This is a genomic window from Caballeronia sp. Sq4a (assembly GCF_023170545.1).
Taxonomy (GTDB): Bacteria; Pseudomonadota; Gammaproteobacteria; order Burkholderiales; family Burkholderiaceae; genus Caballeronia.
The window spans coordinates 519,045-575,241 of record NZ_CP084253.1 but is presented as its reverse complement, the minus strand read 5'-3'; the positions used below and the strand labels follow the sequence as shown (position 1 = coordinate 575,241).

The 56,197-nt window shown below is 63.5% G+C and carries 57 protein-coding genes (1 of these 57 running past the window's edge); 31 read left to right on the top strand and 26 right to left on the bottom strand.

Features of this window, described 5'->3' with window-relative positions; genetic code table 11:
* Window positions 1-2,227, top strand: partial view of a bifunctional diguanylate cyclase/phosphodiesterase gene (locus LDZ24_RS27060; RefSeq protein WP_248324422.1) — the 3' portion only. It extends 53 nt beyond the left edge of the window; only the last 2,227 of its 2,280 coding nucleotides appear in the window; its start codon lies off the left edge, out of view; its stop codon occupies window positions 2,225-2,227.
* Between the two features lie 22 nt (window positions 2,228-2,249).
* Here LDZ24_RS27060 and LDZ24_RS27055 read toward each other — a convergent pair whose 3' ends face one another.
* Window positions 2,250-3,191: a LysR family transcriptional regulator gene (locus LDZ24_RS27055; RefSeq protein WP_248324421.1), complete on the bottom strand. Its 942-nt coding sequence runs from the start codon at window positions 3,189-3,191 to the stop codon at window positions 2,250-2,252.
* Between the two features lie 121 nt (window positions 3,192-3,312).
* Between LDZ24_RS27055 and LDZ24_RS27050 the strand changes: the two genes are divergently transcribed.
* The 8 genes from LDZ24_RS27050 to LDZ24_RS27015 all read left to right on the top strand — a co-directional run bounded on the left by LDZ24_RS27050 (window position 3,313) and on the right by LDZ24_RS27015 (window position 10,297).
* Window positions 3,313-4,335 carry an alpha/beta fold hydrolase gene (locus LDZ24_RS27050; protein ID WP_248324420.1) on the top strand — a complete coding sequence of 341 codons (1,023 nt, stop codon included), beginning with the start codon at window positions 3,313-3,315 and terminating at the stop codon, window positions 4,333-4,335.
* Between the two features lie 452 nt (window positions 4,336-4,787).
* Complete coding sequence (locus LDZ24_RS27045) at window positions 4,788-5,405, top strand: CsgE family curli-type amyloid fiber assembly protein (protein ID WP_248324419.1); 618 nt, start codon at window positions 4,788-4,790, stop codon at window positions 5,403-5,405.
* 32 nt (window positions 5,406-5,437) lie between these two features.
* Window positions 5,438-5,887: a curli assembly protein CsgF gene (locus LDZ24_RS27040; RefSeq protein WP_248324418.1), complete on the top strand. Its 450-nt coding sequence runs from the start codon at window positions 5,438-5,440 to the stop codon at window positions 5,885-5,887.
* Window positions 5,888-5,905: 18 nt separating this feature from the next.
* Window positions 5,906-6,826: a CsgG/HfaB family protein gene (locus LDZ24_RS27035; RefSeq protein ID WP_248324417.1), complete on the top strand. Its 921-nt coding sequence runs from the start codon at window positions 5,906-5,908 to the stop codon at window positions 6,824-6,826.
* Between the two features lie 4 nt (window positions 6,827-6,830).
* On the top strand, window positions 6,831-7,388 hold the full coding sequence (locus LDZ24_RS27030) for a hypothetical protein (protein ID WP_248324416.1): 558 nt from the start codon (window positions 6,831-6,833) through the stop codon (window positions 7,386-7,388).
* A 162-nt stretch (window positions 7,389-7,550) separates the two neighbouring features.
* The gene (locus tag LDZ24_RS27025) at window positions 7,551-8,540 is read left to right on the top strand and encodes a hypothetical protein (RefSeq protein WP_248324415.1); all 990 of its coding nucleotides are present in this window, start codon (window positions 7,551-7,553) and stop codon (window positions 8,538-8,540) included.
* Between the two features lie 242 nt (window positions 8,541-8,782).
* On the top strand, window positions 8,783-9,907 hold the full coding sequence (locus LDZ24_RS27020; protein ID WP_248324414.1) for a porin: 1,125 nt from the start codon (window positions 8,783-8,785) through the stop codon (window positions 9,905-9,907).
* Window positions 9,908-9,964: 57 nt separating this feature from the next.
* Entirely contained in the window at window positions 9,965-10,297 is a 333-nt protein-coding gene (locus tag LDZ24_RS27015) for a DUF2322 family protein (RefSeq protein ID WP_248324413.1), read from the top strand.
* Window positions 10,298-10,369: 72 nt separating this feature from the next.
* Here the strand turns inward: LDZ24_RS27015 and kdgD are convergent, their stop codons facing one another.
* Complete coding sequence (kdgD, locus tag LDZ24_RS27010; protein ID WP_175945966.1) at window positions 10,370-11,287, bottom strand: 5-dehydro-4-deoxyglucarate dehydratase; 918 nt, start codon at window positions 11,285-11,287, stop codon at window positions 10,370-10,372.
* Window positions 11,288-11,485: 198 nt separating this feature from the next.
* Here kdgD and garD point away from each other — a divergent pair, with 198 nt between their 5' ends.
* The 4 genes from garD to LDZ24_RS26990 all read left to right on the top strand — a co-directional run bounded on the left by garD (window position 11,486) and on the right by LDZ24_RS26990 (window position 15,543).
* Entirely contained in the window at window positions 11,486-13,075 is a 1,590-nt protein-coding gene (gene garD, locus LDZ24_RS27005; RefSeq protein WP_248324412.1) for a galactarate dehydratase, read from the top strand.
* A gap of 198 nt (window positions 13,076-13,273) precedes the next feature.
* Complete coding sequence (locus tag LDZ24_RS27000; RefSeq protein WP_248324411.1) at window positions 13,274-14,131, top strand: NmrA family NAD(P)-binding protein; 858 nt, start codon at window positions 13,274-13,276, stop codon at window positions 14,129-14,131.
* Between the two features lie 74 nt (window positions 14,132-14,205).
* Window positions 14,206-14,910, top strand: coding sequence for a glutathione S-transferase family protein (locus LDZ24_RS26995; protein WP_206470590.1), 705 nt, complete (start codon window positions 14,206-14,208; stop codon window positions 14,908-14,910).
* A 15-nt stretch (window positions 14,911-14,925) separates the two neighbouring features.
* Window positions 14,926-15,543 carry a TetR/AcrR family transcriptional regulator gene (locus LDZ24_RS26990; protein ID WP_248324410.1) on the top strand — a complete coding sequence of 206 codons (618 nt, stop codon included), beginning with the start codon at window positions 14,926-14,928 and terminating at the stop codon, window positions 15,541-15,543.
* 2 nt (window positions 15,544-15,545) lie between these two features.
* Here the strand turns inward: LDZ24_RS26990 and LDZ24_RS26985 are convergent, their stop codons facing one another.
* Both LDZ24_RS26985 and LDZ24_RS26980 read right to left on the bottom strand, forming a co-directional pair.
* On the bottom strand, window positions 15,546-16,187 hold the full coding sequence (locus LDZ24_RS26985) for a DUF1109 domain-containing protein (RefSeq protein WP_248324409.1): 642 nt from the start codon (window positions 16,185-16,187) through the stop codon (window positions 15,546-15,548).
* A complete protein-coding gene (locus LDZ24_RS26980) occupies window positions 16,174-16,743 on the bottom strand; it encodes a sigma-70 family RNA polymerase sigma factor (RefSeq protein ID WP_248324808.1) in 570 nt (189 codons plus the stop codon). Before LDZ24_RS26980 ends, LDZ24_RS26985 begins: the two co-directional genes overlap by 14 nt.
* A 339-nt stretch (window positions 16,744-17,082) precedes the next feature.
* On the opposite strand from LDZ24_RS26980, the gene LDZ24_RS26975 reads away from it, so the two are divergent.
* The 4 genes from LDZ24_RS26975 to LDZ24_RS26960 all read left to right on the top strand — a co-directional run bounded on the left by LDZ24_RS26975 (window position 17,083) and on the right by LDZ24_RS26960 (window position 20,128).
* On the top strand, window positions 17,083-17,712 hold the full coding sequence (locus LDZ24_RS26975; RefSeq protein ID WP_248324408.1) for a cytochrome b/b6 domain-containing protein: 630 nt from the start codon (window positions 17,083-17,085) through the stop codon (window positions 17,710-17,712).
* An 18-nt stretch (window positions 17,713-17,730) separates the two neighbouring features.
* Window positions 17,731-18,507: a molybdopterin-dependent oxidoreductase gene (locus LDZ24_RS26970; RefSeq protein WP_248324407.1), complete on the top strand. Its 777-nt coding sequence runs from the start codon at window positions 17,731-17,733 to the stop codon at window positions 18,505-18,507.
* 76 nt (window positions 18,508-18,583) lie between these two features.
* Window positions 18,584-18,814 (top strand): pentapeptide MXKDX repeat protein, encoded by a 231-nt coding sequence (locus LDZ24_RS26965; RefSeq protein ID WP_248324406.1) that lies wholly within the window; start codon window positions 18,584-18,586, stop codon window positions 18,812-18,814.
* Window positions 18,815-18,949: 135 nt separating this feature from the next.
* Window positions 18,950-20,128: a major royal jelly family protein gene (locus tag LDZ24_RS26960; RefSeq protein ID WP_248324405.1), complete on the top strand. Its 1,179-nt coding sequence runs from the start codon at window positions 18,950-18,952 to the stop codon at window positions 20,126-20,128.
* A gap of 10 nt (window positions 20,129-20,138) precedes the next feature.
* On the opposite strand, the gene LDZ24_RS26955 is transcribed toward LDZ24_RS26960, so the two are convergent.
* From LDZ24_RS26955 to LDZ24_RS26935, 5 genes are read right to left on the bottom strand one after another with little or no spacing between them, the layout of a single operon-like run.
* Complete coding sequence (locus tag LDZ24_RS26955) at window positions 20,139-21,590, bottom strand: efflux transporter outer membrane subunit (RefSeq protein ID WP_248324404.1); 1,452 nt, start codon at window positions 21,588-21,590, stop codon at window positions 20,139-20,141.
* Window positions 21,591-21,604: 14 nt separating this feature from the next.
* Window positions 21,605-22,576 (bottom strand): HlyD family secretion protein, encoded by a 972-nt coding sequence (locus tag LDZ24_RS26950; protein ID WP_248324403.1) that lies wholly within the window; start codon window positions 22,574-22,576, stop codon window positions 21,605-21,607.
* The gene (locus LDZ24_RS26945) at window positions 22,573-22,782 is read right to left on the bottom strand and encodes a DUF1656 domain-containing protein (protein ID WP_248324402.1); all 210 of its coding nucleotides are present in this window, start codon (window positions 22,780-22,782) and stop codon (window positions 22,573-22,575) included. The genes LDZ24_RS26950 and LDZ24_RS26945 overlap by 4 nt, the downstream gene beginning before the upstream one ends.
* 34 nt (window positions 22,783-22,816) lie before the next feature.
* Window positions 22,817-24,928, bottom strand: coding sequence for an FUSC family protein (locus LDZ24_RS26940; protein ID WP_248324401.1), 2,112 nt, complete (start codon window positions 24,926-24,928; stop codon window positions 22,817-22,819).
* Entirely contained in the window at window positions 24,925-25,422 is a 498-nt protein-coding gene (locus tag LDZ24_RS26935) for a MarR family winged helix-turn-helix transcriptional regulator (RefSeq protein ID WP_248324400.1), read from the bottom strand. Before LDZ24_RS26935 ends, LDZ24_RS26940 begins: the two co-directional genes overlap by 4 nt.
* Before the next feature lie 208 nt (window positions 25,423-25,630).
* Here LDZ24_RS26935 and ampC point away from each other — a divergent pair, with 208 nt between their 5' ends.
* Window positions 25,631-26,809, top strand: a complete 1,179-nt coding sequence (gene ampC / locus LDZ24_RS26930) for a class C beta-lactamase (RefSeq protein WP_248324399.1) — start codon at window positions 25,631-25,633, stop codon at window positions 26,807-26,809.
* On the opposite strand, the gene LDZ24_RS26925 is transcribed toward ampC, so the two are convergent.
* Entirely contained in the window at window positions 26,806-27,762 is a 957-nt protein-coding gene (locus LDZ24_RS26925) for a LysR substrate-binding domain-containing protein (RefSeq protein ID WP_175945997.1), read from the bottom strand. The two genes, ampC and LDZ24_RS26925, sit on opposite strands and share 4 nt — an antisense overlap.
* Before the next feature lie 119 nt (window positions 27,763-27,881).
* Between LDZ24_RS26925 and LDZ24_RS26920 the strand changes: the two genes are divergently transcribed.
* The 9 genes from LDZ24_RS26920 to LDZ24_RS26880 all read left to right on the top strand — a co-directional run bounded on the left by LDZ24_RS26920 (window position 27,882) and on the right by LDZ24_RS26880 (window position 38,680).
* On the top strand, window positions 27,882-29,615 hold the full coding sequence (locus tag LDZ24_RS26920) for an IlvD/Edd family dehydratase (protein ID WP_248324398.1): 1,734 nt from the start codon (window positions 27,882-27,884) through the stop codon (window positions 29,613-29,615).
* A 14-nt stretch (window positions 29,616-29,629) separates the two neighbouring features.
* The gene (locus LDZ24_RS26915; protein WP_248324397.1) at window positions 29,630-30,568 is read left to right on the top strand and encodes a Gfo/Idh/MocA family protein; all 939 of its coding nucleotides are present in this window, start codon (window positions 29,630-29,632) and stop codon (window positions 30,566-30,568) included.
* A gap of 45 nt (window positions 30,569-30,613) precedes the next feature.
* Entirely contained in the window at window positions 30,614-31,618 is a 1,005-nt protein-coding gene (locus tag LDZ24_RS26910) for an arabinose ABC transporter substrate-binding protein (RefSeq protein ID WP_206470578.1), read from the top strand.
* Window positions 31,619-31,624: 6 nt separating this feature from the next.
* A complete protein-coding gene (araG, locus tag LDZ24_RS26905) occupies window positions 31,625-33,160 on the top strand; it encodes an L-arabinose ABC transporter ATP-binding protein AraG (RefSeq protein ID WP_244140265.1) in 1,536 nt (511 codons plus the stop codon).
* Window positions 33,161-33,212: 52 nt separating this feature from the next.
* Window positions 33,213-34,211, top strand: a complete 999-nt coding sequence (gene araH / locus LDZ24_RS26900; protein WP_175946006.1) for an L-arabinose ABC transporter permease AraH — start codon at window positions 33,213-33,215, stop codon at window positions 34,209-34,211.
* Between the two features lie 108 nt (window positions 34,212-34,319).
* A complete protein-coding gene (locus LDZ24_RS26895; RefSeq protein ID WP_248324806.1) occupies window positions 34,320-35,024 on the top strand; it encodes a DUF3348 domain-containing protein in 705 nt (234 codons plus the stop codon).
* A gap of 5 nt (window positions 35,025-35,029) precedes the next feature.
* Entirely contained in the window at window positions 35,030-37,462 is a 2,433-nt protein-coding gene (locus LDZ24_RS26890) for a DUF802 domain-containing protein (protein WP_248324396.1), read from the top strand.
* On the top strand, window positions 37,459-38,106 hold the full coding sequence (locus LDZ24_RS26885) for an OmpA family protein (RefSeq protein WP_175946010.1): 648 nt from the start codon (window positions 37,459-37,461) through the stop codon (window positions 38,104-38,106). Before LDZ24_RS26890 ends, LDZ24_RS26885 begins: the two co-directional genes overlap by 4 nt.
* Window positions 38,099-38,680 carry a DUF2894 domain-containing protein gene (locus tag LDZ24_RS26880; RefSeq protein ID WP_371747501.1) on the top strand — a complete coding sequence of 194 codons (582 nt, stop codon included), beginning with the start codon at window positions 38,099-38,101 and terminating at the stop codon, window positions 38,678-38,680. Before LDZ24_RS26885 ends, LDZ24_RS26880 begins: the two co-directional genes overlap by 8 nt.
* Here the strand turns inward: LDZ24_RS26880 and LDZ24_RS26875 are convergent.
* The 8 genes from LDZ24_RS26875 to LDZ24_RS26845 all read right to left on the bottom strand — a co-directional run bounded on the left by LDZ24_RS26875 (window position 38,677) and on the right by LDZ24_RS26845 (window position 44,352).
* Complete coding sequence (locus LDZ24_RS26875) at window positions 38,677-39,675, bottom strand: transketolase family protein (protein WP_248324395.1); 999 nt, start codon at window positions 39,673-39,675, stop codon at window positions 38,677-38,679. The genes LDZ24_RS26880 and LDZ24_RS26875 overlap by 4 nt on opposite strands.
* 14 nt (window positions 39,676-39,689) lie before the next feature.
* Window positions 39,690-40,526, bottom strand: a complete 837-nt coding sequence (locus tag LDZ24_RS26870) for a transketolase (protein WP_248324394.1) — start codon at window positions 40,524-40,526, stop codon at window positions 39,690-39,692.
* A 32-nt stretch (window positions 40,527-40,558) separates the two neighbouring features.
* Window positions 40,559-41,887: an MFS transporter gene (locus LDZ24_RS26865; protein WP_175946014.1), complete on the bottom strand. Its 1,329-nt coding sequence runs from the start codon at window positions 41,885-41,887 to the stop codon at window positions 40,559-40,561.
* Between the two features lie 84 nt (window positions 41,888-41,971).
* On the bottom strand, window positions 41,972-42,721 hold the full coding sequence (locus tag LDZ24_RS26860) for an SDR family NAD(P)-dependent oxidoreductase (RefSeq protein WP_206470572.1): 750 nt from the start codon (window positions 42,719-42,721) through the stop codon (window positions 41,972-41,974).
* Window positions 42,722-42,834: 113 nt separating this feature from the next.
* Window positions 42,835-43,416: a peroxidase-related enzyme gene (locus LDZ24_RS26855; protein WP_248324393.1), complete on the bottom strand. Its 582-nt coding sequence runs from the start codon at window positions 43,414-43,416 to the stop codon at window positions 42,835-42,837.
* A 66-nt stretch (window positions 43,417-43,482) separates the two neighbouring features.
* Complete coding sequence (locus LDZ24_RS26850) at window positions 43,483-43,806, bottom strand: hypothetical protein (protein ID WP_248324392.1); 324 nt, start codon at window positions 43,804-43,806, stop codon at window positions 43,483-43,485.
* A gap of 92 nt (window positions 43,807-43,898) precedes the next feature.
* Window positions 43,899-44,027, bottom strand: coding sequence for a hypothetical protein (locus tag LDZ24_RS28040; protein ID WP_255751465.1), 129 nt, complete (start codon window positions 44,025-44,027; stop codon window positions 43,899-43,901).
* 58 nt (window positions 44,028-44,085) lie between these two features.
* Window positions 44,086-44,352, bottom strand: a complete 267-nt coding sequence (locus LDZ24_RS26845; RefSeq protein WP_248324391.1) for a DUF6566 family protein — start codon at window positions 44,350-44,352, stop codon at window positions 44,086-44,088.
* A 110-nt stretch (window positions 44,353-44,462) separates the two neighbouring features.
* On the opposite strand from LDZ24_RS26845, the gene LDZ24_RS26840 reads away from it, so the two are divergent.
* A complete protein-coding gene (locus LDZ24_RS26840; protein WP_206470570.1) occupies window positions 44,463-44,774 on the top strand; it encodes a hypothetical protein in 312 nt (103 codons plus the stop codon).
* Between the two features lie 3 nt (window positions 44,775-44,777).
* Here LDZ24_RS26840 and LDZ24_RS26835 read toward each other — a convergent pair whose 3' ends face one another.
* From LDZ24_RS26835 to LDZ24_RS26815, 5 genes are all read right to left on the bottom strand, one after another.
* Entirely contained in the window at window positions 44,778-45,242 is a 465-nt protein-coding gene (locus tag LDZ24_RS26835; RefSeq protein ID WP_248324390.1) for a YaiI/YqxD family protein, read from the bottom strand.
* A gap of 57 nt (window positions 45,243-45,299) precedes the next feature.
* Window positions 45,300-45,557, bottom strand: coding sequence for a hypothetical protein (locus LDZ24_RS26830; RefSeq protein ID WP_206470568.1), 258 nt, complete (start codon window positions 45,555-45,557; stop codon window positions 45,300-45,302).
* Window positions 45,558-45,619: 62 nt separating this feature from the next.
* Window positions 45,620-45,832, bottom strand: a complete 213-nt coding sequence (locus tag LDZ24_RS26825; RefSeq protein WP_248324389.1) for a YjzC family protein — start codon at window positions 45,830-45,832, stop codon at window positions 45,620-45,622.
* Window positions 45,833-45,872: 40 nt separating this feature from the next.
* Entirely contained in the window at window positions 45,873-48,509 is a 2,637-nt protein-coding gene (locus LDZ24_RS26820; protein ID WP_248324388.1) for a PAS domain-containing protein, read from the bottom strand.
* 148 nt (window positions 48,510-48,657) lie between these two features.
* Entirely contained in the window at window positions 48,658-48,831 is a 174-nt protein-coding gene (locus LDZ24_RS26815; protein WP_248324387.1) for a hypothetical protein, read from the bottom strand.
* A 139-nt stretch (window positions 48,832-48,970) separates the two neighbouring features.
* Here LDZ24_RS26815 and LDZ24_RS26810 point away from each other — a divergent pair, with 139 nt between their 5' ends.
* A complete protein-coding gene (locus LDZ24_RS26810) occupies window positions 48,971-50,113 on the top strand; it encodes an aldose epimerase family protein (RefSeq protein WP_248324386.1) in 1,143 nt (380 codons plus the stop codon).
* A 138-nt stretch (window positions 50,114-50,251) separates the two neighbouring features.
* Window positions 50,252-51,892 carry an alpha,alpha-trehalase TreA gene (gene treA, locus LDZ24_RS26805; protein WP_248324385.1) on the top strand — a complete coding sequence of 547 codons (1,641 nt, stop codon included), beginning with the start codon at window positions 50,252-50,254 and terminating at the stop codon, window positions 51,890-51,892.
* 53 nt (window positions 51,893-51,945) lie between these two features.
* On the opposite strand, the gene LDZ24_RS26800 is transcribed toward treA, so the two are convergent.
* The gene (locus LDZ24_RS26800; RefSeq protein WP_248324384.1) at window positions 51,946-52,239 is read right to left on the bottom strand and encodes a DUF1330 domain-containing protein; all 294 of its coding nucleotides are present in this window, start codon (window positions 52,237-52,239) and stop codon (window positions 51,946-51,948) included.
* 166 nt (window positions 52,240-52,405) lie between these two features.
* A complete protein-coding gene (locus tag LDZ24_RS26795; protein WP_248324383.1) occupies window positions 52,406-53,287 on the bottom strand; it encodes an oxaloacetate decarboxylase in 882 nt (293 codons plus the stop codon).
* A gap of 141 nt (window positions 53,288-53,428) precedes the next feature.
* On the opposite strand from LDZ24_RS26795, the gene LDZ24_RS26790 reads away from it, so the two are divergent.
* Window positions 53,429-54,577 carry an alpha/beta fold hydrolase gene (locus LDZ24_RS26790; RefSeq protein WP_248324382.1) on the top strand — a complete coding sequence of 383 codons (1,149 nt, stop codon included), beginning with the start codon at window positions 53,429-53,431 and terminating at the stop codon, window positions 54,575-54,577.
* Window positions 54,578-54,599: 22 nt separating this feature from the next.
* Here LDZ24_RS26790 and LDZ24_RS26785 read toward each other — a convergent pair whose 3' ends face one another.
* Window positions 54,600-55,973, bottom strand: coding sequence for a sigma-54 dependent transcriptional regulator (locus tag LDZ24_RS26785; RefSeq protein WP_248324381.1), 1,374 nt, complete (start codon window positions 55,971-55,973; stop codon window positions 54,600-54,602).
* Window positions 55,974-56,197 lie beyond the last annotated feature (224 nt).

Here is a 56,197-nt window from a genome sequence, read left to right as displayed (position 1 = left end):
GCGACTGCCGTACGTGGAACGCGCGCGCCGGTTCGACGCCTACGCGCTGGCGGTGCTGGGCGCGGCGCTCGTCGCGTGCGTGACGCCGTTCGTGCCGCATGCGTGCGCGCTTGTCCTGAGCGCGGCGTGCGCCGCAGCCGTGGCGGTCGTGCATTGCATGCTGCGATCGAAGCGGCAGCTCTTTGCCGCGCAGCAGTTCTCGAACGGGCTGCTTTCGATAGCCGAAGACTGCATCAAGCTGCTCGATCTCGACGGTCGCGTGATCTGCATTTCCGATGTCGGCGCGCGGCTCCTCGAAGCGGCGGATGCGAAGGAGATCGTCGGCATCGACTGGCTTGCGCTGTGGGACGGCGAAGACGCGCGGGCGGCATTCGAACACGCGAAGGCGGGCCGGTCCGTTTCGTTCTCGGGCGCCTGTCCGACGATGGCCGGCTCCCCGAAGTGGTGGACGTCCACGTTCGCGCCGGTCTATGGCGAAGAAGGCTGCGTCGTCGCGGTGCTCTGCAAGTCGCGCGATATCACGGCGGAAGTCGATCTCATCGAGGAACTGCGCGGCAATGCGCGCGTGCAGAAGGACATGGAAGACCATGTCGATGCCGTGTTCTGGACCGCGAGCCACGACTTCAAGGACCTGTTGCATGTGAGCTCGGCGTTCGAGCGCATGTGGGAAATGCCCGTGGCCGCGCTCGAAAGCGATAAGACCGCGTGGATGCAGCGCGTGCATGCCGAGGACATGCCGGGCCTGCGCGCCAAGATGCGCGATGCCGTGAATAGCGGCGCGCCGTCGCAGAGCTATTTCCGTTTGTGTCTTGCCGGCGACCGCACGCGCTGGGTGCGCGCGGACATCTATCCTGTCAGCGAAGACGGCGCGGTCTCGCGTGTGGTCAGCGTGTGCGTCGACGCGACCGAAGAACGCATGAACTTGCAGGCGCTCAATCGCCTTGCGAACACCGACAGCCTCACCGGACTGCACAACCGCAACGCGATGATGCATGCGCTCGTCGAGCGATGCGCGTCGGGCGAGCCGTTCGCGTATCTGTTCATCGACATCGACCGCTTCAAGTCCATCAACGATACGGCGGGCCACAGCGCGGGCGATGCCGTGCTCAAGGCGATTGCCGAACGCATCGGCGAGGCCATGCCGCCAGGCGCAGTGGCAGCGCGTGCGGGCGGCGACGAGTTCACTATCGTTCTTCCCGGCGCATTCGATCAGGAACGCATCGAGCGCGCGTGCAGACGGCTTGCGCTTGCCTGTAGCCGGCCGATCAAGGCAGGCTGCAAGACCGTCAACATGACATGCTCGATCGGCGTCGCGCTGTACCCCGAGCATGGCCGTACGCCCGAGACGCTGTTCATCAGCGCGGACATGGCCATGTATGCCGCGAAACGCGCGGGCCGCAACGCTTTTCGCGTGTTCGGCGAGCGCGAGAAGGACGACCTCGCGCGCGCCCATCTCGAGACTGAGTTGCACGGCGCCATTCGCGACAACCAGTTCGTTCTGCACTATCAGCCGCAATACTCCATCCACACGGAAGGGCTCGTCGGTGTCGAGGCGCTATTGCGCTGGCAGCATCCGCTGCTCGGTCTCATTTCGCCGGCTGCGTTCGTGCCCGTGCTGGAAGAAAGCGGGCTCATCGTGGAGGCCGGGCACTGGATCATTCGCGAAGCCGTGCAGGCGGCACGGCGCCTTGCCGCATCCGTGCCCGAGGTGCGGTCGGTCGCGGTGAACGTGTCGCCGAAGCAGTTGCGCGATCCACGGCTCGTTCCCGTGCTTCAGCATGTCATCAAGCGATCGGGCATCGACGCGAATTGCATCACGCTCGAAATAACCGAGTCCGCGCTGATCGAGAATGTCGACGACGCGCAGGGTGTCCTGTCGAAACTGCGCGCGCTGGGCGTGCGCATCGCCATCGACGATTTCGGCACCGGCTATTCCAGCCTGAGTTATCTGGCGCGCTTCAGGCCGGATGTGCTGAAGCTCGACAAGTCCTTCGTCGATAACATCGCCACCGATGCGATGACGCGCACGGTGGTCGAAGGCGTGATCGATCTCGCGCACAAGCTCGGCGTGATCGTGGTGGCCGAAGGTGTCGAGACGCACGAGCAACTGGAGCGCCTCAAAGAAGCCGGTTGCGACAAGATGCAGGGCTTTCTGCGCTCGCGGCCGGTTGCGCTCGAAGCATTGCTGGAGCAGGCCGCTTGCGTGGAAGCAGACGGCGTGCGTTGAGGCTGCGCGCAACGCCGTCGCATCACTTTGCTGAGCGCTTGCGGCGCTTGTCACGTTGCGCGAACATCGGCATGGCGTCCAGCAGCCATGTGAGCAGCGCCTGCGGTCCGGCCGCGAGCGGCCTGCCCGCCTTCAACAGCACGCGCGCCTGAATGTTTTCGAAGACGGGATGCGCAATGGGCACGGTCTTCATCTCGCCGCTCGCAATCTCGCGATATGCAGCGAATGCACCGATCAACGTGATGAAGTCTCCCGCGCTCACGATGCGTTTCAATGCAGTGAGCGAGTTGGTCGTGAGCGTCGCGCGGATGGAGACGCCCTCCGCCAGTTCGACCATCTTCACGACATGGCCGATGCCGAACGTGGGCGGCATGAGCGCGAGCGGATAATCGCGCAGGTCGTCGACGCGCGCGACGCCGCCGCGTTCGACGAGCGGATGATCGCGCCGTGCAAGCAGTACCACTGGCTGCGCCGAGCTTGCGCGGACCTCGATGCGCGGGTGCGGCGGCGGGTTGTACCCAAGCCCGATATGCGCGCGGCTCTGCGCGACCTCCTCGATGATCTCATCGACGGCCAGCATCTCCACCGTTACGTCGAGGCCCGGATAACGCGCGCAGAACGGCGCGAGGACGTCGTCGACCAGCATGTCGACGTAACCCTCGCTCACCGCAAGCCTGATCTTGCCTTGCTGCAGCCCCTTCAACGCATGTAGCTGATCCTCCAGCTTCTCCTGCTGCGAACGATACCCGCGCCAGAATTCGAGCAGATGAAACGCAGCCTCCGTCGGCCGAACGCCGCGCGCCTGACGTTCGAACAGCAGCGTGTCGAGTTCGTCTTCGAGCAACTTGATTTGCCGCGCAATCACCGAAGGCGACGTGTTCAGACGATCCGCCGCGCCGCGAATGGTGCCGTGCGCGAGCACCTCGTTGAAGTAGCGCAGACGCTGCTGATTGATCTCTCGCATGACCCTGTGTCCGTCCGTGAGCGTTGTTCATCAAGCAACGATACGTGAACTTTGTTGCTCTTGCTCGGACGGCGCGACGCATCCATCATGCGCTCATCGACGACACTTTCGGGAGAGTGACATGACGGAGAACATCAACGGCTCGCGCCGCCGCCTGCTCGGTGCGACGATGGCAGGCATCGGCGCGATGCAGTTGGGCCTCAGCGGTCTCGTTCGCGCACAGTCGGCGGCGACAACGAGCGCGACTTCCTTTGCCGATATCCGTCAGATCAATGCCGGCACGCTCAATATCAGCTATGCGCAAGTCGGCCCCGAAAACGGTCCGCCGGTCATCCTCCTGCATGGCTGGCCGTACGACATTCATAGCTTCGTCGAAGTAGCGCCGATGCTTGCCGCCGCGGGGTATCGCGTGATCGTGCCTTATCTGCGCGGCTATGGCTCGACGCGCTTCCTCTCGGCCGATACGCCGCGCAACGGACAGCAGGCGGTCGTCGCCGTCGATATCATCGCGCTCATGGATGCGCTGCGCATTCAGAAGGCGCTCGTCGCGGGCTTCGACTGGGGCGCGCGCACGGCGGATATCGTCGCGGCGTTGTGGCCCGAGCGTTGCAAGGCGCTCGTGTCCGTGAGCGGGTATCTCATCGGCAGTCAGGAAGCGAATCGCGCGCCGTTACCGCCGAAAGCGGAGTACGCGTGGTGGTATCAGTTCTACTTCGCGACCGAACGCGGCCGCGCGGGCTATGAAGCGAATCGCCGCGCGTTCTCGAAGCTGATATGGCAAACGGCATCGCCGGAGTGGCATTTCGACGACGCGACGTTCGAGCGCTCGGCGCAGGCGTTCGATAACCCGGATCACGTCGCAGTCGTCATTCACAACTATCGGTGGAGGCTCGGGCTTGCCGAAGGCGAGCCGCAATACGACGCGCTCGAGAAGCGCCTCGCGGCCGCGCCGCCGATTACGGTTCCGACCATCACGATGGAAGGCGACGCGAACGCCGCGCCGCATCCGAACCCGTCCGCGTATGCAAAGAAGTTCACGGGCAAGTACCGGCATATCGACGTGGGCGGCGGCGTGGGACACAATCTGCCGCAGGAAGCGCCGAAGGCGTTCGCCGATGCGGTGATTGCGGTGGATCGCATGTGAGGTCAAACGCCACGCCGGCCCGCGTGGCTTTGCAATTCACTTAGACATGCAAAGCATTTGCGTGTCCCGATGCGCACGTCCTTCATCGCTTTCCGGTCCACCCACTACAGCCCGCCCGCGAAACCACGCGTGCGACCAACGAACGTCGCATTGCAACCACACTCTCGCGCAGTCACGACGGCTCGATCCCACACTATCGTTTGCGCAAACGTTTCGTCGGCGATCGAGCTCGCTCAACTTCATTCAATCCCCGAGCGCATTACAAAAATCGAAACTTTCCTCAGACTAATGTGGCGCATGCCACATATCGACTCGGCCGTTTTACGCAAAATCCGTTCCGTCTAACGAATAACAACAAGCAACGTCTGAAGGCGGCACCATAGCGGCCAAGGACATACGGGGAAGTCATGCAGCGAGAGAGAAAGCAGCCTGGCCAAAGGCGTGCAATCGCAGTGTGCATCATTGCTTTATCGGCCGTAGCAAGCCACGCATATGCTCAGGACGCCGAATCGGTCCCGGCCGCGCATGCAGAGCCGTCCGTTGCCGCGCAGCCGCTCATTTCGCTTCCGACGACGCCGACGCCGAGTCCGGTCGGCAAGACGACGCCGCTGCCCGCCGCGAACGGTGCGCCGCTTTCGCCGCGCGGCACGGTGAACGCATCCGAGTCGCTGGAGAAGAGCGCGACGCTCGCGGGAACGCCACGCGCCCGTACAGCCGATGTCACGGGCCAGAAGCCGCTCGACGATGCGCTCGGCGGTGTCGTCACCACCGACACGGTGACGCTCGCGGGACAGGACTTCTATAACTGGTTCGCGCAGGCATGGAGCGCGATTCCGTTGAGCGAGCGTTACGTCGTGTCGGTCCACGAGCGTCCTTCCGCGCGCTACGGCAGCCTCGTATGGGTCGAGTTCGGTCAGCGTCGCGTCTTTCAGGCGTTCTTGCCGATCGCGCGGGCCAACGTGCGGCCGGTGGCTGAAGGCGCGGCACAGGTGGCGTTCCAGAACGTCATGCAGGCAGACCTCACACGCCTGCTCTTTCGCGACGCCGACATGGCGAACGACGAACTCTAATAAAAGCAACACGGCCAACTACGGGGAACACGATGAAAACCAAGGCGCTTGTCCGCAGCGCGATGCTCGCCTGCGCGCTCTCGATGCCGCTTATGATGCCGCTTGCCGCTCACGCGACGACGCTCGTCTATGAGCCGGTGAATCCCAACTTCGGCGGCAATCCGCTCAACGGCGTGAATCTGTTGAACGAAGCGAACGCGCAGAACAAATACAAAGATCCGTCGCTCGCGGATTACGGCACGAGCGGACAGTCCACGCTCGATCAGTTCAACACGCAGCTGCAGCAGGCGATTCTGTCGCGCGTGGCGTCGTCGATTTCGAGTTCGATCGTGGGCACCGACGGCACGCTGCATCCGGGCACCATCAACACGGGCAACTTCTCGATTGCGATCACGCAAGTCACCGGCGGCAATCTGCAAGTGACGACGACCGACAAGACGACCGGCGCATCCACCACTTTCATTGTCGGCAACGGCCAGTAAGACGAGCGCACATCAGCTATGAACAACAAGACATTTCGGACCGCCGCGCTCGGCGCCACGCTTGCTGCCGCGATGCTGCTCACCGGCTGCGTGACCGCGCCGATGCCTTCGGCAGGCAACGCCACGCTGACGCCGCCGACACGCGTCACGCGCGATCTCACGCATCTGCCGCCGCCGAAGGGCAAGATCTATGCAGCCGTGTACGGCTTTCGCGACCTGACCGGTCAATACAAACCGTCGCCGGACAGCTCGTTCTCGTCGCAAGTCACGCAAGGCGGCGCGTCGTTTCTGGTGAAGGCCATGCGCGATTCCGGCTGGTTTCAGCCTGTCGAACGCGAGAATCTTCAGGACCTGCTGACCGAACGCAAGATCATGCGTGCGCTCGAAACGCCCGACGACAAGAAGAACGCGATACCGCAGATCGGCGCGCTGGCGCCAGCGAATATCGTGCTGGAAGGCGGCATCGTCGGCTATGACTCGAACATCCGCACGGGCGGCGCGGGCGTCGCGTATCTCGGCATCTCGGCGTCGCAGCAGTATCGCGTCGATCAGGTGACCGTGAACCTGCGCGCGGTGGATATCCGCAACGGCACCATTCTCAATAGCGTATCGACGACCAAGACCATCTACTCGATTCAGGTCGATACGGGCGTGTATCGCTTCATCGGCTTCAAGGATCTGTTGCAGGCCGAGATCGGCATGACGCGCAACGAGCCGCAGCAGTTGTGCGTGAACGAGGCGATCGAATCGGCACTGGTGCATCTGATCGTGCAGGGCGTGGCGAACCAGACGTGGGCGCTCAAGGACATGAAGGACTGGTACGACCCGACGATGCAGCGTTATCTCCAGGAAAACCAGGGTTACGCGCAGACCATGGAAGACGTGAACCCGCCGTATAGCGCGGTGAAGATCGATCCGCCGAAGACATTGGGAAGCTGATGCGATGAACAAGCCTAACGAAGTGATACCGCCGCGCGCGCCGTGGCGGGCGTCGAAAGTCGCGCTGTGCGCCGGCGTGTTCGCGGTCGTGAGCCTTTCGCTTGCCGTGTTCGCAGCGGACCTTTCGCCGGTGTCGGACTTCGGTCCCGCGGAGCCGGGCCTCGGCGGCGCGACGCAGGTTGCACGCGTCGCGCAGCACGGCGCCAACAATCGCGTCACCGGCATTCAGGCGGGGCAGAACGGCCTCGTCGTGAATCAGGCGGGCATCGCGAACGCGGCCGTGACGGCGCAGGCCGGCAACGACAACTGGTCGGTCGTGCAGCAAGGCGGCAACGCCAATCAGTACAACGGCTATCAGGCCGGGCAGTACAACCGGTCGATGTCAGTGCAAAGCGGTAGCGGCAATGCAGCAACGGTGACGCAGATCGGATCTTCGATGTCTTCGCAAGTGACGCAACTCGGCAACAACAACGAAGTGTCCATCCTGCAAAGCCGCAACGGAGCGGGGCTCCAGGTGATGCAGAACGGCAACGGCGCGCGGGCGTCGGTGCTGATGAAGTAACCCGTTTTTCGGCCTTGGCGACATGTCACGGCGCGAGGAGACCGTAGTAAGTAGTACGTAGGGAATAAGAGGGCGCAGTTCGGTCGCAACGGAGGGCAGCAGGGGCTGCCAGCCGTCGGTAATAAAGAAGTCACTCAAAACTCAAACCACGAGGCTATAAAAATGAAAGTCAAGGCAATCATCATCGCTATGGGTCTGGCAACGCTGGCTTCGACGTCGGCTTTCGCAGTGGACGGTTCCACCGGCGAAAAGGCGTTCGTTTCGCAATTCGGCACGGGCAACACGGCTAAGGTCGACCAGCAGAAGTCGAGCTACGACAACGTGACGGTTCTGCAAAGCGCCAACAGCGCGAACGCGGATGTCGAGTCGAAAAACGGCGGTTACAACACCACGACGATCCAGCAAAGCAGCGCGCAAGCCTCGTCGAACGAGACGGCGACCGTGAAGCAGGACACGACTGTCGGTAACACGACGTCGATCACGCAGACCGTCGGCTCGGACAAGGCACTGGTCGAAACGACGGGTGGCGGTTACAACACCATCGCGATCAATCAGGCAGGCACGGGTTCCGGCACGGACTCGCACGTCGTGCAGACGAACGAGTGGCATGACAACATGATGATCAAGCAAACCGGCGCGGCCATCGCCAATACGGATTCGAGCAACGGCGGCTACAACACGACGACGATCAGCCAGATCGGCTCGGCGAACGTGAATCTGGCCAACGTGCTTCAGATCGGCGCGGCCAACGAAACCACGACCATTCTGCAAACCGGCGACGGCAACGGCCACGCTTATGTGAACCAGCATTATTCGGCGAATGACCAGGCCGGCATCGTGCAGAACGGTAATGACCAGACTGCCTCGATCGACCAGAACTTTGGTTCGGGCAACAAGGCCGGCGTGCTGCAATTCGGCAAGAAGAACGAAGCACACCTCCTTCAGGACGCCTCGTTCGAATCGACCTTGCTGGCTGCTCAGATCGGCGACGAGAACTACATCTCGGCTTCGCAAACCGGCTACGGCAACTTCGGTTTGATCGGTCAGGCGGGCAGCACCAACTCGGCGACGGTCACGCAAGCCGGCACGGGTAACGTCGCGATCGTGTCGCAAAGCGGCTCGGGCAACAAGACGACCATCGCACAGCACTAAGCACGATAAGAGCATCATCGGTTGAATTTCGGGCGGTAACGGCTTCGAGCCGTTATCGCCCGTTTTTGCTTTCAGGCGGAACCGACGCGAGTCTGATCGACGCGCACTTGGTACGCCGCCGCGCGCTTCAAGCAGTCACCTCGGCCAAGGGCAGTCCTGCAAGCTTCGCCGGATGATGCTACGTTCCCGGCTAGGTCCGCCGGCGCCGCTCCGGCACGCCCAATACGAGGAGCATCGCAATAATGAAAGCCATCCACATTCGTTTCTCCGTCGCGGCGGGGTTTAGTCTGCTCGCATCCGCCACCGCCTGCGCCCAATCCAGCGTCACGTTATACGGCCGGCTCGACGGCGGCATCGAATATCTGAATCACGTTGCCAACGGCGCAGGCGGCAATGCCACGCGATGGAGCGCGGAAGGCGGCGACTGGGGCACGAGCATGCTCGGTCTCAAAGGCGTCGAAGACCTGGGCGGCGGCATGAGCGCCGTCTTCAACCTGGAAACCGCGCTGCAGATCATGAACGGCAGAACGGGCGGCGACCGCATGTTCTCGCGGCGCGCCTATGTGGGCATCAATTCGAAAACCTGGGGCCAGATTCAGGCAGGCCGCAATCTTTTCATCGACAGTGACGGCGTCTGGGAGTTCGATCCGATGGTGCAGGAAGCGGTGTCCTCGGCATCGCTCGTGCGCGGACGCAACTGGCAGCAGACGAGCAATAACGTCGAATACCATAGCCCCGTATTTCATGGCTTCGATGTTCAGGGCCAGTATGCGTTCGGCAATCAACCCGGTGCATTCAACAGCGGCGCGCCGGGCGAGTTCGGGCGCTCCGAAGGCATCATGCTCACGTATCATTCGCCGCTTCTCGATGTACGCGGCATCTACGACGAGTTGCGCGACCAGAATGGGCGCATGAGCAATATCTTCGCGTCGTCGCGGGAATACTTCGTCGGCGCTAACCTGAAGGTCGACAAGTTCAAGATCCAGGCCGCCTATACGCACTACGCGGCGCCCGATACGCCAGCAGGCATCGCCGATAGCGCGGACCATTACTGGCTCGGCGCGACGTATCAGGCGACGCCGCAATGGGCCGTCACCGCAGCGGGCTTTTATGTTCATGTAGGCGAGGGCGCGGGCGACGCCTCGCACGATCCCGCGAGTCACGCCATGCTGTATTCGCTCGGCACCACGTATAACTTCACGAAGCGCACGTTCGTCTACGGCACCGTGGCCTATGTGCGCAACAGCGCGAACGGCACGTTCTCCGTATTCGCGACGCCGCGTAACTCGGACGCCAGCACGAGCACGAGCCCGCTCGCCGGCGAATCGCAGACCGGCGCATATGTCGGCCTCATGCACATCTTCTGATGCGTGAATCGATTAAGATACTCCGCCTCATTCACCGACCATGACGGAGCCTCTTTCGTGATTCAGCCGAGCAGCGTATTCAAGGACAACCTCGCGCAACTGCCTTCGATCGAAGGCATCGAGCGTATCGATTTGATCGATGCGAAAGGCGATGTCGTCGCGAGCATCGAGAACAAGCCGGGCAAACAAGGCTCGCTCGCGGTCTATCACTACCTGAAAGAGACGTTCGGCACGCTGAACGCGCCGGCCGCCGAGCACGGGTTGCTCGTATTCGCAGAACATACGGCGGACGCGCGCAATCGTCCGGGCGCGCATCCCAATGTGGATCGTCTGCTCGAGATCGCCTCCGGTGGCGATGCAGTCGAGTTGCGCATTGTCGCGGCTTCCTGAGCGCCAGTTGAAACGCCCCGAGCGCCGCAGCAAGATCCGGCGCTCGGGGCGTGTTGTCGAAGCGAACGCGAGTTACTGCGCGCCGAGCTTCTTGATCAATGCATCGAGCTGGCTCATTTCTTCATCGGTCAGATCGGTGAGCGGCGCGCGCACCGGACCGGCATCGTGTCCGACGAGCTTCGCGCCGGCCTTCACGATACTCACGGCATAGCCCGGCCGACGATTGCGAATGGCCAGATACGGCAGGAAGAATTCGTCGATCAGCTTGCCGGTGGTCTCGTGGTCGTTGGCCGCGATCGCGCGGTAGAACTGCATCGCCGTCTTCGGGATGAAGTTGAACACCGCCGACGAGTACACCGGCACGCCCAGCGCCTTGTACGCCGCCGCGTAGACTTCTGCGGTCGGCAGGCCGCCGAGGTACGAGAAGCGGTCGCCGAGGCGGCGGCGAATCGTCACCATCGCTTCGATCTCGCCGACACCGTCCTTGAAGCCGATGAGGTTGGGGCAGCGATCCGCGAGACGCTCCAGCATGTCGGCGTTGAGCTTCGAATTCGCGCGGTTATAGATGATGACGCCCAGGTTCGGCACGGCCTTGCACACTTGTTCGGCGTGCGCCGCGATGCCTTCCTGGGAGGCTTCCGTCAGATAGTGCGGCATCAGCAGAATGCCTTGCGCGCCGTTCTTCTCGGCTTCCTGCGCGAAAGCGATGGCCGTGCGCGTCGGGCCGCCCGCGCCCGCGAGAATCGGCACCTTGCCTTTGCAGACTTCGGTGGCCGTGCGCACGATCTGCGAATATTCAGGCTGCGTCAGCGAGAAGAACTCGCCCGTGCCGCCCGCGACGAACAGCGCCGACGCACCGTACGGCGCGAGCCATTCGAGACGTTCCGCGTATGTATCGGCGCGAAAGTTGCCTTGGGCGTCGAAGTCAGTCACGGGGAAAGAGAGCAGGCCCTCGGATACGATTTGCTTGAGTTCTTGCGGTGTCGTCATGATCTATGTCTCGTTTGGCAGCGTCAGGCGAATGCAGCGCTTATAGGTCATCGTACAACATGCCCGCGCTGTCGGCAACTGATGTACCGTGACGCCGACTATTTCGCGGGTATACACCGAGCCAAACCGAGACAATGTGTTGTAGGATGACATAACTCCAAGACGGCGCGGGCCGTCATGCATCAGGGATCATCAAAAATGAATCAGCCGCCGCTCTATATACGCGTGCACCCCGAAGACAACGTGGCGATCGTCGTGAACGACGGAGGGCTCGGCGAAGGCGCGACGTTCGCCGATGGGCTCGTGCTGCGCGAACGGGTGCCGCAAGGTCACAAGGTGGCCCTCACCGATCTCGCGGAAGGCGATGCCGTGATCCGCTACAACGTGGTCATCGGCTATGCGCTGAAGGATCTGCCCAAAGGTAGCTGGATCAACGAGCACCTGTTGCGCATGCCGACGCCGCCCGAACTCGACGATCTGCCCGTCGCGACCATCAAGGCGCCCGACACGTCGCCGCTCGAAGGCTTCACGTTCGAGGGGTATCGCAATGCGGACGGCAGCGTGGGCACGCGCAACATCCTCGCGATCACGACCACCGTGCAGTGCGTCGCGGACGTCGTGCAGCACGCGGTCGATCGCATCAAGGCGGAACTGCTGCCGCGCTACCCGAATGTCGATGATGTGGTGAGCCTCGGCCACACCTACGGCTGCGGCGTCGCCATCGAAGCGCCGGACGCGATGGTGCCGATCCGCACCGTGCGCAACATCGCGCTGAACCCGAACTTCGGCGGCGAAGTGATGATGGTGAGCCTCGGCTGCGAAAAGCTCCAGCCCGAACGCCTGATGCCGCCCGGCACCATACCGATCGCGGCCGCCGCGCTCGACGACGCCATTGCCGATATCGGCGACATGGAAAGCGAGGCGAACGGCGGCGCGGTGGTGCTGCAGGACGAGGGACACGTCGGCTTTCAGTCGATGATCGATTCCATCATGCTCATGGCCGAAACGCATCTGAAGCGGCTCAACAATCGTCGCCGCGAGACATGTCCGGCATCGGATCTGGTCGTCGGCGTGCAATGCGGCGGCAGCGATGCGTTCTCGGGTCTCACCGCGAATCCGGCGGTCGGCTTCGCGACGGACTTGCTCGTGCGCGCGGGCGCGACCGTGATGTTCTCGGAAGTGACCGAAGTGCGCGACGGCGTCGCGCAACTCACGGCGCGCGCGGCGAATGGCGAAGTGGCCGCGGCCATCATCCGCGAGATGAAGTGGTACGACGATTATCTGAAGCGCGGCGGCGCGGACCGCAGCGCGAACACGACGCCCGGCAACAAGAAGGGCGGGCTGTCGAACATCGTCGAGAAGGCGATGGGGTCCATCGTCAAGTCGGGCAGTTCCACCATTTCGGGCGTGCTGTCGCCGGGCGAGAAGGTCAAGCAAAAGGGCTTGATCTACGCGGCGACGCCCGCGAGCGACTTCATCTGCGGCACGCTGCAACTGGCCGCGGGCATCAATCTGCATGTCTTCACCACGGGGCGCGGCACGCCGTACAGTCTCGCGGAAGTGCCGGTCATCAAGGTCGCGACGCGCTCGGATCTCGCGCGCCGCTGGCATGACCTGATGGACGTGAATGCCGGGACCATCGCGACGGGTGAGGCGAGCATCGCGGACGTGGGCTGGGAATTGTTCCGTCTGATGCTCGATGTCGCGAGCGGGCGCAAGCAGACGCGCGCCGAGAAGCTCAAGCTGCGCAACGCGCTCGTGCTGTTCAATCCGGCGCCGGTGACCTGAAGCACGCGTCGTTCTCGTAGTGTCGAAGCCCCGTTCGCGGCCTTGTTTTGCGGCCCTTTTTGCGAGCGGGGCTTTTTCATTGGTGCTGCCGCGTTATCAATGTAATGACGCGCACGGCATTTCACCCGCGCGGGCCGCCGCCTACCATGCGAGTCGTCGAAGAGAAGACATCAACCGATTCGCAAGGAGGAAGCAAACATGTACGCCATCACGGGTATCAGCGGACAAGTGGGCGGCGCGCTCGCCGATGCGCTGCTGCAAGCGGGACAAAGCGTTCGCGCGGTCGTGCGCGATGCAAAGAAGGGCGAGCCGTGGGCGGCGCGTGGCTGCGAGGTCGTGAACGCGCGCATGAACGATTCGAACGCGCTGGCGCAAGCGTTCGAAGGCGCGCACGGCGTGTTCATTCTGCTGCCGCCGCAGTTCGATCCGTCGCCTGGCTTTCCGGAAACGCGCGAAGTCATTGAAGCCGTCGTCACGGCGGTGCGGCGTGCAAAGCCGCGCAAGATCGTGTGCCTGTCGACCATCGGCGCGCAGGCGACAGAAACGAACCTGCTCACGCAGCATACGTTGCTGCAAGACGCGCTCATCGCGCAGCCGATACCCGTGACCTTTCTGCGCCCCGGCTGGTTCATGGAGAACAGCGAATGGGACGTGCAATCGGCCCGCGAAGAAGGTGTCGTTCATTCGTTCCTGCAACCGCTGGACCGCGCGATTCCGATGGTTGCTACCGAGGACGTCGGCAGAACGGCCGCGCGGTTGCTTATGGACGACTCGCACGGCACGCGGGTGATCGAACTCGAAGGCCCGCAACGCGTCAGCCCGCGCGATATCGCTGCGGCGTTCTCGGCCGTGCTCGGCAAGCCGGTCACCGCGCAAGCCGTGCCGCGCGAGAGTTGGCGCGACATGTTCGAGCAGCAGGGCATGAAGAATCCGATGCCCCGCATCCGCATGCTCGACGGCTTCAATGAAGGGTGGATCGACTTCGAAGAACATAGCGAAGACATCGTCAAGGGTGAAGTCGATATCGAGTCGGTCGTGCGCAAGCTCTGCGCGTGAGAGAAGCAGGCGTCGTTGCGCGTTTTGGAGCGAGCGATCTAAAATGATCGCCTGCCAAACCGGAGCGCGCTCGCATGATCCACTTCTACTTCCATCCCACGCCGAATCCCGCAAAAGTCGCGCTGTTTCTCGAAGAAGCGGGCGTGCCTTATGAACTGAAGCCAGTAGACACCAGCAAAGGCGAGCAGCATACGCCCGCATTTCGCGCGATCAACCCGAACGGCAAGGTACCCGCCATCGTCGATACGGAAGGCCCGGGCGGCAAGGAAGCCGTCGTGTTCGACTCGACCGCCATCCTTCTTTATCTCGCGGAGAAGACCGGCCAGTTCCTCGGCGCGCCGGAAGACCGGCCGCAGCTTCTGTCGTGGCTGATGTTCATCGCCACGGGTCTCGGGCCGTTCTCCGGCCAGGCCGTGCATTTCCAGCATGCGGCGCCCGAAGGGCTCGACTATGCGGTGAACCGCTATCGGCGTGAAGCGGACCGGCACTATCAGGTGCTGAACGATCGGCTCGCAGGTCGGGAGTACATCGTCGGCGATAGCTTCACCATTGCCGATATGTCCGCGTGGGGCTGGATCGACCGTGCGTCGCGTGTGTTCAAGACGACCGAAGCGCCGCTTGCCGCGTATCCCGAGTTGCAGCGTTGGTTCGCCGCCATCGACGCGCGCCCTGCCGTCGCGCGCGCTCGCGCATTGAACAAGCAGCACGCGTTCAAGACGGTCAACGACGAAGAGACGCGCCGCGCGTTGTTCCCGTCGAATTATCCGAAGACGGCTTGAAGGAGAAGCTCGATCATGCCGCGTCCGCGTGAATTCGACGAGGAAGCCGCGCTCGATGCGGCCACCGCTCAATTCTGGTCGCGCGGATATGAAGCGACTTCCGTGCGCGATCTCGCGAGCACGATGGGCGTCACGTCGGCCAGTCTCTACAACGCTTTCGGCGACAAGCGCGCGCTCTTCGAACGCGCGCTGAAACGCTACGTGGAGCACGGCTTTCGCGACCGCGTGCGGCGCTTCGAGCATCATCTGCCGCCGCGCGATGCGATTCTCGCGTTCTTCGACGAGATCATCGAACTGTCGGTGCGCGATCCGCATCGCAAGGGCTGTCTCGTCGTCAATTCGGCGCTCGAACTCGCGCCGCACGACCGTCAGATTCATCGCGTGTTGAGCGCGGTGCTGAAGGAGATCGAAGGCTTCTTCATGCGCTGCGTGCGCGCGGGACAGGACGACGGGACCATCGCTGCTACCTTATCGGCCGACGATATCGCCAAGGCTTTGCTCGCTTCGCTGATGGGCTTGCGCGTGCTGGCGCGGGTCAACCCGCGGCGCGACTTGCTCGAAGGCGCGGCGCGCCCGGTGCTCACCATGCTCGGCGCAACCAAGCGTCGCGCAAGAGTCCGCCGCGCGAGCTAGCGCTACCAGCGCAGCACGCGCGGCCCGAGCCATGCGCCGACGCCGGCCGGCAACAGCATGCCGATGGCATACCACACGCTCCAGAACGCGGGGCTCATCTCCGGACAATGCAGGCAATAGGCGATGGTCGCGAGCCCGCTCGACAGCAGGCCGGCCACCGCGCCCGTCGCGCGCAGATCAGTGGGCGCGAGGCTCCTCGCGGCGACAAACGCTGCGGGAAACGTCGGCACGGACAGCAGCACGATATTGAACGGACACGTGCGCCATGACTGCCCGAGCACGAGCGGCAAGCGTTCAGCGGGCGTCGCCTGACCGAGCACGAGCGCGCCCGCCAGCCACACGGCGATAAACGGCAGCATGATGATCGGCCACGCGACACCGCCGCGCGCGCCCGGGCGACCCAACCGCATCACGGCAATCAGCGCGCCGACCGCGACGCAAAGCGGAAACGCGAGCTTGGCCCAGAAGAGCGATGTCTGCGCGACGCTCGCCAGATCGCGGCGCAGTCCGTAGACCACGAGCATCAGCAGCACCGAGCCGATGAATCCGAGCGGCAGCGCCTGCGCGAAACGGCGGGCGACGGCCGCGCGATCGACACGCACATCGCCGGCTGCGAGCAGATCGATCAGATCATCGGTTCGCATCGGATTCCTCGCTTCTGAAGCCGCGAATGCGCGCGGCAAGCGCCTTGAGTCCGCGATGCACGCCCACTTTCACGGCGGATTCCGAGAGCCCCGTGAGTTGCGCGGTCTGCGCGACCGACAACCCTTCCAGCTTGACGTGCACGATCGGCAGCCGCTGCTTGTCCGGCAGTTGCTCCAGGAGCTTGCCGAGGTCGTGACGCGCTTGGGTCGGTTCGTCGTCGGTGACGGCAAAGAGATCGTCGTGATCGCCTAGGGGATCGTTGAGCGACTCGTGACGCGATCGCGCGCGAAAGAAGTCCATCAGCTTGTAGCGCGCGATGGCATGAATCCATGCAGTAAGCGGTTCTTCCATGCGATAGGTGTGACGTGCATTGTGCACTGCCAGCAAGATCTCCTGCACGAGGTCTTCCACGTCGTCGCGATGCTGCGGAATGCGCTTGCGCAAATAGCCGCGCAGATGCCGCGTCAGCGTCTGCAGAAAACCGCGATAGGCGTTCTGGTCGCCTTCGAGGCCGGAGCAAAGGAGCGTCTTCAGGCGATGTTCCGCGTCATGCAAGGCGAGTCCCGTGAAGGCAAGGCGACGGAAGGACGATGCGAGCGAACGCGGCGCGATGCAAACAGCAAGCGCGGCGTAAGCCCGATCGCGTTTTAGATCGAGCGTTTCAGAATAGCCGAAGCCACGGCGAGCGGCAATGCCGGCTGCCTTTGCGCCAATCGTTTTCATCGCATGCGTCGTTGGGGGCGGGTCGTTGCTTGCGTACGTTAGTTCGCTTGCGAAGCGCGCGCGGTTACAGCGCAGCGGCAAACCGCATCGAAAAATTTTCTCGATGCGCCCTGTAACCGCGCCGACGCGGCGAGCGAATTCACGAGTACATCACCCTTATCGGCCACGATCATGGACACGACACTCGACGCCCCGCCCGATAGCCTGCAACGCAAGCATCCGGTTCATCCGCTGTGGCTGCGCATCACGCATTGGCTCAACGCCGTGGCCGCGCTCATCATGATGTTCTCGGGCTGGCGCATCTACGACGCCTCGCCGGTGTTCGCGCGCATCGTCATTCCGCCTTCCATCACGCTCGGCGGCTGGCTCGGCGGCGCGCTCCAGTGGCACTTCGCCGCGATGTGGCTGCTCGTCTTCAACGGACTCGTGTATCTCGCGCTGAATGTCGCGAGCGGACGCATCTTCTCGAAGTTCTTTCCGTTATCGCCCCGCGCGGTCATGCATGACCTCGTTGCGGCGCTGCGCGGCAAGCTCTCGCACGAGAATCCGCGCGAGTACAACGCGGTGCAGAAGCTCGCGTACCTCGTGGTCGTGCTCGATCTCATCGTGCTCGTGCTGTCCGGTCTTGCCATCTGGAAGTCCGTGCAGTTTCCGTTGTTGCGTGAACTGATGGGCGGCTACGACAACGCGCGCGTCGTTCACTTCTGCGCGATGGCGGTCATGGCGGCATTCGTGGCCGTGCACCTCGTGATGGTCGCGCTCGTGCCGCGTTCGCTGCTTACCATGCTGCGCGGTCGTTGATCGAAGGGAGCCCACGCCATGAAGACTCACGGTAACAAGATCGCCACGCTCGACCGCGCATCCGTGCTCGCCGATGCCACGCGCGAGCTCGCCATGCCGTCGCGACGGCTCTTCGGCAAGCGCATGCTCACGCTCGGCGGGCTATCGCTTCTGACCGGTTGCTCGATCACCGACGAAGACTCCGTCACTACGTTTCTCGGCGCCGTCTCGCGCCTGAACGATCGCGTGCAGGCGTTGCTGTTCGACCCGACGCGTCTCGCGCCCACGTACAGCGAGGCGCAGATCACACGGCCTTTTCCGTTCAATGCGTACTACGGCATCGACGACGTGCCTCATGTGAATGGCGCGGACTACCGGCTGAAGGTGAGCGGTCTCGTGACGGGCCAGCGCGTCTGGACGCTGCCGGAGCTCTACGCGTTGCCTCACGCCGAGCAGATCACGCGGCATATCTGCGTGGAAGGCTGGAGCGCGATAGGGCGCTGGGGCGGCACGCCGTTCCGCGAATTTTTGCGGCGCGTCGGCGCGGACACGACTGCGAAGTACGTCGGCTTTCGCTGCGCCGACGACTACTACGAAAGCATCGACATGCCCACCGCGCTTCATCCGCAGACGCTGCTCACGTTCGAGTATGACGGCGAGCGTTTGCCCGCGAAATACGGCTATCCGATGAAGCTGCGCATGCCGACGAAGCTCGGCTACAAGAATCCGAAGCATATCGTCGAAATCTTCGTCACCAACACGTATCCCGGCGGCTATTGGGTCGATCAGGGCTACAACTGGTTCGGCGGTTCATGATCGCCGTGCTTTCGAATCCGGCGCGGCCGGAGCAGGTTCTCAACGCAGGTCCGCAGGTCCAACAAGGAGAAGTGAAATGAAACGAGTGATGACGGCAGTGTTCGCGGCGGCATTGGCAATCGGTGCATCGGCAGCTTGTGCGCAGGCGAGCGGCGCGATGTCCAACGATGCGATGTCGCACGATTCGATGAGCAAGGACGCCATGTCCCACGACAGCATGAAGAAAGACTCGATGAGCAAAGACAAGATGAAGAAGCACGATGCGATGAGCAAGGACCATCCCGCGTCCGGCGCAATGTCGCAGTAAGCCAGGCATCGAAGCTGGCCTGCGACGAGCACGCCAGCTTGACAGGCGTTTGCCGCGTACCTAGCATCAGTGAACCACCGTTTTTTAATCGCTTACAAAACCATAAGCGAGGAGCGGCGAGGCGAGGGACGCGCAATGAGCCACAACGATTCCCGGCAGCGCATGCGGCGGCACGTTCTTGCATCTTTAGGCGCGGGCCTGGCCGGTGTCCTGAGCGCCGGTCTGCCCGCGAGCGAAGCGGCCGAAGGCGAACCGCGCCTCGAAACCGTGGCCACGTTCGGCGATGACTTCAGGCTCGTCGGCATCGGCGTCTCGCGGCAGGGGCGCGTGTTCGCCACGGCGCCGGCATCGGTCAAACGGTCGCGCTACAGCATGGTCGAAGTCGATACGAAGACCGGCGCGCTGACGCCTTTTCCCGACGAAAGCTGGAACGTCTATAAGCCCGACGATGACGGCTCGAATCAATGGATATCGGTGCAGGCGTTGTGGGTCGATGAGCGCGACCATCTGTGGGCGCTGGACTCATCGCTCACGTCTGTCGATCAGACACGTCAGCCGCCGAAGCTGATCGAGTTCGATCTCGCCACGCGCAAGATCGTGCGCCGGTTCGACTACGGCAAGATCGTCACACCGAAAGACTCGCTCAACGATATCCGCATCGATCATAAGCACGGGTACGCGTTTATCAGCAATGCGGGCAATCAAGGCGGCGTCGTCGTGACGAAGCTTGATACCGGCGAATCGCGGCTCGTGCTGGCGGGCGACCGGTCGAGCGTCGCGGACCCGAACCAGCATCTGATGTTCGGCGATCGCATTGCGCGCAAGCTGGATGGCGGCGTGCTCGTGCTGCAAACTGATGGCATCGCGCTGTCGCCGGATCGCGAGTGGCTGTATTACCGGCCGTTGACGGATCACCATTACTGGCGCGTGCCGACAGCCGCGCTCATCGATGCATCGCTCTCCGCGCAAGAGCTCTCAGAGCGCGTGCAATATCTCGGCGATGGCGCCGAGACCGGCGGGCTCATCATGAGCGGCGCAGGCGTGCTGTACGGCGGCGATCTGGAGAACCGCACCGTCGTTGCGTTCGATGTTATGGAGCGTGACGGCAAGCCGGCGCTCGCGCAGAAAACCTTCGTCGGCAAGCATCCGCAACTTTCATGGGCCGATGGCTTTGCCATTGCGAACGGATACTTGTATATCGCGGACTCGCATCTGCACGAGTTGAACTTCTCGAATGGTTATCCTCGCGAAGGCAGGCTTGCTATCTTCCGAGCGCGCTTGCCGAAGCAGCCGGCGGATGGGCTCGCCGGATAAGCTCGGGCGACTACTTGCGCTGCGCGTTCGCCACGTCTTCGTCGCGTTCCCAGCCGCCGCCGAGCGCGAGGAACAGATTCACCTGATCCTGCGCGACCTGGCTCTCGGCCGCCGCCACCTGCGCGGCGACGCTCGTCAATGTGCGCGTGGCATCGAGATCGGCGACGAACGACTCGCGCCCGGCCGTATATAGCCGATGCGTTTCATCCGCCGATTCCACCGCCGACCGGTACGCGGTGCGCAGATTGTCGGCACGCGTCGCATCGGACGCATACGTCGCGAGACTGCTTTGCGTTTCGCGCAGCGCATTGAGCACCACGCCGTCGAAGTGCGCGAGCGCGCCGCCGGATGCGGCTTCGGCCTGCACCACGCGAGCGCGTTGCCCGTTGATCGGAAAGGTCCAGTTGATGAGCGGCCCGAACGCCCAGCGATTCGTCGTCGCGCCGAGCAAGTCTTCGGCCACGCCCACGGAACCGACCGACGCGCCGAAGCTCACCGATGGATACAGCGCCGCAGTCGCCACGCCGATGCGCGCGGTCGATGCCGCCAGTTGCCGCTCGGCTTGCCGCACATCGGGACGGCGCTTCAAGAGCGACGCGCCGTCGCCGACAGGGATCGGCTCGCGCAGCTTCGGCAGCTTGTCGCACGCGAGCGCGGCGGGGGGCAACGCGGACGGCGCGCGCGCGAGCAGCATCGCCAGCCGATACTGCGCCACGCGGCGGCGCGCGACGAAGCGCGGAATATCGGCCGCGAGCGTCTCGGATTGCGTCTGGCCGCGCGTGACTTCGGACTGATTGCTGCGGCCCGCTTCGCGCAGACGCTGCGTGAGTCGCACGCGTTCCCTCTGGAGTGCTAACGACTTCTGCGCGATGCGCAGTTCTTCCGCCGCCGAACACGATTCGACATACGCGCGCACGACATCGGCCACCACCGTGATGCGCGCGAGATCGACAGCGGCTTCCACCGCTTCGTCGTCGGCGCGGGCGGCTTCCACGCCGCGCTTCAGCTTGCCGAAGAGATCGAATTCATACGACACGCTCAGTTCCAGCGCGCCTTCATTCACGACCGGCAGCTTCTCGGTCAACAAGTACTGTTCCGCCGATTCCTGCGCCCGCTGGAACGCGACGGAACTGCGGCTCGAAAAGCTGCCTTGCCGGTTGGCGAATTCGACTTCGGCACGCGAACGCGCAAGGTTCGCGGCAGCGACGCGAATGTCCGCGTTAGAGATCAACGCTTCGCTCACGAGCTCGTCGAGCGCGGGATCGTCGTAGAGACGCCACCATTTCGAAGGCGCCGTGCCTTGCGTGACGGGCGCCTGATCCGCGCCGTCGATGGGCGCGTTCGCGTACGGCGTATTGACCGCTGCGCCTTCGGGCAGCTTGTAGTCCGGGCCGACCGTGATGCAGCCGCCGAGCACGAGCATCGACGCGAGCAGCGTCAGGCCGAGGCGCGGGCTTCTCATGCGTGCCGTGCGCTTCATTGCGATGCACCCGAAGCCGGCACATGCGCGGCGACCGGCGATGCCGGCGCCGTCGCGGACGCGGGCATGTTGCCCGACGCGGCGCGCGATCCGATGCTGGGACCGACGCCACGCACTGAGACGGTGGCCGTGCGCCCGGCGATCATGCGAAAGTCGGCGGGAATTTCATCGAGCGTCACGCGCACCGGAATGCGCTGCGCGAGCCGCACCCAGCTGAAGGCGGGGTTCACGTTCGGCAGCAGGCTCGAGCTCTGTTGACGGTCGCGATCCTCGATGGCCGCGACGATGCTCTGCACGTGTCCGCGCAACAGGTTCGGCTCGCCCATCACCTTGATATCGACCGGTTGCCCGATATCGATGCCGTGCAGCTTCGTCTCTTCGAAGTAGCCATCGACGCGGAAAGAGTGCATATCGACGACGGACAGCACCGCGCGTCCCGCCGAGACGAACTCGCCGATGCGCGGGGCGCGATCGTTGAGATAGCCGTCCACCGGACTCAGGATTTGAGTGCGTTGCAAGTTGAGGCGCGCGGTGTCGATGGCGACTTCGGCATCGGCGAGCGCGGCTGTGGCCTGCTCCACGCGCGAATGCGTTTCCTCGACCACTTCGCGCGCCACGAGGTTGCCGAGCGAGCGATTGCGCGCGTCCTCGCGCCGCGCCTGATCGAGCGTTGCGCGGCGTTGTTGCGCGGCGGCTTCGGCATTGCGCAGCGCGAGCGTGTAGCGCGCGCGATCGATGACGAAGAGCACGTCGCCGCGCTTCACCTGCTGGTTATCCACGACCTTTACATCGGTGATGAGGCCGGACACGTCGGGCGCGACCTGGATGACGTCGGCGCGCACGTGGCCATCGCGTGTCCACGGCGCGAACATGTAGTAATCGACCAGCTTCCACAACACGACGGCTGCAATGGCGACGACGATGAGCGTGAGCAGGATCTGCCCGACGGAGAACCAGGTTTTTTTCACGTGATGAGCCGATGCGAAACGATAACGACAAGCCCCAGCACCAGTACATAGATGCCGAGATCGAAAACGGAGCGATGCCACACGAAGCGATAAAAGCCTACGCGCGTGAGCACGGTGCGGATCACGAGGTTCAGCAGATACGCGACGAACATCAGCACGAGAACGGCCGGCACGAAGACGCCGAGAATGTCGATTTCGCCGATCATGCGAGCGAGTCCGGTGATGTGAATGGAGTGAGCATCAGGCGGGTTCTTCCCGTGGCGCGTCGCCACGCGCGGTTGCCTGCGCATCCGTTGCGGGCGGATGCAGCGACAAGCGCACGCCGATGAGCGCATGCAGCGTGTCGCGCAACAATCGTTCCCCCGGCAATGCCGCCTGCCCGTGCTTTTCCGCCTCCGCGATGGTGTGCGCCGCGACTTGCGCGACGGCGCGGTCGATCGAGCGCACGAGCGTCGACGGCACCGGCTGACGCTCGCGCCGCTCGATGCAGTGCCCGAAGTAATCGCGCACGCCTGCGAGCACCTCGTCGATCGACGCCTGAACGTCCGACGCGAGCTTGCGATGCGCGCGCCGCAGATCGAGCGAATTCAGCGCGACGCGAAAATCGCGGAAGCTCTCGATGGACGGATGCCGGTGCGAGTCCGTCGACGCCTGGCGCGGCAGCACTTGCATCAGGCGGTCGAGCATGCGCGAGTAGAGATTGCGCTGATCGTCGAGCGTCGCCGTCGAAGAGCACGCGACGATATCGCGCCATGCCGAGCGCGTGAGCCGCGCGACCGCGAGTTCCGAGCCGAAGGGCCGCGTCACCCGCGTCCACACGAACGCGAACAAAAGCCCGGCGACGCCCGCGAGATTGCTGTTGAGAAAGACGAAGAAGTCCGCTTCGTACGCGCTCTGAATGCTGATGAACGTGGCCGTATTCACCGCGACGAGCATGGTGATGAGCGTGAAGCGCGGCTGAGGAATCAACGTGCCGACGACGAGGAACGGGCCCGCGAAGATGACGACGAGCATCGGGAAGTCATGCACGTGCGGCAGCACCGCGAACACGTAGAGTCCTGCGAACACCACGCTCATGCACGTGGCAAGAAAGAAGACGAACACTTGCGGCGCGGGTTCGTCGAGCGCCGCGAAGAAGCAGCACGCGACGGCGGCGAGCGTGACCGCGCCCGCGCCGTCGGCCCAGCCCGATTCGATCCACAACGCGCACGCGACGATGATCGCGCTGACCGCGACGCCCGTCGAAAACAGCATCATGCCGCGATCGAAGAAGCGCTCGGTGCCGCCGAGCCGCCAGTGCCGAAAGCGCGGACGCCACTCGTGTTCGTCATGCAGCATCGCGGCGCGCAGCGCGCGAATGTCCTGCCATACGTCGATGACTTGCGAAAGACGCCACAGCGCGCTCGAAAGCAACGCGCCGTCTTCGCTCGCGAGCGCCTGCGCCGATGGCCGCATCGCTGCAATGCGTTCGCGCAACGCGTTCGGCTCGCGATCGGACTCGGCGGCGTCGTGAATCTGCGGCGCGGGGAGCGACATCCACTTGCCCACGTCCGCGAGCAACGCTTTGAGTCCCGGCGGATGCGTGCCACGCTTGTCGACCAGTTCGATGAGCGGATCGGCCAACGATGAAATCAGCGGTAGAAATATCTGCATGCGGCCCTGCAACGCGCGCGCACGCCGGACGATATCGGGCCGCGCGTGATCGTACGTAAGCTGACTCAACAGCACTTCGAGGCCGTTGACGGTCGCAGCGAGCCGCTGCCGCGACGCGGATATCGCGGCACCCGCGAGCCGGCCCGAGAGCGTTTCGCTCGCGTAGAACGCGGCATCGCGAAACCAGGCATCGGTACGTTCGACGAGCGTGGGCGCGAGACGGCTCGGAAACACCACGCTGCCCACGATGCTCGCCACCACGATGCCGAGCAGAATCTCTTCGGTGCGCGAGATGGCGAGATCGAAGACAGCCGGTGGATTCGTCACGGCGGGCAGCGCGATCATCGGCAGCGTATAGCCCGCGAGCAGGAAGACGTAGCTGCGCGCGGTGCGGTCGAACATCGAGAGAAAGAGCAGCGTGCCTGTCCACAGCGCGACAATCACGCTGAATAGAAACGGCGATTCCACGAAGGGCGGCACGATCACGACCGCGCCCGCCGCGCCGATTGCGGTGCCGAGCGCGCGATACAGCGCCTTGGAGCGCGTCGCGCCGACGAACGGGTTGGAGACGATATAGACGGTGGCCATCGCCCAATAAGGACGCGGCAATTCCAGCGCGAGGCCGATGTAGAGCGCGATCATCGCGGCGGCGAAGGTCTTGGCCGAGAAGAGCCACTCGCGTGCGGATGCGAACTTCATGGCGCGTCGGCCCGGCTCTTGTTGCTTGCGAGCGCCGCCGTGACTGCCTGTGCATCGAGCGACGCATGAGAAGCCGCGAATGCGTTGAGCACGCGCAGCGTCGTTTCCAGATCTTCGCGGCTTACGTCCTCGAGCAAGCGGGCGCGCAGCGATACGAGCCGCGCTTCCATGCGCGCGGTCACGGCGCGACCTTCGTCCGTCAACGTGATGGTCTTGGCGCGCTTGTCCTCCGGATCTTCGTCGCGCCGCACGAGGCCCGCCGCGCATAATTGATCCAGCAGTCTGACGAGCGACGGCCCTTCGATGCCGACGTGCTCCGCGAGCGTGACCTGCCGCACCGCTTCGCCGAGCCGGTTCGCGGTGAGCAACGGCACCGCGCACGCCTCCGATACGCCATACGAAGCGAGCACGCCGTGGCTCGTACGCCGCCAGCGGCGTGCTGCCAGCACGAGCGTGCTACTGACCGACCGACGCAGGAGATCAATGGAAGTCATGGGCCGGGATTATAGCGATTGTTTTATTCGTTAGCGTGCTATCAATTTATGTTTCGATGCGTGCTTGCGGTGAGAGGGAGGTATGACGCTGCGGCAAATCGCGCTGGATTGTGGCGGACGCAGAAAGGGCGGATAGTCTCGCCACAGCGCGCCGCTTTTGACCGACAGCTTCAGTAAGCTCCCGTCTAAAAACCGAAGGACTTGAACAATGAAACTCAGAACACTGTTCGCAGCGGCTCTCCTTTCCACGTGCTCGTTATCCGTCTTCAGTCAGCCGGCAAGCATGAGCCGTGATGACGTCAAGCACATCGTCGACGAGACCATCATGCCCTTGATGGCGCGCGACGGCATCGCGGGCATGGCAATAGGCATCGTCGTGCAAGGCAAGCCTTATGTCTTCGATTACGGCGTGGCTTCCAAGGAAAGCGGCACGCCCGTTACGCGCGACACCTTGTTCGAACTCGGCTCGATCAGCAAGACGTTCACCGCGACGCTGGCATCGTATGCAGAGGAGACCGGGCATCTCTCACTGAGCGATCCGGTTGGCAAGTACTTGCCCGAGTTGCGCGGCAGCGCGTTCGGCGACGACGTGACGCTGCTAAATCTCGGCACGCACACGCCGGGCGGCTTGCCCTTGCAAGTGCCCGATGAAGTCCACGACAACGCGCAACTCATGCAGTACTTCAAGGGCTGGAAACCGCGCCATGCGCCGAGTACTTACAGGACATATTCGAATCCGGGCATCGGCACGCTCGGCCTGATCACGGCAAAAAGCATGGGGCAGGATTTCGACACGCTCATCGAGCAACGCATCTTTGCGAAGCTGGGCATGAGCAATACTTATATGCAGGTGCCACGCGCTCGCATGGGCGACTATGCCGAAGGTTATGCCAAGGACGGCAAGCCCGTGCGCATGAATCCGGGCGTGCTTTCGTCCGAAGCGTACGGCGTGCGATCGACGGCGCAGGACATGACGCGCTTCCTGCAAGCCAACATGAATGACGCCGCGCATATCGACGCCACGCTGCAGCGCGCGATCACGGCCACGCATACGGCGTACTTCCAGTCGGGACCGATGACGCAAGACCTCGTCTGGGAACAGTATCCGTATCCCGCGCCGCTGACCGCCTTGCTCGATGGCAACGGCCCCTCGATGATCGTCGATGGCTACGCCGCCGAGCGCATCGATCCGCCGCAAGCGCCGCGCGGCGACGTCTGGATCAACAAGACCGGCTCGACCAACGGCTTCGGCGCGTACGTCGCGTTCGTTCCGGCGAAGCATGTGGGCATCGTCATGCTGGGCAACAAGAACATACCGAATGCGGATCGCGTGCGCGCCGCCTATGCGATCGTGACAGCGCTGGCAGACGGAACGACGAAGCCCTAGCGCGATGCGCTCTCGTACACGTCGGCGGCAGTGGCGCGCAGCGCATCGACCATCACGCTCGTGGCGGGCGCAAAGAGACGGTCGGCGCGCGTGACGATGCCGAAGTCGTCCATCTGGCATTCCATCGGCAAGGGGAGCACCGCGGCCATGCCGTGCTGCGCATAGTAAAGCGCCACGTCTTCCGCGAGCACCGCGATCATGTCGCTTTGTTCCAAGAGGCGCGTGATGAAAAGAATCGCGGCGGTCTCGACCACGTTCGACGGTGGCGGCAGACTCGCGCGCTGAAACATCAATTCGAAGCGATGCCGCAATACGCTGCCCGCCGGCGGCACGAGCCATTCGCACGGCTGGACGTCGGCGAGCGTCAATGCCGGCGCATTCAGCAACGGATGACCGGCACGCACGAGCGCGCGCACCGGTTCGCCCGTCAGCGGTTCGTAACGAAGCCGCAGCTTGTCGTGTTCGACTGAAAGCCTTCCGATGACGATATCCAACTTGTCCTGCGCGAGGCGCTCGAGCAGCACGTTGCTGGTATCGATCTCGACCGAGATGCGGATATCCGCGTGCTGCCGCTTGACTGAAGCGACAGCGGCGGGCAAGAGCCGCACGCCCGGCGACGTGATCGCGCCGATCGCCACATGCCCGAGCCGACCGGTCTTCAACGCGACGAGTTCTTCCTGCGCCTGATCGAGGCTGCCCAGCACCGCGCGCGCGTGACGGACGATGGCTTCGCCGTACAGCGTGGCGCGCATGCCGCGCGGTTCACGCTCGAATAGCGTCACGCCGAGCGTTTCTTCCAGTTCGCGCAAGAGCTTCGACGCGGCTGGTTGCGTCATATGAAGCACGGCCGCCGCGCGATGAATGTTGCCTTCCTCCACGAGGGCGACGACGAGCATCAACTGCCGCGTCTTGAGCCGGCTGCGGATGTACCAAGGGGTCGAATTCAGCAACATTTTTAGGGGTTTCTACGAATGCCGTTTCGGGTATCGGTGGCGTCGAACAATTCATTAGTAGATTATCACGCGCCCTCATAGACTTCGCGGCAATCGCGTTATGAACCAGGACGAAACACATGTCGGCATCGAAGCCCAAGCTGCGCTCCCAAGAATGGTTCGGCACCGCCGACAAGAACGGCTTCATGTACCGAAGCTGGATGAAGAATCAAGGGATTCCCGATCACGAGTTCGACGGCAGGCCGGTCATCGGCATCTGCAATACATGGTCCGAGCTCACGCCGTGCAATGCCCACTTCCGCAAGATCGCCGAACACGTGAAGCGCGGCGTGTACGAGGCGGGCGGCTTTCCCGTGGAATTCCCCGTGTTTTCCAATGGCGAATCGAATCTTCGCCCGACCGCGATGCTTACGCGCAATCTCGCGGCGATGGACGTGGAAGAAGCCATTCGCGGCAATCCGATCGATGCGGTCGTGCTGCTGACCGGCTGCGACAAGACCACGCCCGCGCTCTTGATGGGCGCGGCGAGTTGCGACGTGCCGGCTATCGTCGTCACGGGCGGGCCGATGTTGAACGGCAAGCTCAACGGCAAGGACATCGGCTCGGGCACGGCCGTATGGCAACTGCATGAATCGCTGAAGGCAGGCGAGATCGACCTGCATCAGTTCCTTTCGGCGGAAGGCGGCATGTCGCGTTCGGCGGGCACCTGCAACACGATGGGCACCGCTTCCACGATGGCCTGCATGGCCGAGGCGCTCGGCACCTCGCTTCCGCACAACGCGGCGATCCCGGCCGTCGATGCGCGCCGCTACGTGCTCGCGCACATGTCGGGCATTCGCATCGTGGAGATGGCGCTCGAAGGCCTCACGTTGTCGAAGATTCTGACCCGCGAAGCATTCGAGAACGCGATCCGCACGAACGCAGCTATCGGCGGCTCGACGAACGCGGTCATTCACCTGAAGGCGATTGCAGGCCGTATCGGCGTGCCGCTCGAACTGGAAGACTGGACGCGCATCGGTCGCGACACGCCGACCATCGTCGACTTGATGCCCTCGGGCCGCTTCCTGATGGAAGAGTTCTATTACGCGGGCGGGTTGCCCGCCGTACTGAGACGCCTCGGCGAAGCGAACCTGTTGCCGCATCCTGACGCATTGACGGTGAACGGCAAATCGCTTTGGGAGAACGTGAAGAACGCGCCCAATACGAACGATGAAGTGATCCGCGAACTGAGCAACCCGCTGATCGCGGACGGCGGCATTCGCGTGTTGCGCGGCAACCTCGCACCGCGCGGCGCGGTGCTCAAACCGTCGGCAGCGACGCCCGAGCTGCTCAAGCATCGGGGACGCGCGGTCGTGTTCGAGAACCTCGAACACTATAAAGAGCGCATCGTCGACGAATCGCTCGATGTCGACAAGGACTGCGTGCTCGTGATGAAGAACTGCGGGCCGAAGGGTTACCCCGGCATGGCCGAAGTCGGCAACATGGGCTTGCCGCCTAAGCTGTTGCGTCAGGGCGTGAAGGACATGGTCCGTATTTCCGATGCACGCATGAGCGGCACCGCATACGGCACCGTGGTGCTGCACGTCGCGCCGGAAGCGGCGGCGGGTGGTCCGCTAGCCGCCGTGCGCGACGGCGACTGGATCGAGCTCGACTGCGATGCGGGCACGCTGCATCTCGACATCAGCGACGAAGAGCTGGCGAGCCGCATGAGCGGTCACGTGCCGCCGCGCGTGCATGGCGATGGCGGTTATCAGCGCCTCTACGTCGATCACGTTCTTCAGGCAGACGAAGGTTGCGACCTGGACTTCCTCGTCGGCAAGCGCGGAGCAGCGGTGCCACGCCACTCGCATTGACCACGAGGATACGCATGACATCGGCATACAAACTCGCCGTCGCGGGGATCGGCAAGATCGCGCGCGACCAGCATCTTCCCGCCATTGCCGCGCAGCCCGGCTTCGAACTCGTCGCATGCGCGAGCCGCAACGCGAGCGTCGACGGCGTGCGCAACTACGCGGACCTCGACGCGTTGCTCGCCGCCGAGCCGTCGCTCGATGCGGTGTCGCTCTGCGCGCCGCCGCAAGTGCGCTTTGCGCAGGCACGCGCCGCGCTCGAAGCGGGCAAGCATGTAATGCTCGAGAAGCCGCCGGGCGCGAGCGTGAGCGAAGTCGAGGCATTGCGCGACATCGCGCAAACGCATGGCCGCACGCTCTTCGCAAGCTGGCATTCGCGCGCCGCGAGCGCGGTCGAACCGGCGCGTGCGTGGCTTGCATCGAAAGAAGCGGGCGCGGTGCGCGCGGTCGAAATACGCTGGAAAGAAGACGTGCGACGCTGGCATCCGGGCCAGCAATGGATCTGGGAACCGGGCGGCCTCGGCGTGTTCGATCCGGGCATCAACGCGCTTTCCATCGTCACGCGCATCCTTCCGCGCGAGATCGCATTGCGCGCGGCGACGCTCACCATTCCGCACGATACCGCAACGCCCATCGCCGCCGAGCTCGATTGCATCGATACGAACGGTGCGCCGGTGCGCGCGTCGTTCGACTGGCGTCATGGCCCGGTCGAGGAGTGGGACATCGACGTCGATACGGACGGCGGCCGCCTGTCGATCCGCGAGGGCGGCAAGCGCCTGTCGATCGCGGGCGAAGCCGTTTCGCTCGGACCGGAGCGCGAGTATCCGGCGCTGTATGAGCGATTCCGCGAACTGATCGAGCGGGGCGAGAGCGATGTGGACGTGCGTCCGCTCAGGCTCGTCGCGGACGCATTTTTGTTAGGCAAACACGTAGAAACCGAGCCATTCGGCCGCTAAATCAAACGACATTCACCAACAAAAGCCAGACCAAGGAGACACGTCATGAACCAACAAATTCGCCGCCTGACCTTGCGCGCCATCATGGCCGCGATGTGCGTCGCGCCTTTCGCGCTTCACGGCGCGGCGCAAGCCGACGAGCCGCTCAAGATCGGCTTCCTCGTGAAGATGCCGGAGCAGGCATGGTTCATCAACGAGCAGAAGGCATCGACCGCACTCGGACAGAAAGAGAACTTCACGTCGGTGAACATCGGCACGCCGGATGGCGAGAAAGTGCTCGCCGCCATCGACAACCTCGGCGCGCAAGGCGCGCAGGGCTTCGTGATCTGCGCGCCTGACGTGCGCCTGGGACCGGCCATCGCCGCGCGCGCGAAGCGCTACAACATGAAGTTCGTTTCGGTCGATGACCAACTCGTCGATTCGTCGGGCAAGCCGCTTTCGAACGTGCCGCACCTTGGCATGTCGGCGTTCAAGATCGGCAATCAGGTCGGCGACGCCATTGCCGGCGAAATGAAGCGCCGCGGCTGGAAGCCGGAAGAAGTCGGAGCGCTGCGTATTACGGACTACGAACTTCCGACGGCGAAGCTGCGCACCGATGGCGCCACGCAGTCGCTCGTCGCGAACGGCTTCAAGAAGGAAAACATCTTCGACGCGCCGCAGAAAACCACGGACGATGAAGGCGGCTTCAACGCGGCATCGCCGGTGCTCGCGCAGCATCCGAACATCAAGAAGTGGGTGATCTTCGCGCTGAACGAAGAGTCCGTGCTGGGCGGCGTGCGCGCCACGGAACAGCTGCATATTCCTTCGGCGGATGTGATCGGCGTGGGCATCAACGGCGCGGGCGAAGCGTTCGCCGAGTTCCAGAAGAAGGAACAGACGGGCTTCTTCGGCACCATCGCGGTGAGCTCCACGAACCACGGCAAGCAAAGCGCGCAGAATCTCGTCGACTGGATTCGCAGCGGCAAGCAGCCGCCCGCCGACACGCAAACCACGGGCAAGCTGATGACGCGTGAGAACTGGAAGTCCGTGCGTACCGAACTCGGCATCTAAGCACGCATGGATACGACGACGGACGACGTAACCCTCGCCCCGGCGCACGGCGAGCGCGGCGCATACCTGGAACTCGACGGCATTACCGTGAGTTTCCCGGGCGTGCGCGCGCTCGACGGCGTGTCGCTGTCGGTGCGCGCGGGCGAAGTGCACGGCTTGATGGGCGAGAACGGCGCGGGCAAATCCACCTTGCTCAAGGTGCTTTCGGGCGTCAACAAGCCGCAAGCGGGAACGCTGAAGCTCAATGGCGCGGAACACCGCTTCACGACGACGCGCGAGGCGATCGCCGCGGGCATCGCGATCATCTATCAGGAACTGCACCTCGTGCCGGAACTGACGGTGGCCGAGAACCTGATGCTCGGGCAATTGCCGAACCGTGCGGGCGTGCTCGACGAACGCGCGCTCGTCAAGCGCGCGATGGCCGAACTGGAACGTCTCGGCGAACGGATCGATCCACGCACGCCGGTGAAGAACCTCTCCATCGGCCAGCGGCAGATGATCGAGATCGGCAAGGCGTTGATGCGCGACGCGCGCGTGATCGCGTTCGACGAGCCGACGAGCTCGCTCTCCGCGCGCGAGACGAAGCAACTGTTCCGCATCATCGACGCGCTGCGCGCCGACGGACGCGCGATCATCTACGTCACGCATCGCATGGACGAAGTCTATGAACTGTGCGACCGCGTGACCGTGTTCCGCGACGGCCGGCGCATCGAGACTTTCGAATCCGTCGCGGGCCTTTCGCGCGACAGGCTGATCGCGTGCATGGTCGGCCGCTCGATCGCGGACGTCTATGGTTATCGCTCGCGCGAAGCCGGCGACGTGATGATCGAGGCAAAGGGGCTGCTCGGGCCGGGCCTCTCAGAGCCCGTGTCGTTCAGCGCGCGGCGCGGCGAGATTCTCGGCTTCTTCGGTCTCGTGGGCGCAGGGCGTTCCGAACTGATGAAACTGCTTTACGGCGCGACGAAAGCGAGCGAAGGCCATGTCGAACTGAAGGGCAAGCGCGTCGCGTTTTCGAGTCCGCGCGATGCCGTGCGCGCGGGCATCGCGCTGTGCCCCGAAGACCGCAAGCAGGAAGGCATCGTCGCTATCGCGTCCGTCGCGGACAACCTCAACATCAGCGCGCGCCGTCATTTCAGCCCCGCGCGTTTTCTGCTGGATGCGCGCCGCGAGCGCGCGCTCGCGCAGGAATACATCGCGAAGCTCGCAATCAAGACGCGCAGCGGCGAAACCGCTATCGGCACGCTGTCGGGCGGTAATCAGCAGAAGGTGATTCTCTCGCGCTGGCTCGCGGAACGCATCGACGTGTTCCTGATGGACGAGCCCACGCGCGGCATCGATGTCGGCGCGCGTGCGGAGATCTATAACCTTCTGTATGAGCTCGCCGAAGCGGGACGCACGGTGATTCTCGTATCGAGCGATCTGGCCGAAGTGATCGGCGTGTCGGATCGCATCATCGTGATGAAAGAAGGACGCATTGCCGGCGCGCTGCCGAAGTCGCAGGCGACACCGGACGAACTGATCAAGCTCGCATTGCCCCGCTGACTGCTGACCCCAGCGGCGGCCCCGGAAAGACGAAACGAATTAGAGCCAAGCCATGCAAACTCCAGGCACTTCCTCCACGAGCGATGCTCAAGCGCCCATTGCGCCCTCGCAGGCGCGCATGTGGGACCTCATCAACAAGTCGGGCATCGTCGTGGTGTTCCTGGTGCTGTTCGCGGTGCTCTCCGTCACGGTGCCGGGCTTTCTCACGCCCCGCAATATTCAGGGGCTGCTGCTCTCGGTGACGCTGATCGGTTCCATCGCGGTCACGATGATGTTCGTGCTCGCGCTCGGCGAAGTCGATCTCTCGGTGGCATCCATCGTCGCGTTCGCGGGTGTGATGGCATCGACCGTCATCACCGCGACGCATAGCGTCATGCTCGGCGTCGCGGCGGGCATTCTCGCGGGCGGCGCGGTGGGACTCGTGAACGGCGTGCTGATCGCGCGCTTCAAAATCAATTCGCTGATCGCGACGCTCGCGATGATGGAAGCGGTGCGCGGTCTCGCGTTTCTCACGTCCAACGGCGACGCCGTGATGATCTCCGAAGAGCGGTTCTTCGATCTCGGCGGCGGTTCGTTCCTCGGCATCTCGTATCCGATCTGGAGCAACATCATCGGCTTCGTCGTGTTCGGCTTCCTGCTGAAGAAGACGGTGTTCGGCAAGAACGTGCTGGCCGTCGGCGGCAATAGCGAGGCGGCCGTGCTCGCGGGCCTGCCGGTCACGCGCATCAAGATCACCGTGTTCGTGCTGCAAGGGCTCGTGACCGGCTTCGCGGGCGTCATGCTCGCCTCGCGCATGAGTCTCGGCGACCCGAAGACGTCGGTCGGGCTCGAACTCGGCGTGATTTCGGCGTGCGTGCTGGGCGGCGTGTCGCTGACGGGCGGCGTGGCGACCATCTCGGGCGTGCTCGTCGGCGTGCTCATCATGGGCGCGGTGCAGGACGCAATGAGCCTGCTCAACGTCCCGACGTTCTATCAATACCTCATCCGTGGCGGCATTCTGCTGCTCGCCGTGCTGTTCGACCAGTTCAGGCGCAGCAAGCGCGCGGTCTGAACGATACGGGCTGCGGGCGTCGAAAAGCCGCAAAGAATGACAAAAACGCCTCGAAACTAGGCAGACGCCCGTCACCGTGTAAACTAACGGGTTTTTGCCTGCGGTGTTATCGTGCAAGCCCCCACGCGCACGGCGATCAGCGGGCCGGCGCTCGTGCGCCTGCTCGCGCGTTTCGCCGATCTCGATGTTCACGCACCCGGTTCCTCGCTGTCGGACCGTCTGAGCCAGTGGCTCGGCTGGACCGAGGCGATCGCGTTGTCCACCGCACTTAGCGGCGATCCGCCGGCCATTCCCGGCGCGCGATCCGCATCGGACGGCGAAGAACAAGCCTGCGCGCGCGTGCGTGCGTCGCTAACGAGCGCCATCGTCGGGGACAAGGGCAACGCTCCGGGCGTTCACCGGCGACGCGCGCCGGTGCAGGCGCCGCCTCCTGATCTGGCCGTGGAGTACGCCGTCTACCGACATCGGTATCTGTCGCTGCAACAGGCGATGGAAGCCGAGATCGGCGCGCTGCGCGCTCGCGTGCGCGCGACGCTCGCGGCGAAGTCGACGCGCATGGCGCGTCTTGCCGTCGTCGATGCCGTGATGGAACAGGCGCTCGCCGCGCGCGAACGCGCGTTGCTGGCGCAAGCGCCGGCGCTCCTCGGCAAGCATTTTCAGCGCATGCGCAGCGCGCATCAGGCGTCTTCGGACGACGCATCCGCATGGCTCGGCGTCTTCGAACGGGACATGCAAAGCGTCCTGCGCGCCGAACTGCACGTTCGTTTCCAACCGGTCGATGGTTTGCTCGCGGCATGTCAAACCGCTCACTGAACGCTATGCCCCGTTACCTTCTGAATGTAGCTGTCTTTGTCGTGGGCCTCCTGGCCGTCTGCGGTATAGCCATTGGTTATATCGGCTCGAATGCGCTCGCGCTCGTCGTCACGCTCGTGATCGGCGCGTGCTATCTCGTGGGCGCGTCGGAGTTGCAGCGCTATGAGCGAACGACGCGCGAGCTGGCCACCGCAGTCGGCGCATTGAACGCGACGCCGCCGAGCCTTGCATCGTGGCTCGAACACGTGCCTGCGAGTCTGCGCAATGCGGTGCGTTCGCGCGTCGAAGGCGAACGCACTGTGTTGCCCGGTCCCGCGCTCGCGCCGTATCTCGCGGGCTTGCTCGTCTTGCTCGGCATGTTGGGCACGCTGCTCGGCATGGTCGCGACGCTGCGTGGCACAGGCGCCGCGCTCGAAAGCTCGACCGATCTCGCGGCTATCCGCGCATCGCTCGCCGCGCCGGTGACGGGCCTCGGCTTCGCGTTCGGCACGTCGATAGCCGGCGTCGCGACCTCCGCGATGCTCGGGCTGCTTTCCACGCTATGCCGTCGCGAACGCCTGCACGTCACGCAACTGCTCGACATGAAGACCGCGACGACGCTGCGGCCCTTCACGCAGACGCTTCAGCGCGAAGAGACGTTCCGATTGCTTCAACGTCAGACCGAGATCATGCCGAAGCTCGTCGATCGTCTTCACGCGATGATGAGCGCCATCGAACAGCAGAGCGTCGCCGCGAACGAGCGGCAGTTGGCGAATCAGGCCGCGTTTCATGCGAATACGGAGACGGCGTACCGGCGTCTTGCGACCTCGGTGGAACTGTCGTTGAAGCAAAGCGTGGCCGACAGCGCGCGCGCGGCGAGCGCCGCATTGCAGCCCGTGATGCAGGCGACGATGGACGGCATCGCACGCGAAACGAAGGCGTTGCACGGCAGTATCGAAGAAGCTGTCGGGCGACAACTCGATGGCTTGTCGAACGGCTTCGAGACGTCCGCGCAGAAGATCGCCGGTATCTGGGATCGCTCGCTGCAGGGGCATCAGGCGTCCAACGAGGCGCTCGTCGACAAGATGAATGCGTCGCTGGAACGCTTCGCGCAAGGCTTCGAACAACGATCTTCGACGCTGGTCGCGGACGTGTCGTCGCGCATGAAGCAGACAGCGGACGGACTCGACGCAACGCTTTTCAAACACGAAGAGGCGAGCGCGGCGCTCGTCGCGCAGACGGGTGCTTCGCTGGATCGTTTCGCGCGAGCAGTGGACGAGCGCTCGCAGAATCTGGCCGCCGGCATGGCGACGCACATCAATGGCGTGACGACCGAATTGCATGCTTGCGTCGAGAAGATTGCCGCCGCATTGAAGGAGTCGGTCGTGAAGCACGAGCAGACGAGCGCGGCGCTCGCCACGCAGACAGGCGTTTCGCTCGATGGCTTCGCGAGCCGTTTCGAGGCACGCGCGAGCGACTTGCTCCAAGGAATTTCCTCGCGCCTCGACAGCACATCGGCTGGCATGTCGGACGCCTGGCGCAGCGCGCTCGCCGCGCAACAGCAGGCGGGCGAACAACTCGCCGCGCAGCATCGAGGCGCATTGAACGAGGCAACCGAACGCTTCGAAGTGCATTCCGCATCGCTACTGAAGTCAGTCGATGAAGCCCATGCGAAGCTCGCCGCAGCGCTCGCATCGAACAACGATGCTCGCCTGAACGCGTGGACCGAAGCCCTCGGCGCGGTATCCGCGACCTTGCGCGACGAATGGCAGCAGACGAGCACGTTCGTCGAGCGCCGTCAGCAGGAGATCTGCGACACGCTCGCGCGCACGGCGAGCGAGATGTCGGACGCGTCGCGCTCGCATGCGAACGGTCTCATCGCGGAAATCGAAAAGCTCATGCAGGCTGCATCGCAAGCGCCCAAGGCCGCGGCCGAAGTCGTCGCGGAAATGCGGCAGATGCTCTCCGATTCGATGGTGCGCGACACCGCCATGCTGGAGGAGCGCAGCCGCCTGCTCGCCACGCTGCAAACGCTGCTCGATGCGGTGAATCTCGCGTCCACCGAGCAACGCACGGCCGTCGATGCGCTCATCTCCACGTCGGCGGATCTGCTCTCGCGCGCAGGCACGCAATTCAGCGACAAGATCGAAAGCGAAGGCGCGAAGATCAGCGCGGTGGCCGCGCAAGTCACCGGCAGCGCTGTCGAAGTGGCGAGCCTCGGCGAAGCGTTGGGCGCGGCCGTCGAGTCCTTCGGCGCGGCGAACGAGACGCTCGTCACGCATTTGCAGCGCGTAGAAACGGCGCTCGACAAGACGCTCTCGCGCAGCGACGAGCAGCTTGCGTATTACGTCGCGCAGGCGCGCGAAGTCATCGACCTGAGCGTGATGTCGCAGAAGCAGATCGTCGAAGACTTGCAACGCATTGCCGGACAGCGTGAGTTGGACGGAGCGCGCGCATGAACGAAGAACTCGACGGCGGCATCGAAAGCGCCGCGCCCATCTGGGCGGCTTTCGCGGACTTGATGTCGGTGCTTCTCGGCGCGTTTGTGCTGATACTCGTCGCGGTCATCGGCGTGCAGTTGCAGCTTTCGACCAAGCTCGAACAGGCCGTGAAAGAACGGCAACAGGAAGCCCAGCGGCGCAAGACGCTGGAACAGGCGCTCGCCGGACCGCTCGCTTCCGGGCGCGTCACGCTCGTGAACGGGCGCATCGGGATCAGCGGCAACGTGTTGTTCGCGCTCAACTCGGATCAACTGCAACCGCAGGGACGTGATGTGCTCAAGAGCCTCGCCGGGCCGCTGTCCGCGTATCTCGGCACGCACGATCAGGTTCTGATGGTGAGTGGTTTCGCCGATGACCAGCAGGTTCGCGAAGGCAATCGCCGGTTCGCGGATAACTGGGAGCTGTCGGCCAAGCGCGCGTTGACCGTGACGCGCGCCTTGATCGATGCAGGCGTCGCGCCGTCATCGGTATTCGCGGCGGCCTTCGGTTCCGAGCAGCCCGTCAGTTCGAATGCCGACGACGAAGGCCGCGCGAAGAATCGCCGCGTCGAGATATCCGCTGTGCCGCGTCCGACGAACTCGCTGGTGAAGCCTCGTGGATGACGGCGTGAATGCCCGCGCGATGCTCGACGCATGGCGCGCGCGCGGCGAGCATCGCGTCAATCCCGTGCGTTATCGCTTCATCGAGGCGCTGGCGCGGCGCGCCATGACGCATGAAGGCGAGGCGAGACGCATCATCGACGCGCGCCTGTCACCGCTCCTGAACGACTACGCGGATACGGTCGCGCAAGCAGCCGCCCGACAAGCCGTTGCAGCGCATGCGCCGAAAGGACCCCTTGCCGTGCTGCTCGACGACATGGCGCGTCACGCGGCCACGCATCCTTCGCACGAAGAACTGCTGGAGTATTTGCGGGGCGTCTGGTCGAAAGTCAGCGCCGAGCGGCAGTTGCGGGAGTCGCAGCAGAAGGTGCCGAAGAACGCGGGTCCGCTCAATTCGAGCAGCCTCGTGCATCGTTCGCTTGCTTTGATGCGCGAGGCTTCGCCGGAATACTTGCAGCATTTCCTCGCGTACGTCGACACGCTTTCGTGGATGGAAGAGATGACAGGCGCGAACGCGCCTGCCGGAAAGGAAGCGCCGCGCGCGAGAAAGCCCGCGCGCGGCCGCAGCGCGCCCTAGTCGAGCCAGCCCTTGATGGTGCTCGCCATCACGTTCGTGGAGATGCCGTAGCGGTCGTGAAGGGTAGGCAAGGCGCCCGCATCGAGGAACGCATCGGGCAGCGCGATCTGTCTGAATGCAGGCGTCACGCCGGCGCTCAGCAGTGCGCACGCCACCGCTTCGCCCAGACCGCCGATCACCGTGTGATTTTCCGCGACCACGACAAGCCGGCCCGAGCGCCGCGCTTCACGAATGATCGTGTCGGTGTCGAGCGGCTTGATCGTCGGCACATGAAGCACGGCCACGTCGACGTTATCCGCTTCCAGCGCCTTCGCGGTTTCGAGCGCGCGCATCGTCAGCAGTCCGGATGAAATGACGAGTACGTCGGAACCGTCGCGCAGCATCTTCGCTTTGCCGAGTTCGAAGCGATAGCCGTATTCGTCGAGCACGGCGGGCACGTTGCCGCGCAAGAGGCGCGCATAGACCGGCCCTTTGTGCGCCGCGATGGCCGGCACCATCTGCTCGATGTCGAGCGCGTCGCACGGGTCGATCACGGTCATGTTCGGCATGGCGCGCATCAACGCGAGGTCTTCGGCTGCCTGATGGCTCGGGCCGTAGCCCGTCGTGAGACCCGGCAGCGCGGCGACGATCTTCACGTCGAGGTTGTCTTCGGCGATCGTCTGGTGAATGAAGTCATACGCGCGGCGAGTCGCAAACACGGCATACGTCGTGACGAACGGCTGCGCGCCTTCATGTGCGAAGCCGGCGGCCGCGCCCATCAACAACTGTTCGGCCATGCCCATCTGGTAGTAGCGCTCCGGAAATTCCTTGCCGAAGATATGCAGGTCGGTGTACTTGCCGAGATCGGCCGTCATGCCGATCACGTTCGACTTCGTGCGCGCCAGTTCGGCGAGCGCATGACCGAACGGCGCGGAACGCGTGACTTGTCCCTCGCTCGCGATCGAGGCGATCATCGCGGATGTCTTCAAACGCGGCTTCTTTTCGATAGTGCTCATGCTGTTCTCCTTGCTTACCGGCTCGATTCGAGTGCTTCCAGCGCGAGTTGCCACTCGTGCGCATCGACTCGGATGAAGTGATTCTTCTCGCGCTGTTCGAGGAACGGCACGCCGCAGCCCATCTTCGTATCGCATACGATGATGCGCGGCTTCGCTTCCTTCAGATTGCGCGCGTTGTCGAAGGCTTCCTTTACGGCGTCGATATCATTGCCGTTCACGCGCTGCACGTACCAGCCGAACGCTTCGAGCTTCGGCACGAGCGGCTCGAAGGCCATGATCTGCGTCGACGGACCATCGGCTTGCTGATTGTTCACGTCGATCATCGCGATCAGGTTGTCGAGCTTCCAGTGCGCGGCGGACATCAAGCCTTCCCAGATCGCGCCTTCGTCGAGCTCGCCATCGGAGAAGAGCGTATAGACGAAAGACTTCGAGTTCTTGCGCTTGAGTCCGAGACAGCGGCCCACGGCAATGGTGAGACCCTGGCCGAGCGAGCCGCCCGACATTTCCATGCCCGGCGTATAGCTCGCCATGCCGGACATCGGCAGACGGCTGTCGTCGCTGCCATAAGTTTCGAGTTCTTCTTGCGGCAGAATGCCGGCTTCGAAGAGCGCCGCATACAGCGCAATCGCGTAGTGGCCGTTCGAAAGCAGGAAGCGGTCGCGCTCTTCCCATTCGGGATCTTCGGGGCGGTAGTTCATCGCGCCGAAGTAACTCACGGCCAATACATCGGCGACATCCAATGCCTGACCGATGTAGCCCTGGCCCTGCACTTCGCCCATCAAAAGGGCGTTGCGGCGGATGCGATAGGCGCGCTCGGCGAGCGTCACCTCCTCGATAACGGGACTGCTCATGTTCGTCTCCTTGAGATGATAGGTAGTAATGCTTAGCGATTGACCGTCTTCGCGGGCACGAGGAAAACCAGCGCCGCACCCACGACCACCGCAGCCGAGATAAAGATCAGGCCCGCCGTGGACTTGCCCGTGAGATCGTTGAGCCAGCCGACGATGGCGGGCGAGAAGAAGCCCGCGAGATTGGCGAAGCAGTTGACCGCCGCGATGCCGGCCGCCGCCGACATTCCGCCGAGCACGGCAGTGGGCAGCGACCAGAACTGCGACGACGAAGCGAGAATGCCCGCAGCGGCGACGCTCACGCAGACGATCGACGCGCCAACGCTGCCAAGCATCGGCAAGGTCGCAAACCCGGCGGCGGAAACAAGCATGGGGATCGCGAGATGCAGACGGCGTTCGCGATGCTTGTCGGCGCTCGCCCCGATCAGCGGCAGCGCGATGATGGCGCACAGATACGGAATCGCGGTGAAGATGCCGACCCACAGCGGGTCCGCCACGCCGGCCCGACGCACGATAGTCGGCAGCCAGAACGTGAGGCCGTACTGACCGAGCACGACGCAGAAATAGATCGCGGCCATGAGCCACAGACGCCGGTCGCCGATGAACGAGCGGATCGACACGTGCTCGAGCTTCTGCGCGTTGTCCTTCTCGACATTGCGAGCGAGGAGCGTCTTTTCGGCATCGGTGAGCCACTTCGCGCTGGCAATGCCATTGTCGAGATAGAACAGAATCACGACGCCGAGCACGAGCGACGGCAACGCTTCGAGGATGAAGAGCCACTTCCATCCCGCGAGTCCGTGAGCGCCTTGCAGCGCATGCATGATGTAGCCGGAGAGCGGCCCGCCGATGATGCCCGCGAGCGGGATCGCCATGAAGAACAACGACAGAGCTTTGGCGCGGCGCGCGGCGGGGAACCAGTAAGTCAGATAAAGAATGACGCCCGGTGCAAAGCCTGCCTCGGCCACGCCGAGCAGGAAGCGCAGGATATAGAACATGGTCGGCGACTTCACGAACACGAAGCTCGCGGAGATGACGGCCCACGTCAGCATGATGCGAGCGAGCCAGTTGCGCGCGCCCACCTTGTGCAGTATCACGTTGCTCGGCACTTCGAAAAGGAAATAGCCGAGAAAGAAAATGCCTGCGCCGATGCCATAGATGGTTTCGGAAAAGCGCAAATCATTAAGCATTTGCAGCTTCGCAAAGCCGACGTTGACGCGATCCAGATAAGCGCCGAGATAGCACAGCATCAGAAAGGGAATGAGGCGGCGTCCGACCTTCGCATACGTCTTTGCTTCGAAGGTGGCGGTGTCGGCCGACGACGAGATATCTGCCGCGAGCGGCGGCGCGGTAAAGCGAGGTTTCATGTTTGTCTCCTGCCATGACTCGTTACGCCCCGGTTAGTCCGGGTGCGCTGAATGCGCCTGCGCGTGAGGCGGGCGCACGCGACATCAATGAATCAGCATGCCTCCGTTGACGTCCAGCGTGACGCCCGTGAGATAGCTCGACAGATCGCTGGCGAGGAAGAGGCACGCATTCGCGATGTCGGCTGCATCGCCCAGACGGCCGAGCGGAATGCCTTTGATGATGTCCGCGCGCATCTCGGGCGTGAGCTTGTCGCCGGTGATGTCCGTCTGAATGAGGCCCGGCGTGATGGAATTCACGCGGATGCGATCGGCGCCGAACTCGCGCGCCATGGCACGCGCGAGGCCGAGAACGCCGGCCTTCGCTGCGCTGTAATGCGGGCCGCCGAAGATGCCGCCGCCGCGCTGCGCCGATACCGACGACATGCACACGATGCTGCCGCTCTGCTGCTTCTTCATCTGCCCGATGACCGCTTGCGACATGTAGAGCGTGCCGCGCAGATTGACGTCGATCACGGCGTCGAAATTCGCCGCGCTGATTTCGAGCGTCTTGATGGGTTGCGTGATGCCGGCGTTATTGATGAGCGCGTCGATGCGGCCGTACTTTTCGATGGTGGCGTTGGCGGCGGCGACGCATGCGTCCTTGTCCGTGACGTCGCATGCGAGGCCCAGGTGTTCCTCGCCGATATCGCGCGCGGCGCTTTGCGCGTCCGCTTCGCGCAGGTCCAGAATGACGACGCGCGCGCCTTGCGCGGCGAGCGCCTTTGCCGTCGCCTTGCCGATGCCACGCGCCGAAGCCGCGCCAGTCACGATCACTACACGATTGTCGAGCAACATTGCTGTCTCCATGGTTTGTTCGGTGTGGAGGCAGTTTCGTCGCGTTCGACGCAGCGATCAACGCGGTTCGGTTCAACTAATGCTGAGAAATTTTCAGGTATCGCCGGCTCGGGTTATCCCTTCGGCACGCGCCCCATGAGGTAGAACTCGTCGTTGGGCCGCATCGACGTGACATTCGCCATGCGGTTCGACAAGCCGAAGAACGCAGTAATGGCCGCGATGTCCCACACGTCTTCGTCGCTGAAGCCGTGTGCATGAAGCGCGGCGAAATCGGCATCGTCCACGGCGCCGGCTTCGCGGCAGACCTTCAGCGCGAAGTCGAGCATCGCCTTCTGACGCGGCGTGATGTCGGCCTTGCGATGATTCACCGCGATCTGGTCAGCCAGCAGCGCGTTCTTTTCATAGATGCGCAAAATTGCGCCGTGCGCGACGACGCAGTAGAGGCATTCGTTGACGCCGCTCGTGGCCACCACGATCATTTCGCGCTCGCCTTTCGTGAGGCCGCCTTCTTTGAGCATCAACGCGTCGTGGTAGGCAAAGAACGCGCGGAACTCGTCGGGCCGGTGCGCGAGCGCAAGAAAAACATTGGGAACGAAGCCCGCCTTGTCCTGCACTTCGCGTATGCGCTCGCGAATGTCGTCGGGCCACGCGTCAGGGTTGGGAACGGGAAAACGGCTGATGGGCATAGTTGGCATGACGTCTCCGTTGGAGCCTCGAGCGGGCTCGTCGAAGAAGTATGCCGCAGCAGACGTAAGGGCGGTCTATTGACCTTGAGCGCCGCCGTTCGTCGTGGATGGCGCGCCGGGCTGGTTCGTCGTGCTGCCGCTGCCGCTCTTCAGCATCGGCTGCATTCCGCCTGCGGAACCTTGTCCGGGCGAACGCATGCCGTCGCCTGCGCCGCCGGTGCCGCCACCCGGCGTGGGCGGGCGCATGGCCGACGCGGGGCCCTGGTCAGCGCCGCTGCGGCCTGCGGCCGACGTGTTCACCGAAGGTCCGGCGCCCGGGCTTCCGCTGCCGCTCCCGGCAGCCAGCACGGTGCCCGACACAGAGAGAGCCATTGCCGCGATCAATGCCCGCGCTTTCATGAGTCATGTCTCCTGCGAACGCATTAGATGCGATCCGCTCGCGCTGCTTTACGACGCCAGCGCGAGCGGACCTTTTGCACCACTCGACGCGATCACGGCTGGCGTTGGCCGCCCTGATGCATCGGCTGCTTCTGCTGATTCTGCTGCTGTTGGCCTTGCGCCTTCCCTTGGTCGTTACGCGGATTGGTCGGGTTCGAATTTCCGAGCTTGGACGATGGCATTGCTTCACTCCTTTGCAACGTGGTTAGGGACTGACGATCACGCATACCGCGTTCCAGCCTAGTACTCGCGCTTCATGCCGCCATCGGTATGTTGATCGTCGTGGCCGAGGCCATAACGTTCGATCAGACGATGAGCCCGCTCGACGCCCGCGCGCAAGGCTTCCTCGCGCGTCGCCCAGCTGGAGCCGGTCGGTTCGACATCCGGCAAGTCGGCAGGCGCGCCATCGCGCAGGGCTGCGATCTGCGGCACCCAGTCGCCCGTATCGTTCTGCTGAATGGTCACCGTAACGTCGTAGCCTTTGAAAGAAAAACTCTCGCTCGTCATGTGTCCTCCGTGCTGATTGACTTGAATGGCAACTCAGCAGATCACGTGCCGTCGCAACGTGGTTTGCTTCTTGCTGGACCTCTCACGCTAAGGAAAGATAGACCAAGAATATGAAAGCAACGATCGTCTCGCACGAAGTGCCGCCGCAAGCTTCGTCGGCTGAGATTCACCGGTTTCGTTTCAAGCTCGACGACGGAACAGCGCCGCCGCTGACTGAATCCATCTCGCTCAGGACGGCGCGCGTGATCGTCGACAACCTTCCGGACGGCAACGCGTTCATCAAGATGCTGCAGGCCATCGTGAAGACGCAGCCGGACCGTTACGATGCGCTCGTCGGCACCGAGTATCCCGATCATTTCAACAATAACGGAACCGACAAGCGCCGCACGACCGACCGCACAGACGAAGGCCCGCGCGCTTGAATGTCACGGCGTCGGTTTGACGGCGCGCTGACGCGCGAGAAATTTGTCCAGTTGAGCGGCGAAATGTTTGCCGTCGCGCGGGCTATAAGGTGAGGGTCCGCCTGTCGCGACGCCGGTGCTGCGCAATTGGTCCATCATCGAGCGCATGGTCAGGCGTTCTTCGATATTGTCCGGACTGAACCATTCGCCGCGCGGGTCGAGGGCATGCGCGCCTTTGGCGAGCACCGCTGCTGCAAGCGGTATATCGGCGGTAATCACGAGATCGCCGGCTTCGGCCATCTCGACGATGCGCGCGTCGGCGACATCGAAACCCGAAGGCACCTGAACAGCCTTGATATAGGGCGAGGGCGGGGTGCGAAGGAACTGGTTGGCCACCAGCGTCACATTGATCGCTGCGCGCGGCCCCGCGCGAAACAGCATGTCTTTCACGACAGCGGGACAAGCGTCGGCATCGACGAGAATCTGCATGATGCGGTCGGGCAAATGGGCGAGCGCACATTATGCTGCATGCGCCCGCGCCGCTGCTTACGCTTCTGAATCCGGCTTGCTGCGCGGATGATCGCTGCTCGCAGCGGGATCGACATCGGGGTCGATATGATCGTTTTCCGGCGTATAAGGCCCCTGTTCGGGATGGTCCTTGCCTTTCGGAACGAGCGTCGGGTCCATGCTGCCATGTCCGCGCTGTTCGATCGTGCCGTCCGGCTTTTCCTTGACTTCGCCTTCGCCGATGGCCTCGCGGCGCTTGTCCGCGCGCTCGACCGGATCGGAGGGTTCAGGGTTCATCGCGTTGTCCTCGCAAGAGTGAGAAACGACGCTCGCGCGCCGTTTTCATAGCGTCTAAAGCGTCACTTGTCCGCGCTGCCGAGCTCGCCGTGCTTGTGCGAGTGCGTCGCGGCGTGCACGAGTTCATAATGCGCGCCCTTGCCGCTTCTCGTCGGCGGGAAGTGCTCGCCTTCCACGCACGTCACCTCGAATGCGGAGCCGCCGTCGCCTTCCTTCACGACGCGATAGATTCCCGAGGTCTGTACTTTGTCACCGGGTTTGTGTTGCTCGGCCATGCGTGCCTCCTTCTGGTTGCGATGCCGTGCTAGCAAGCAATCAGCGTTCCGGGCGGCGAGTCACGGTGAGCGACGACAGCAGCTTGAGGAGGCTTTCCACATTGACCGGCTTCACGAAGTGATAGTCGAAGCCCGCCGATTGCGCGCGCAAGCGGTCGTCGGTCTGTCCATAGCCTGTGATGGCGATCAGAAGCGGCGCGCTCTCGCCTTTGCGCCGCAGGCGTCGCGCGAGTTCGTAGCCGTCGATATCGGGCAGGCCGATGTCGAGCAACGCCACGTCCGCCTGAAACGGCGTGGCGGACAGCGCCTCTCCCGATGAATACGCCACGCGCGCAACGTGTCCTTCGGATTCGCATAGCATCGCGAGAGAATCGGCGGCATCGCGGTTATCGTCTACGACAAGAATGCGCAGCGCGGCATGCGTTTCCAGCGCGCTGCTTTCGGACAGCGCGAGCGCCGAGTGACGCTCATGATGATGCAGACGCGGCAAGCGCACGTTGACGGTGGTGCCGAGCCCCGGCCCGGGGCTTTGAACCGTGATGGTCCCGTCATGCATTTCCACGAGCTTCTTGACGAGCGACAGCCCGATGCCGAGGCCGCCATTGGAGCGGTCCAGTGTGCGTTCGCCTTGCGAGAAAAGCTCGAATACCTTCGGCAACAGGTCGCCCGAAATTCCGGTGCCCGTATCGGCGATCACGATGGATACCCAGTCCTGATCGGCGTCCACCCTCACCGAGATATCGCCGCCTTCCGGCGTGTACTTGCTCGCGTTGTTGAGCACATTGACGAGTATTTGCGAGAGCCGCGTGACGTCGCCGCATACCCACGTGGTTGCATCGGGGACATCGACCTGTATGTGCTGCCCGCGCGATTCGACCATGTTCGCGATCGCTTCGACCGCATGATAAACGGCGGTCCCGACCAGCACCGGCTCGCGCTGCAACGCGATGCGGCCCTGCGTGATGCGCGACACTTCGAGCAGATCATCGACGATGCGCGTCATGTGCTCGACTTGCCTGTTCATGAGTTCGACGAGGTCGTTCGTCTGCGACGACAAGTCCTCGTCCTTTTGCAACAGGGCGATGGCGGTGCGCAGCGGCGCGAGCGGATTGCGCAACTCATGCGCGAGCATGGCCAGAAATTCGTCCTTGCGGCGGCCCGATTCACGCAGGACCAGCTCCATCTGCTTGCGGTCGGTGATGTCGATCAGGCTGCCTATGATTCGCAGCGGCTTGCCGTCCTTGCTGCGCTGAAGCAGCGCGCTGCCTTGCATCCACTGTTCGCCGTGCAGGTTCTGCACGCGAAACTCGAATTGCTCGTGAGGATCGTCGCCGGATGCGAGGCGTCGGACATAGCGGTCGAGAGCGGGGGCATCGTCGGGATGAATGCGTGCGAGCGCCGCTTCGTAGGTGAGCGTCTCTGCCTGATCCGGCCGATGCTCGACGCTCGTTTCGAACAGCATGGTCCAGTTCGCCAGTTCCAGCGAGACGATGTGAATCTTCGCCGCCTGCATCGCAACCGTGAGGCGCAGGCTGCGCGCTTCGATCGCCGCTTGCGCTTCGTATTGCGCCGTGACATCCGTTGTCGTGCCGAACCATTCCTGCAGCTTGCCGTGCTCGTCGTACAGCGGGGCGGCGTGTGCCTGCACCATGCGATACGCGCCATCGCGGCGATACATGCGGAAGGTGAGCGTGCGCGGGCCGCCCTCGTGCAACGCTTCCAGCCATGCGCGATGCGTGCGCTCGCGGTCGTCCGGATGAATGAAATCGAGCCAGCCCCAACGCGACAGCCGGTCGCGCCGCTCGCCGGTGAACATCTCCCATTCGCCGCCCGAAGGCCGGATCTCGCCGTTCGCATCGGCGGACCATACGAGCGCCCCGGTCGATTCCACGAGCGCGCGATAACGGCGCTCGCTGAGGCTCAGACGCTCCATGTCGGCGCGTTGCTGACTGATGTCGAAGCTCACGCCGTGCACGCGCGTCAACACGCCTTGCGCGTCGAACTCCGGATTGCCGCGCATGCGCAGCCAGCGTCGCGAGGCAGGGTCGCCATTGCGGTGGCAGTCCAGCATGAAGTCGAATTCGAACGGGCCGCCATAACGCAAAGCATCGGCGAGCTTGCGTTGAAACGGCTCGCGATAATCCGGGGCCACGCGGTCCCATATCTCCGAGAGCATCACCGAATCGGTGCCGGGCGGAAACGCATAGAGGTCGGCGAGCTGCGCCGTCATGCGCACGACGCGCTCCTTCATGTCCCATTCCCATGCGCCCATGCGCGCGCCCGCGAAGGCCGCTTGCAGACGCCGCTCGCTTGCCTCGTACAGTTCCCAGGCGTGACGGCACTCGTGAATGTCGATCGCGACGCCTACCGTATCCCCGATCTTGCCGTCCTCGTTGCGGCGTGCCTGCAAGTGAAGCGTATGCCAGCGAAACGCGCCGTCCGAGCGCAGAAGACGCACATCGACATTGCGAAGCAGCACGCCGTCGCGCATTTGCCTGAGTGCGTCGAGAACCGTGCGTTCGTCATCCGGATGAATGAAGGCTTTCCAGTGCCGTCCGGCCAAATCATCGGACGATAAGCCGAGATAGCGGGACGCCCACGGATTCGCATACTGGATGGTCCCGTCGCGCGCCGCGCGCCACACGAACGACGGCAGGAAGTGAGCAGGATCGTGCATGAGCGTCCTTGCTTCGGTTGAACGGCGACGTGTCTTATCGCCGGACGCAGCGCAGGGTCGGTGGTGGCGTTGCCTTCAACATTGTACGAATGCCAATGTGCTGAGGCAGGCGCAGAGCGCTGCGCTGCATCTGCGCGCTGCGAATTACTTAGCCATCCTCGCCGACGTCGTTCGGTTCGGGCAACGGCTTGCCCGCGCCTGTCGGCGGCGCCGGCTCGTTCGTCAGGTTCCGCTTCTGCTCGTCGCTCAGGCGGCGGTCCGCGGCGGTGGCGTCGTTGGGCGTTTGCTTCGGCGGAGTCGAACGTTCGGTCTCTTGTGTCATGGTGCGTTTTCCTCGGTCTTCAAATGGTGAGTGCATCCCCGACGGGTTGCATCGAACGTGCCCGCTATCGTTTATTGACTCATGCGGGTATGGCCGATGCTTCGTCGGACATTTGCCTCCCATCCCGACATCCATTCCAATGAAGAAGATTTCCCAAAGCGTTGCCGCGCTCTGCGCCGCTGCGGTGCCGTTTATATCGAACGCGGCGACCATCACATCTTCGCCGTATGGCGCGACGCAGCAAGGCCAGCCTGTCGTTCAGTACACGCTGTCGAATGCGCGCGGCGTGTCGATGAGCTGCATCACCTATGGCGGCATCGTGACGCGAATCGACGTTCCGGACCGACGCGGGCGGCGCGCGGACATCGTGCTCGGCTTCGCATCGCTCGCCGACTATGAGCGATACAACGGCGACATCCACTTCGGCAGTCTGATCGGCCGCTATGCAAACCGCATCGCGCAAGGGCGCTTCACGCTCGACGGACACACGTATCAGTTGCCGATCAACGATCCACCGAACACCCTGCACAGCGGTCCGCATAGCTTCGATGAGAAGGTCTGGACGGTCGTGCGCACGTTCCAGAACGCAAGCGGCGCGGGCGTGCAACTGCGTTACGTGAGCCCGGACAATGAGAACGGTTTTCCCGGCACGCTCACGGTCGACGTGACCTACACGCTCACCGACGACAACGAAGTGCGTATCGACTATCGCGCCAAAACAGATAAGCCGACGGTCGTGAATCTCACGAACCATAGCTATTTCAATCTGGCGGGCGAGGACAGCGGCAGCGTCGAGAATCAACTCATCATGATCGCGGCCGCGAGCTATACGCCGACGCGCGCGGATTCGATTCCAACGGGCGAAGTGGCGTCCGTGGAAGGCACGCCGCTCGATCTGCGCGCGTTGACGCCGATCGGCGCGCGTCTGCGTTCGGCTTTCCCGCAACTGCGCTACGCACGCGGCTATGACAACAACTTCAAGCTGAACAAGAGCAGCCCGCATGAAGGCGAGCCCTCGTTCGCTGCGCGCGCGTATGACCCGGTGAGCGGGCGCGTGCTCGATCTCTATACGACGCAGCCGGGCTTGCAGTTTTACACCGCCAACGGGCTGGACGGCAGCGCTGTAGGGGTATCGGGCAATGCGTATCGTCAGACGGACGCGTTCGCGCTCGAGGCCGAACACTTTCCCGATTCGCCCAACCATCCGTCGTTCCCGTCCACCGAACTCAGGCCCGGCGACGAGTATCACGAAGTGACCGTGTGGAAATTCGGCGTGCGCTAGACGCGCTTTTACTTCGACCGCGCCGCCGGTTGCCACGACAGTGCCGTGCATGCGATGCTTCGCCCTGCTGCAGCTTCTGATTAAAACAAGCGGCACGAGCGAGACCAGTCCGGTTCATCACCCTTCGAAGGAGTGAGCATGATCGTACTGTCGCGATATCGCACGACGCTTGACGCGTCGCAGCACCATTCGTTGAACGCGCGCCGCCTGTTCGGCGCATGGGCCTTGCTCGGCGCGGCGAGCGTCGCTTATGCCGATGCCCAGAGCAGCTATGTCGTGCCGCCACCGCCTAGCGAACTCTATGGCGAACTCTTTATCGCAGTGCAAACGCAGAAGATTTATCCGGACCAGAAGACGTTCGTCGATGCGACGCCCAAGATCGACCCGGCGCAGATCAATCAGCTCTACGCGCAACAGCGTATGGTTCCCGGCTTCAGTCTTTCCGCATTCGTCGCGCAGTATTTCACGCCGCCGACCGATCAGGTCATCACGCCGCCGCCTAACCAGACCTTGCGCGAGCATATCGATTGGCTCTGGCCGCAACTCACGCGCAACTCCGCGACCGTGCCGCCATACAGCACGCTGATTCCGATGCCGAAGCCGTACGTCGTGCCGGGCGGACGCTTTCGCGAAGGCTACTACTGGGACACCTATTTCACGATGCTGGGCCTTCAGGAAGCAGGCCGCGAAGATCTCGTCGATAACATGCTCGACAACTTCGCGTATCTGATCGATACCATCGGCCATATCCCGAACGGCAATCGCACGTACTATGTGAGCCGTTCGCAGCCGCCGTTCTTCTCGTACATGGTGGAGCTTGCCGCGCATAAGGAAGGCGGACGCGTGTACCAGAAGTATTTGCCGCAACTGCGCCGCGAATATCACTACTGGATGAAGGGCGCGCATTCGCTGCAACCAGGCGAGGCCGTGCGCAATGTCGTGATGCTGCCCGATCGTACGGTGCTCAATCGCTATTGGGACGAACGCGACACGCCGCGCGACGAGTCGTATCTGGAAGACGTTCAGACTGCCCGGCTCGTGACGAACCGTCCCGCGAACGAGGTGTATCGCGATCTGCGCGCGGCAGCGGAAAGCGGCTGGGATTTCAGTTCGCGATGGTTCGGCGACAATCAGACGCTTGCCACCATCCGCACGACGTCCATCATTCCGGTGGATCTGAACAGCCTGATGTTCCATCTGGAAACGACCATCGCGCGCGGTTGCGGCGAGGCGCGCGACTTCGGTTGTGTCGCGGAGTTCGTCGGCAAGGCAGCGAAGCGTGCCATCGGTATCAACCGGTATCTGTGGAATAACAACGGCTATTACGGCGACTACGACTGGCAGCTCTGCCAGCCGCGCAACAACCCGTCGGCGGCGATGCTTTACCCGTTGTTCGCCGGAGCGGCGTGGCCCGAGCGCGCGCACGCCACGGCGCGCACGGTCGAAACGTTATTGCTGAAGCCGGGCGGCCTGTCGACCACGACCTTCAATACGACTCAACAGTGGGATGCCCCGAACGGCTGGGCGCCGCTGCACTGGATAGCGGTCGAGAGCTTGCGACGCTATGGCCGCAGCGATCTCGCGCAGCAAATCGGCACGCGCTTTCTTTCCGACGTGAACCATGTCTATGCGACACAGCAGAAGCTCGTCGAGAAATATGTCGTGGAAGGGGCGGGGACAGGCGGTGGCGGAGGCGGCGAATATCCGCTTCAGGACGGCTTCGGATGGACCAATGGCGTGACCTTGCGCCTGCTGGATCTTTACGCGCCGGGTCAATGAACGCTTGAGCATGCGATGGCGGCGCGAGCACGCCGCCATCGGCTCACCGTGTTTTACGCGATGCCTTCGACCACGCGGAAGTCGCGTTCGCATGCATCGCCGAGCACTCTCAGCGCTTCCTGATACTTCTCGCCGTTGAACGTGGCGAGCGCCTGATCGAGCGAGTCGAATTCGACGAGCACCGTGCGTTCCGCAATGCCCGCGCCGTGCACCGTCGACGCCACGCCGCGAACCAGCAGGCGGCCGCCGCCTTCCTGAATCGCGACCGTTGCGAGCTTCGAATACTCAGCAACCTGATCGGGCTTCGCAATCTTGCGGTATGCGCTGACCCAATAGCCTTTTGCCATCTGCAATCTCCTGATTTTCGTTGAGCGCCAAGCGCCATGAGGCGAATGCAACGCGTCTGCAACCCGTCTGCAACGCATGCATTCTTGCGTAGGCGAGAATAGCAAAGATTCGCTCATGCCTTGTGCTGGCGTCGCGATCCTTTTATCTGCGCACATCCGCCAGGACTTACTCCGCTGCGTACTTGCGGTCGAGTTCGTCGAAGAGAGGCTTCTTCACGAGCCGTTGACGCTCGGAGAACGGCGCGACCACAGCCGGATCTTCGTCCAGCTTGCCTTGCTGCTTCAGCGCGGTCAGCGCGGTCTGCATGCCGCGCACGGCGCTCTGCAACGCGGCGTTCGCATACAGGACGAGACTGAAGCCGAGGTTCTGCAAGTCGTCGCGGCTCGTGACAGGCGTCTTGCCGCCGATCACGATATTGATGAGCTGCGGCGCGGCGACGAGCCGGGTCAAGGATGCGATCTGCTCCTGCGTTTCGATCGCTTCGATAAAGAGAATATCGGCGCCGGCCTCGACGAACTGGTTCGCGCGTTCGATCGCGGCATCGAAGCCATGCACCGCGCAGGCGTCCGTGCGCGCGATGATCTGCAGATTTTCGTCCTCGCGCGCATCCACGGCGGCGCGAATCTTGCCGAGCATCTCGCTCGTCGAGATCACGCTCTTGCCCGCGAAATGGCCGCATTTCTTGGGCATGACCTGATCTTCCAGTTGAATGGCATCCGCGCCGGCGCGCTCCAGCGTGCGTACCGTATGGCGCACGTTGAGCGCGTTGCCGAAGCCCGTGTCCGCATCGACGACGAGCGGCAAGTCCACCGCATCGCGAATCCGATTCGTATGCTCCGCAATCTCCGCGAGTCCCATAAATGCGAGGTCCGGCATGCCGAGGGACATGTTGGTGACGCCCGCGCCCGTGATGTAGATCGCCTCGAAGCCGAGGTCCGCGATAAGGCTCGCGCTCATCGCGTTGAATGCGCCGGGCAGAAGCAGACCACGGCGGGCATTCACGAGTTCGCGAAAGGCGGCGCGGCGGCGGGAAGTAGAGGTTGTCATGGCTGAAGAATCCCGGAAGTAGACGTCAGGCGTTGAGGCGAGCATGGATAGCCGCCTCATCACTCGCCATGTTAAAGCGTGCAGCGCGTCGGCGCTTGCGGGAAATGGCATCATGTGGGCTCACGCAGAAAGGAGCCGCGCATGAACGAAACGCTGCCGGATATGCCCTTGCCCGATGGCGTGCGCGCGCGCATGGTCGATAACGGCAACGGCCTGTCGATGTATATGCTGGAAGCGGGGTATGAGACGCCGGAGGCGCCGTGCATCGTGCTGCTGCACGGCTTTCCCGAACTGGCCTATAGCTGGCGCAAGGTCATGAAGCCGATTGCGGATGCCGGCTATCACGTCATCGCGCCTGACCAGCGAGGCTATGGCAGAACCGGCGGGGCGGACACGCGCTTCGACGCCGATCTCGCCGATTACGCGATGCCGAACCTCGTCCTCGATACTCTGGGCCTCGTTTTCGCGCTGGGGCATCGGTCCGTTGCGGCTGTCGTGGGACACGATTTCGGCTCGCCCGTGGCGGCCTGGTGCGCGCTGACGAGGCCCGACGTATTCCGCTCTGTCGTCATGATGAGCGCGCCGTTTGCAGGACCGCCTCGCTTCGCGTTCGACGAACCGGCCTCGCCCACGATGACCGATGCTATGAACGAACTGGCCTCGCTCGATCCGCCGCGCAAGCACTATCAACGCTACTTCACGGAGCCGCAGGCCAACGACGATATGCGGCACGCGCCGCAAGGACTCGCCGATTTCCTGCGCGCGTATTGGCATGTCAAGAGCGCGGACTGGTCCGGCAACCGGCCGCATCCGCTCGTCGCGCCCGTCGTCGAAGAACTCGCTATGCTGCCCGCTTATTACGTGATGGACGCGGACAAGACCATGCCGCAAACCGTCGCGCAAGCCATGCCGTCCGCGGAAGAAGTCGCATCGTGCGCGTGGCTCGACGACGCCGAACTGCATGTTTATGCGAGCGAATTCGCGCGAACGGGATTTCAGGGCGGATTGAACTGGTATCGCGCGAGCAACGACGCAGCGCAGAGCGCGCGCTTGCGCCTGTGGGCAGGGCGCACGACCGACGTGCCCGCGTGTTTCATCGCGGGAAGCAGCGACTGGGGCTGCTATCAGCGACCGGGCGATTACGAAGCCATGCGCCAGTACGCCTGCACGAATTTCCGCGCGGCGCATTTCATCGAAGGCGCGGGGCACTGGGTGCAGCAGGAGCAGGCGCGAACCGTGGTGAGCCGCATTCTCCGCTTCCTGCGGCAGGATGCCCCGCCGCCCTTCTGAAGATGCGCGTCGCCGTGCGGCTTTACGCGCTCGATACCTGCAACGTGCGCTCTTCTTTCGCGCGCAGCCCATAGGCCGTAAGCAGGCGATACAGCGTGACGCGCGAGATGCCGAGCTCGTCGGCGGCTTCGCCGAGCCGTCCGCGATGCCGCAAGAGCGCCACCTCGATGGCCTGCCGCTCGGCCGCTTCGCGCGCCTGCGCAAGCGTGGTCGGCGCGGCTTCCACATAGTCGCCGAGTTCGAGATCGCTCGCGAGAATCTGCCGCCCTTCGCTCATGACGATGGCGCGCCTCACGCGATTGATGAGCTCGCGCACGTTGCCGGGCCAGGCGTAGTTGTGAAGCGCGGCAATGGCGCAGGGCGAGAATCCGCGCAGGCGGCGGCTCGCATCGCGCCGAAAGCGTTCGAGCATATGGTTGGCGAGCAGCTCGATGTCCTTGCCGCGCACGCGCAACGGCGGTTCGTCGATCTGCAAGACGCATAGACGGTGATACAGGTCCGCGCGGAAGCGTCCTTCGAGCATCGCGGTTTGCATGTCGACGTGCGTGGCCGAAATGATGCGCACGTCCACCGCCGTCGACGTCTGCCCGCCAAGGCGCTCGATCTTGCGTTCCTGAAGGAAGCGCAGCAGGCTCGCCTGACTTTCGAGCGGCAGGTCGCCGATTTCATCCAGAAAGAGCGTGCCGCCGTCCGCCGCTTCGACGCGGCCGATCTTGCGCTGGTTCGCGCCGGTGAACGCGCCGCGTTCGTAGCCGAAGAGCTCGGACTGCAAGAGATGCGGCGGAATCGCACCGCAGTTAATGGCAACGAACGGCTGGTCGCGCCGCGCCGAACGCGCGTGAATGGCAAGCGCCGTCAGTTCCTTGCCGGTGCCCGATTCGCCCGAGATGAAGACCGGCGCATCCGTCATGGCAACCTTGCGGATGGAGCGATACAAGCCCTGCATCGCTTCGCAGGTGCCGACCATGCCGACTTCCTGGCCATCCGTCTTGTACGCATCGTTCGAGGCGGCGTCGTGCAGCGAGACCATGCCGTATGCATGGCCCACCGCATCGACGATGCGGTCCGATGCCGACGGCATCGTCACATAGTCGAAGCAGTAATCGCGAATCAGGCGGGAAATATCGGGATTTTCCGTATGATCCGGATCGACGGTCGCGACCCAGCCGATGCGCTGGCTCGACAGTAATCCGACGAGCGCGGCCGTGTCCTCGGCATAGCCACGGCTCGTCAGATCGATGATGCCTGCCGCGGCGCGCTTGTCGTGCTTGGCGGCTTTAGGCGGCTTGGCAGGCGTCACGTATTCGATGGCCCAGCCACGCGCATGAAGTCGTTCGGTCAGATCGTCCGACGCTGCCCGTCCTGCGAAGTAAAGTGTTCTCGATTCCCCGTACATAGCTTTCTCTCAGCATTTATTTGTATGTAGGCACAGTATGCCTTCGACACTACCGAGGGAAAAAGCCGCGCAAACGATAACCTGATGTTGATTATTTGAATGGCTTCGCGTGAAACGATTAAGAAAGCTTGAGCATATTTTGCAAGGTGAACGTCAGTCTCTTCTGCGAACCATCGTGCGATTGCGATGTGAGGCGCGCCGCACAAAGGCTGGCGGCGCTTCGC

Coding starts and splice junctions, on each gene's coding strand:
- LDZ24_RS26915 (WP_248324397.1), top strand. CDS start 29,630: ATGACATCGGCATACAAACTCGCCGTCGCGGGGATCGGCAAGATCGCG.
- LDZ24_RS26965 (WP_248324406.1), top strand. CDS start 18,584: ATGAAACGAGTGATGACGGCAGTGTTCGCGGCGGCATTGGCAATCGGT.
- LDZ24_RS26920 (WP_248324398.1), top strand. CDS start 27,882: ATGTCGGCATCGAAGCCCAAGCTGCGCTCCCAAGAATGGTTCGGCACC.
- LDZ24_RS26985 (WP_248324409.1), bottom strand. CDS start 16,187: ATGCGAACCGATGATCTGATCGATCTGCTCGCAGCCGGCGATGTGCGT.
- treA (WP_248324385.1), top strand. CDS start 50,252: ATGATCGTACTGTCGCGATATCGCACGACGCTTGACGCGTCGCAGCAC.
- LDZ24_RS26910 (WP_206470578.1), top strand. CDS start 30,614: ATGAACCAACAAATTCGCCGCCTGACCTTGCGCGCCATCATGGCCGCG.
- LDZ24_RS28040 (WP_255751465.1), bottom strand. CDS start 44,027: ATGCCATCGTCCAAGCTCGGAAATTCGAACCCGACCAATCCGCGTAAC.
- LDZ24_RS27035 (WP_248324417.1), top strand. CDS start 5,906: ATGAACAACAAGACATTTCGGACCGCCGCGCTCGGCGCCACGCTTGCT.
- LDZ24_RS27000 (WP_248324411.1), top strand. CDS start 13,274: ATGTACGCCATCACGGGTATCAGCGGACAAGTGGGCGGCGCGCTCGCC.
- garD (WP_248324412.1), top strand. CDS start 11,486: ATGAATCAGCCGCCGCTCTATATACGCGTGCACCCCGAAGACAACGTG.
- LDZ24_RS27050 (WP_248324420.1), top strand. CDS start 3,313: ATGACGGAGAACATCAACGGCTCGCGCCGCCGCCTGCTCGGTGCGACG.
- araG (WP_244140265.1), top strand. CDS start 31,625: ATGGATACGACGACGGACGACGTAACCCTCGCCCCGGCGCACGGCGAG.
- LDZ24_RS26925 (WP_175945997.1), bottom strand. CDS start 27,762: ATGTTGCTGAATTCGACCCCTTGGTACATCCGCAGCCGGCTCAAGACG.
- LDZ24_RS26935 (WP_248324400.1), bottom strand. CDS start 25,422: ATGACTTCCATTGATCTCCTGCGTCGGTCGGTCAGTAGCACGCTCGTG.
- LDZ24_RS27020 (WP_248324414.1), top strand. CDS start 8,783: ATGAAAGCCATCCACATTCGTTTCTCCGTCGCGGCGGGGTTTAGTCTG.
- LDZ24_RS26830 (WP_206470568.1), bottom strand. CDS start 45,557: ATGAACCCTGAACCCTCCGATCCGGTCGAGCGCGCGGACAAGCGCCGC.
- LDZ24_RS26975 (WP_248324408.1), top strand. CDS start 17,083: ATGGACACGACACTCGACGCCCCGCCCGATAGCCTGCAACGCAAGCAT.
- LDZ24_RS26800 (WP_248324384.1), bottom strand. CDS start 52,239: ATGGCAAAAGGCTATTGGGTCAGCGCATACCGCAAGATTGCGAAGCCC.
- LDZ24_RS26960 (WP_248324405.1), top strand. CDS start 18,950: ATGAGCCACAACGATTCCCGGCAGCGCATGCGGCGGCACGTTCTTGCA.
- LDZ24_RS26815 (WP_248324387.1), bottom strand. CDS start 48,831: ATGACACAAGAGACCGAACGTTCGACTCCGCCGAAGCAAACGCCCAAC.
- LDZ24_RS26890 (WP_248324396.1), top strand. CDS start 35,030: ATGCCCCGTTACCTTCTGAATGTAGCTGTCTTTGTCGTGGGCCTCCTG.
- LDZ24_RS26990 (WP_248324410.1), top strand. CDS start 14,926: ATGCCGCGTCCGCGTGAATTCGACGAGGAAGCCGCGCTCGATGCGGCC.
- LDZ24_RS26875 (WP_248324395.1), bottom strand. CDS start 39,675: ATGAGCACTATCGAAAAGAAGCCGCGTTTGAAGACATCCGCGATGATC.
- LDZ24_RS26820 (WP_248324388.1), bottom strand. CDS start 48,509: ATGCACGATCCTGCTCACTTCCTGCCGTCGTTCGTGTGGCGCGCGGCG.
- LDZ24_RS26940 (WP_248324401.1), bottom strand. CDS start 24,928: ATGAAGTTCGCATCCGCACGCGAGTGGCTCTTCTCGGCCAAGACCTTC.
- LDZ24_RS26795 (WP_248324383.1), bottom strand. CDS start 53,287: ATGACAACCTCTACTTCCCGCCGCCGCGCCGCCTTTCGCGAACTCGTG.
- LDZ24_RS26860 (WP_206470572.1), bottom strand. CDS start 42,721: ATGTTGCTCGACAATCGTGTAGTGATCGTGACTGGCGCGGCTTCGGCG.
- LDZ24_RS26785 (WP_248324381.1), bottom strand. CDS start 55,973: ATGTACGGGGAATCGAGAACACTTTACTTCGCAGGACGGGCAGCGTCG.
- LDZ24_RS26845 (WP_248324391.1), bottom strand. CDS start 44,352: ATGACGAGCGAGAGTTTTTCTTTCAAAGGCTACGACGTTACGGTGACC.
- LDZ24_RS26810 (WP_248324386.1), top strand. CDS start 48,971: ATGAAGAAGATTTCCCAAAGCGTTGCCGCGCTCTGCGCCGCTGCGGTG.
- LDZ24_RS27055 (WP_248324421.1), bottom strand. CDS start 3,191: ATGCGAGAGATCAATCAGCAGCGTCTGCGCTACTTCAACGAGGTGCTC.
- LDZ24_RS26835 (WP_248324390.1), bottom strand. CDS start 45,242: ATGCAGATTCTCGTCGATGCCGACGCTTGTCCCGCTGTCGTGAAAGAC.
- LDZ24_RS26850 (WP_248324392.1), bottom strand. CDS start 43,806: ATGAAAGCGCGGGCATTGATCGCGGCAATGGCTCTCTCTGTGTCGGGC.
- LDZ24_RS27040 (WP_248324418.1), top strand. CDS start 5,438: ATGAAAACCAAGGCGCTTGTCCGCAGCGCGATGCTCGCCTGCGCGCTC.
- LDZ24_RS26885 (WP_175946010.1), top strand. CDS start 37,459: ATGAACGAAGAACTCGACGGCGGCATCGAAAGCGCCGCGCCCATCTGG.
- LDZ24_RS26865 (WP_175946014.1), bottom strand. CDS start 41,887: ATGAAACCTCGCTTTACCGCGCCGCCGCTCGCGGCAGATATCTCGTCG.
- LDZ24_RS26955 (WP_248324404.1), bottom strand. CDS start 21,590: ATGAGAAGCCCGCGCCTCGGCCTGACGCTGCTCGCGTCGATGCTCGTG.
- LDZ24_RS27025 (WP_248324415.1), top strand. CDS start 7,551: ATGAAAGTCAAGGCAATCATCATCGCTATGGGTCTGGCAACGCTGGCT.
- LDZ24_RS26995 (WP_206470590.1), top strand. CDS start 14,206: ATGATCCACTTCTACTTCCATCCCACGCCGAATCCCGCAAAAGTCGCG.
- LDZ24_RS26855 (WP_248324393.1), bottom strand. CDS start 43,416: ATGCCAACTATGCCCATCAGCCGTTTTCCCGTTCCCAACCCTGACGCG.
- LDZ24_RS27030 (WP_248324416.1), top strand. CDS start 6,831: ATGAACAAGCCTAACGAAGTGATACCGCCGCGCGCGCCGTGGCGGGCG.
- ampC (WP_248324399.1), top strand. CDS start 25,631: ATGAAACTCAGAACACTGTTCGCAGCGGCTCTCCTTTCCACGTGCTCG.
- kdgD (WP_175945966.1), bottom strand. CDS start 11,287: ATGACGACACCGCAAGAACTCAAGCAAATCGTATCCGAGGGCCTGCTC.
- LDZ24_RS26790 (WP_248324382.1), top strand. CDS start 53,429: ATGAACGAAACGCTGCCGGATATGCCCTTGCCCGATGGCGTGCGCGCG.
- LDZ24_RS26840 (WP_206470570.1), top strand. CDS start 44,463: ATGAAAGCAACGATCGTCTCGCACGAAGTGCCGCCGCAAGCTTCGTCG.
- LDZ24_RS26870 (WP_248324394.1), bottom strand. CDS start 40,526: ATGAGCAGTCCCGTTATCGAGGAGGTGACGCTCGCCGAGCGCGCCTAT.
- LDZ24_RS26825 (WP_248324389.1), bottom strand. CDS start 45,832: ATGGCCGAGCAACACAAACCCGGTGACAAAGTACAGACCTCGGGAATC.
- LDZ24_RS26945 (WP_248324402.1), bottom strand. CDS start 22,782: ATGATCGGCGAAATCGACATTCTCGGCGTCTTCGTGCCGGCCGTTCTC.
- LDZ24_RS26970 (WP_248324407.1), top strand. CDS start 17,731: ATGAAGACTCACGGTAACAAGATCGCCACGCTCGACCGCGCATCCGTG.
- araH (WP_175946006.1), top strand. CDS start 33,213: ATGCAAACTCCAGGCACTTCCTCCACGAGCGATGCTCAAGCGCCCATT.